48 protein-coding genes (2 of these 48 running past the window's edge) are annotated in these 56,244 nt (G+C 70.0%); 30 read left to right on the top strand and 18 right to left on the bottom strand.

Going from position 1 to position 56,244, the window contains the following annotated elements; all coding sequences use genetic code 11:
- Both HV826_RS01325 and HV826_RS01320 read right to left on the bottom strand, forming a co-directional pair.
- Positions 1 to 3,419, bottom strand: the 5' portion of a protein-coding gene (locus tag HV826_RS01325) for a non-ribosomal peptide synthetase (protein ID WP_176415178.1). 22 nt of this gene lie to the left of the window's left edge; only the first 3,419 of its 3,441 coding nucleotides appear in the window; it begins with the start codon at positions 3,417 to 3,419; the stop codon falls past the left edge of the window.
- Entirely contained in the window at positions 3,416 to 11,638 is an 8,223-nt protein-coding gene (locus HV826_RS01320) for a non-ribosomal peptide synthetase/type I polyketide synthase (protein WP_176415177.1), read from the bottom strand. Before HV826_RS01320 ends, HV826_RS01325 begins: the two co-directional genes overlap by 4 nt.
- 195 nt (positions 11,639 to 11,833) lie before the next feature.
- Here HV826_RS01320 and HV826_RS01315 point away from each other — a divergent pair, with 195 nt between their 5' ends.
- Positions 11,834 to 12,778: an arginine deiminase family protein gene (locus tag HV826_RS01315; protein ID WP_176415176.1), complete on the top strand. Its 945-nt coding sequence runs from the start codon at positions 11,834 to 11,836 to the stop codon at positions 12,776 to 12,778.
- A 13-nt stretch (positions 12,779 to 12,791) separates the two neighbouring features.
- Here HV826_RS01315 and HV826_RS01310 read toward each other — a convergent pair whose 3' ends face one another.
- On the bottom strand, positions 12,792 to 12,995 hold the full coding sequence (locus tag HV826_RS01310; protein ID WP_163777841.1) for a hypothetical protein: 204 nt from the start codon (positions 12,993 to 12,995) through the stop codon (positions 12,792 to 12,794).
- A 145-nt stretch (positions 12,996 to 13,140) separates the two neighbouring features.
- Here HV826_RS01310 and HV826_RS01305 point away from each other — a divergent pair, with 145 nt between their 5' ends.
- The 6 genes from HV826_RS01305 (at position 13,141) to coaBC (ending at position 20,550) form a co-directional block, all read left to right on the top strand.
- Positions 13,141 to 13,746, top strand: coding sequence for a hypothetical protein (locus HV826_RS01305; RefSeq protein WP_176415175.1), 606 nt, complete (start codon positions 13,141 to 13,143; stop codon positions 13,744 to 13,746).
- 47 nt (positions 13,747 to 13,793) lie between these two features.
- Positions 13,794 to 14,306, top strand: coding sequence for an FHA domain-containing protein (locus HV826_RS01300; protein WP_176415174.1), 513 nt, complete (start codon positions 13,794 to 13,796; stop codon positions 14,304 to 14,306).
- Positions 14,307 to 14,367: 61 nt separating this feature from the next.
- The gene (locus tag HV826_RS01295) at positions 14,368 to 15,651 is read left to right on the top strand and encodes a Stp1/IreP family PP2C-type Ser/Thr phosphatase (RefSeq protein WP_176415255.1); all 1,284 of its coding nucleotides are present in this window, start codon (positions 14,368 to 14,370) and stop codon (positions 15,649 to 15,651) included.
- A 107-nt stretch (positions 15,652 to 15,758) separates the two neighbouring features.
- Positions 15,759 to 16,235 (top strand): hypothetical protein, encoded by a 477-nt coding sequence (locus HV826_RS01290; protein ID WP_176415173.1) that lies wholly within the window; start codon positions 15,759 to 15,761, stop codon positions 16,233 to 16,235.
- A gap of 73 nt (positions 16,236 to 16,308) precedes the next feature.
- Positions 16,309 to 19,278 (top strand): carboxypeptidase regulatory-like domain-containing protein, encoded by a 2,970-nt coding sequence (locus HV826_RS01285; RefSeq protein ID WP_176415172.1) that lies wholly within the window; start codon positions 16,309 to 16,311, stop codon positions 19,276 to 19,278.
- Between the two features lie 51 nt (positions 19,279 to 19,329).
- Positions 19,330 to 20,550, top strand: a complete 1,221-nt coding sequence (gene coaBC, locus HV826_RS01280; protein WP_176415171.1) for a bifunctional phosphopantothenoylcysteine decarboxylase/phosphopantothenate--cysteine ligase CoaBC — start codon at positions 19,330 to 19,332, stop codon at positions 20,548 to 20,550.
- Here the strand turns inward: coaBC and HV826_RS01275 are convergent.
- On the bottom strand, positions 20,547 to 20,978 hold the full coding sequence (locus tag HV826_RS01275) for a PaaI family thioesterase (protein ID WP_176415170.1): 432 nt from the start codon (positions 20,976 to 20,978) through the stop codon (positions 20,547 to 20,549). The genes coaBC and HV826_RS01275 overlap by 4 nt on opposite strands.
- A 199-nt stretch (positions 20,979 to 21,177) precedes the next feature.
- Between HV826_RS01275 and HV826_RS36865 the strand changes: the two genes are divergently transcribed.
- The 3 genes from HV826_RS36865 (at position 21,178) to HV826_RS01260 (ending at position 24,383) form a co-directional block, all read left to right on the top strand.
- Positions 21,178 to 22,140, top strand: coding sequence for a uracil-DNA glycosylase (locus HV826_RS36865; RefSeq protein WP_176415169.1), 963 nt, complete (start codon positions 21,178 to 21,180; stop codon positions 22,138 to 22,140).
- Positions 22,141 to 22,168: 28 nt separating this feature from the next.
- On the top strand, positions 22,169 to 23,176 hold the full coding sequence (locus HV826_RS01265) for an esterase family protein (protein ID WP_176415168.1): 1,008 nt from the start codon (positions 22,169 to 22,171) through the stop codon (positions 23,174 to 23,176).
- 175 nt (positions 23,177 to 23,351) lie between these two features.
- Entirely contained in the window at positions 23,352 to 24,383 is a 1,032-nt protein-coding gene (locus tag HV826_RS01260; protein WP_176415167.1) for an L-erythro-3,5-diaminohexanoate dehydrogenase, read from the top strand.
- Between the two features lie 21 nt (positions 24,384 to 24,404).
- Here HV826_RS01260 and HV826_RS01255 read toward each other — a convergent pair whose 3' ends face one another.
- Both HV826_RS01255 and HV826_RS01250 read right to left on the bottom strand, forming a co-directional pair.
- The gene (locus tag HV826_RS01255; RefSeq protein WP_176415166.1) at positions 24,405 to 25,022 is read right to left on the bottom strand and encodes an ankyrin repeat domain-containing protein; all 618 of its coding nucleotides are present in this window, start codon (positions 25,020 to 25,022) and stop codon (positions 24,405 to 24,407) included.
- A 177-nt stretch (positions 25,023 to 25,199) separates the two neighbouring features.
- On the bottom strand, positions 25,200 to 26,735 hold the full coding sequence (locus HV826_RS01250) for a catalase (RefSeq protein ID WP_303623427.1): 1,536 nt from the start codon (positions 26,733 to 26,735) through the stop codon (positions 25,200 to 25,202).
- A 262-nt stretch (positions 26,736 to 26,997) separates the two neighbouring features.
- Here HV826_RS01250 and HV826_RS01245 point away from each other — a divergent pair, with 262 nt between their 5' ends.
- From HV826_RS01245 to HV826_RS01220, 7 genes are all read left to right on the top strand, one after another.
- Positions 26,998 to 28,548, top strand: coding sequence for a lysine 5,6-aminomutase subunit alpha (locus tag HV826_RS01245; protein WP_176415165.1), 1,551 nt, complete (start codon positions 26,998 to 27,000; stop codon positions 28,546 to 28,548).
- A complete protein-coding gene (locus HV826_RS01240) occupies positions 28,545 to 29,024 on the top strand; it encodes a hypothetical protein (protein WP_176415164.1) in 480 nt (159 codons plus the stop codon). Before HV826_RS01245 ends, HV826_RS01240 begins: the two co-directional genes overlap by 4 nt.
- Before the next feature lie 4 nt (positions 29,025 to 29,028).
- Positions 29,029 to 29,814, top strand: coding sequence for an OAM dimerization domain-containing protein (locus HV826_RS01235; RefSeq protein ID WP_176415163.1), 786 nt, complete (start codon positions 29,029 to 29,031; stop codon positions 29,812 to 29,814).
- 32 nt (positions 29,815 to 29,846) lie between these two features.
- The gene (locus tag HV826_RS01230) at positions 29,847 to 30,209 is read left to right on the top strand and encodes a hotdog fold domain-containing protein (RefSeq protein WP_176415253.1); all 363 of its coding nucleotides are present in this window, start codon (positions 29,847 to 29,849) and stop codon (positions 30,207 to 30,209) included.
- Entirely contained in the window at positions 30,206 to 31,033 is an 828-nt protein-coding gene (locus HV826_RS01225; protein ID WP_176415162.1) for a 3-keto-5-aminohexanoate cleavage protein, read from the top strand. Before HV826_RS01230 ends, HV826_RS01225 begins: the two co-directional genes overlap by 4 nt.
- A 111-nt stretch (positions 31,034 to 31,144) precedes the next feature.
- Complete coding sequence (locus HV826_RS38225; protein WP_255208185.1) at positions 31,145 to 31,564, top strand: hypothetical protein; 420 nt, start codon at positions 31,145 to 31,147, stop codon at positions 31,562 to 31,564.
- 9 nt (positions 31,565 to 31,573) lie between these two features.
- Complete coding sequence (locus tag HV826_RS01220) at positions 31,574 to 31,951, top strand: DUSAM domain-containing protein (protein ID WP_176415161.1); 378 nt, start codon at positions 31,574 to 31,576, stop codon at positions 31,949 to 31,951.
- 194 nt (positions 31,952 to 32,145) lie between these two features.
- On the opposite strand, the gene HV826_RS01215 is transcribed toward HV826_RS01220, so the two are convergent.
- The gene (locus HV826_RS01215) at positions 32,146 to 32,349 is read right to left on the bottom strand and encodes a hypothetical protein (protein ID WP_176415160.1); all 204 of its coding nucleotides are present in this window, start codon (positions 32,347 to 32,349) and stop codon (positions 32,146 to 32,148) included.
- 57 nt (positions 32,350 to 32,406) lie between these two features.
- Between HV826_RS01215 and HV826_RS01210 the strand changes: the two genes are divergently transcribed.
- Together HV826_RS01210 and HV826_RS01205 are read left to right on the top strand one after the other, a co-directional pair.
- A complete protein-coding gene (locus tag HV826_RS01210) occupies positions 32,407 to 32,619 on the top strand; it encodes a DUF2379 family protein (protein WP_176415159.1) in 213 nt (70 codons plus the stop codon).
- 233 nt (positions 32,620 to 32,852) lie between these two features.
- Complete coding sequence (locus HV826_RS01205) at positions 32,853 to 33,185, top strand: hypothetical protein (protein WP_176415158.1); 333 nt, start codon at positions 32,853 to 32,855, stop codon at positions 33,183 to 33,185.
- A 225-nt stretch (positions 33,186 to 33,410) separates the two neighbouring features.
- On the opposite strand, the gene HV826_RS01200 is transcribed toward HV826_RS01205, so the two are convergent.
- The 4 genes from HV826_RS01200 to HV826_RS01185 all read right to left on the bottom strand — a co-directional run bounded on the left by HV826_RS01200 (position 33,411) and on the right by HV826_RS01185 (position 37,190).
- Positions 33,411 to 33,791 carry a DUSAM domain-containing protein gene (locus tag HV826_RS01200; protein WP_176415157.1) on the bottom strand — a complete coding sequence of 127 codons (381 nt, stop codon included), beginning with the start codon at positions 33,789 to 33,791 and terminating at the stop codon, positions 33,411 to 33,413.
- 3 nt (positions 33,792 to 33,794) lie between these two features.
- Positions 33,795 to 34,232 (bottom strand): hypothetical protein, encoded by a 438-nt coding sequence (locus HV826_RS01195; RefSeq protein ID WP_176415252.1) that lies wholly within the window; start codon positions 34,230 to 34,232, stop codon positions 33,795 to 33,797.
- A 172-nt stretch (positions 34,233 to 34,404) separates the two neighbouring features.
- A complete protein-coding gene (locus HV826_RS01190; RefSeq protein WP_368670812.1) occupies positions 34,405 to 35,307 on the bottom strand; it encodes a DUF2381 family protein in 903 nt (300 codons plus the stop codon).
- Between the two features lie 47 nt (positions 35,308 to 35,354).
- Positions 35,355 to 37,190 (bottom strand): serine/threonine-protein kinase, encoded by a 1,836-nt coding sequence (locus tag HV826_RS01185; protein WP_176415155.1) that lies wholly within the window; start codon positions 37,188 to 37,190, stop codon positions 35,355 to 35,357.
- A gap of 172 nt (positions 37,191 to 37,362) precedes the next feature.
- On the opposite strand from HV826_RS01185, the gene HV826_RS01180 reads away from it, so the two are divergent.
- Positions 37,363 to 37,701, top strand: a complete 339-nt coding sequence (locus tag HV826_RS01180) for a helix-turn-helix domain-containing protein (protein WP_176415154.1) — start codon at positions 37,363 to 37,365, stop codon at positions 37,699 to 37,701.
- Positions 37,702 to 37,716: 15 nt separating this feature from the next.
- On the opposite strand, the gene HV826_RS01175 is transcribed toward HV826_RS01180, so the two are convergent.
- Positions 37,717 to 38,886: a serine/threonine-protein kinase gene (locus HV826_RS01175; RefSeq protein WP_176415153.1), complete on the bottom strand. Its 1,170-nt coding sequence runs from the start codon at positions 38,884 to 38,886 to the stop codon at positions 37,717 to 37,719.
- Between the two features lie 241 nt (positions 38,887 to 39,127).
- Between HV826_RS01175 and HV826_RS01170 the strand changes: the two genes are divergently transcribed.
- The 4 genes from HV826_RS01170 to HV826_RS01155 all read left to right on the top strand — a co-directional run bounded on the left by HV826_RS01170 (position 39,128) and on the right by HV826_RS01155 (position 42,259).
- Complete coding sequence (locus tag HV826_RS01170) at positions 39,128 to 39,904, top strand: SDR family NAD(P)-dependent oxidoreductase (RefSeq protein ID WP_163784482.1); 777 nt, start codon at positions 39,128 to 39,130, stop codon at positions 39,902 to 39,904.
- Positions 39,894 to 40,685: a class I SAM-dependent methyltransferase gene (locus HV826_RS01165; RefSeq protein WP_176415152.1), complete on the top strand. Its 792-nt coding sequence runs from the start codon at positions 39,894 to 39,896 to the stop codon at positions 40,683 to 40,685. Before HV826_RS01170 ends, HV826_RS01165 begins: the two co-directional genes overlap by 11 nt.
- 106 nt (positions 40,686 to 40,791) lie before the next feature.
- Positions 40,792 to 41,193, top strand: a complete 402-nt coding sequence (locus HV826_RS01160) for a hypothetical protein (RefSeq protein WP_176415151.1) — start codon at positions 40,792 to 40,794, stop codon at positions 41,191 to 41,193.
- Positions 41,194 to 41,323: 130 nt separating this feature from the next.
- A complete protein-coding gene (locus tag HV826_RS01155) occupies positions 41,324 to 42,259 on the top strand; it encodes a hypothetical protein (protein WP_368670811.1) in 936 nt (311 codons plus the stop codon).
- A 6-nt stretch (positions 42,260 to 42,265) separates the two neighbouring features.
- Here the strand turns inward: HV826_RS01155 and HV826_RS01150 are convergent, their stop codons facing one another.
- Complete coding sequence (locus HV826_RS01150) at positions 42,266 to 43,807, bottom strand: ChaN family lipoprotein (protein ID WP_176415149.1); 1,542 nt, start codon at positions 43,805 to 43,807, stop codon at positions 42,266 to 42,268.
- 114 nt (positions 43,808 to 43,921) lie between these two features.
- Between HV826_RS01150 and HV826_RS01145 the strand changes: the two genes are divergently transcribed.
- Positions 43,922 to 46,687: a TonB-dependent siderophore receptor gene (locus HV826_RS01145; protein ID WP_176415148.1), complete on the top strand. Its 2,766-nt coding sequence runs from the start codon at positions 43,922 to 43,924 to the stop codon at positions 46,685 to 46,687.
- Positions 46,687 to 47,526 carry a 5'-nucleotidase C-terminal domain-containing protein gene (locus tag HV826_RS01140; RefSeq protein ID WP_176415147.1) on the top strand — a complete coding sequence of 280 codons (840 nt, stop codon included), beginning with the start codon at positions 46,687 to 46,689 and terminating at the stop codon, positions 47,524 to 47,526. Before HV826_RS01145 ends, HV826_RS01140 begins: the two co-directional genes overlap by 1 nt.
- Positions 47,527 to 47,562: 36 nt before the next feature.
- On the opposite strand, the gene HV826_RS01135 is transcribed toward HV826_RS01140, so the two are convergent.
- Both HV826_RS01135 and HV826_RS01130 read right to left on the bottom strand, forming a co-directional pair.
- Positions 47,563 to 47,823 (bottom strand): TIGR04563 family protein, encoded by a 261-nt coding sequence (locus HV826_RS01135; protein WP_011554363.1) that lies wholly within the window; start codon positions 47,821 to 47,823, stop codon positions 47,563 to 47,565.
- Between the two features lie 6 nt (positions 47,824 to 47,829).
- Positions 47,830 to 48,033 (bottom strand): TIGR04563 family protein, encoded by a 204-nt coding sequence (locus HV826_RS01130; RefSeq protein ID WP_002638649.1) that lies wholly within the window; start codon positions 48,031 to 48,033, stop codon positions 47,830 to 47,832.
- A 455-nt stretch (positions 48,034 to 48,488) separates the two neighbouring features.
- Between HV826_RS01130 and tilS the strand changes: the two genes are divergently transcribed.
- Together tilS and ftsH are read left to right on the top strand one after the other, a co-directional pair.
- Positions 48,489 to 49,844, top strand: coding sequence for a tRNA lysidine(34) synthetase TilS (gene tilS / locus HV826_RS01125; protein WP_176415146.1), 1,356 nt, complete (start codon positions 48,489 to 48,491; stop codon positions 49,842 to 49,844).
- A gap of 180 nt (positions 49,845 to 50,024) precedes the next feature.
- The gene (gene ftsH / locus HV826_RS01120) at positions 50,025 to 51,941 is read left to right on the top strand and encodes an ATP-dependent zinc metalloprotease FtsH (protein WP_176415145.1); all 1,917 of its coding nucleotides are present in this window, start codon (positions 50,025 to 50,027) and stop codon (positions 51,939 to 51,941) included.
- 91 nt (positions 51,942 to 52,032) lie between these two features.
- On the opposite strand, the gene HV826_RS01115 is transcribed toward ftsH, so the two are convergent.
- From HV826_RS01115 to HV826_RS01105, 3 genes are all read right to left on the bottom strand, one after another.
- On the bottom strand, positions 52,033 to 52,959 hold the full coding sequence (locus HV826_RS01115; protein WP_176415144.1) for a pirin family protein: 927 nt from the start codon (positions 52,957 to 52,959) through the stop codon (positions 52,033 to 52,035).
- Between the two features lie 32 nt (positions 52,960 to 52,991).
- The gene (locus HV826_RS01110; protein WP_176415143.1) at positions 52,992 to 53,687 is read right to left on the bottom strand and encodes a pirin family protein; all 696 of its coding nucleotides are present in this window, start codon (positions 53,685 to 53,687) and stop codon (positions 52,992 to 52,994) included.
- A 128-nt stretch (positions 53,688 to 53,815) separates the two neighbouring features.
- Positions 53,816 to 54,697, bottom strand: coding sequence for a LysR family transcriptional regulator (locus HV826_RS01105; RefSeq protein ID WP_176415142.1), 882 nt, complete (start codon positions 54,695 to 54,697; stop codon positions 53,816 to 53,818).
- Positions 54,698 to 54,830: 133 nt separating this feature from the next.
- On the opposite strand from HV826_RS01105, the gene HV826_RS01100 reads away from it, so the two are divergent.
- Both HV826_RS01100 and folP read left to right on the top strand, forming a co-directional pair.
- Positions 54,831 to 55,379, top strand: a complete 549-nt coding sequence (locus tag HV826_RS01100; RefSeq protein ID WP_176415141.1) for a YceI family protein — start codon at positions 54,831 to 54,833, stop codon at positions 55,377 to 55,379.
- A gap of 87 nt (positions 55,380 to 55,466) precedes the next feature.
- Positions 55,467 to 56,244 carry the 5' portion of a dihydropteroate synthase gene (gene folP, locus HV826_RS01095; protein ID WP_176415140.1) on the top strand. The gene runs 437 nt beyond the window's last position, so 778 of the gene's 1,215 nt are visible here — the first part of the coding sequence; its start codon is at positions 55,467 to 55,469; its stop codon lies off the right edge, out of view.

The following is a 56,244-nucleotide window of genomic DNA, read 5'->3' as shown; positions in this document are numbered from 1 at the left end:
GAGTCAGGGAGGTTCAGCTCGGCGCGCGTCGCGGCCTGGACGCGGCGGGCCTGTCGTGGCCGAGCCACCAGCGGCGGAGGCGCGGCGGGCGCACCGGGTTGCTGGAGCGTCTCCAGGTGCTTCGCCAGGGCGTCGAGCGTGGGGTGCTCGAAGAGGACGCGGAGGGACACCTCCACCTTCCAGGACTCCTGGATGCGCGCCACCACCTGGACGGCCTTCATCGACTGGCCCCCCAGGTCGAAGAAGTTGTCGCGCGCGCCGACCTGCTCCACCGCCAGGACGTCGCGCCAGATGGCCGCGAGCTGGACCTCCGTGGGCGTGCGCGGCGCCTCGTAGGCCGCCGAGGCGCGCGGGTTCGCCGACGGCGCGGGGAGCGACTTGCGGTCCAGCTTGCCGTTCGCCGTCCGAGGGAAGGACTCCAGCGTCACGAAGTGGCTCGGCAGCATGTACGCCGGCAGGTGCGCGGCCAGGTGCTGGCGAATCGCCAGGGCTTCGGGCGCGGCCTCGGCGCCGGTGCGCACGTAGGCGACCAGCTCCGCGTGGCCCGACACGTCCCACAGCTTGACGGCGGCTTCCAGGACACCCGGCACCTGCGCCAGCCGGGCTTCAATCTCCCCCAGCTCGATGCGGAAGCCGCGCAGCTTCACCTGTCCATCGCCGCGGCCCAGGTACTCCAACGTGCCGTCTGGCAGCGCGCGCACCAGGTCGCCCGTGTCGTAGAGCCGGCCGCCCGGCGCCTGGCCGAAGGGGTCTGGCACGAAGCGCTCCGCCGTCAGCTCCGGGCGGTGGAGGTAGCCCTGCGCCACGCCGTGTCCGCCGATGTACAGCGCGCCCGTCACGCCCAGGGGCACCGGGTGCAGGGCCGCGTCCAGCACGTACACCTGCGTGTTGCCAATGGGGCGGCCCAGGGTGATGCGGCGTCCCGGCTCCATGCGCGTGGAGGTGGACCAGATGGTCGTCTCCGTCGGTCCGTACATGTTCCACAGGGACGCGCCACGCGAGCACAGCGGCTCGACCAGCTCGGAAGCAATCGCCTCTCCACCACAGAGGAGCTTCAGCGTGGGGCTGCCCTTCCAGCCCAGCGTCAGCAGCATCCGCCACGTGGACGGCGTGGCCTGCATCACCGTGGCCCCGCTCTCCGCCAGCGCCCGCATCAGCCGGGTGCCATCCAGGGCCGTCTCGCGGCTGGCGATGACGACGCTGGCGCCCACGCTCAGGGGCAGGAACAGCTCCAGCACGGAGATGTCGAAGGCCACCGTCGTCACGGCGAACAGCGTGTCCTGGTCGGTCATCCCAGGCGCCCGCTGCATGGACGCCATGAAGTTGACGACCGCGGCGTGCGGCACGGCCACGCCCTTGGGACGGCCCGTGGAGCCGGACGTGTAGAGCACGTAGGCCAGGTTCGTGCCCGCGAGCGTCACCTGGGGTGACGTCGTGGATGCGCCGGAGGCCTCCGCCATCACCATGCGCTTGCCGCGATAGGCGGGGACCTGCGCGGCCAGCTCCGGCTCGGTCAGCAGCAGTGAGACGCCGCTGTCGTCCAGGATGTGCGCCAGCCGGTCCGGCGGATACAGCGGATCCAACGGCACATACGCCGCGCCCGCCTTCAGGATGCCGAGCAGCCCCACGAGCAGCTCCACCGAGCGCTCCAGGAAGATGCCCACGCGGTGCCCTGGCTCCACGCCGAGCTGGCGCAGGTGGTTCGCCAGCCGGTTCGCCTGTTCATCCAGCTCCCGGTACGTCAGGGCGCGCGACTCGAAGCGCACGGCGGTGGCGTCCGGACGGCGCGCGGCCTGCTGTTCGAAGAGGCTGTGGAGGCTGCCGGGCAGGGGCAGCTCAATCGCGGTGTCGTTCCACTCCCGCAGCAGGCGAAGGCGCTCGGGCCCGGTCAGCAGGGGCAGGTCGCGCACGGGCCGGGTGGGGTCCTCCGCGATGGCCGCGAGCAGCGTGAGGAGGTGCCCGGACATCCGCTCGACGGTCGCCGCGTCGAACAGGTCGGTGTTGTAGTTCAGCTCGCTGACCAGGCCTCGCGCCGTCTCCGCCATCGACAGGGAGAGGTCGAACTGCGTGGTGCCGCTCTCGAACTCCAACTGCTCCAGCGTGAGGCCGGACAGGGAGAGGACCTCGGACGGCGTGTTCTGGAGCGTGAACAGCACCTGGAACAGCGGGGAGTAGCTCGGGTCTCGCGCGGGCTGGAGCGCTTCGACCAGCTGCTCGAAGGGCAGCGTCTGGTGCGCGTAGGCGCTCAGCGTGTCCTGACGCACGCGGGTCAGCAGCTCGTAGAACGGCCGCGCGCCGTCCACCTGGAGCCGCAGCGGCAGCGAGTTGACGAAGAGGCCGATGAGGGGCTCCGTCTGGGGCACCCGGTTGGCGATAGGCGTGCCGATGACGACGTCGTCCTGCCGGCTGCTGCGTGACAGGAGCACGCCGAACGCGGACAGCAGCGTCATGAACAGCGTGGCCTCCGCCTCGCGGCTCCGCTGCTTGAGCCGGGCGGTCAGCTCCGGCGGCACGGTGAAGCGATGGGTCGCGCCGTGGAAGCGCTGGTTCGCGGGGCGCGGCCGGTCAGTGGGCAGCTCCAGCAGCGCGGGGGCGCCGGCCAGGTGGTCGCGCCACCAGGAGAGGTTCGGCTGGAGGTCACCCCGGGTGGCGCGCTCCTGCTGCCAGCGCGCGAAGTCACCGTACTGGAGGGCCAGCTCGGACAGCGGTGAGGGCTCGCCCGTGCTGAACGCGCGGTAGAGCGCCGCCAGCTCGCGGATGAGGACGCCCAGGGACCAGCCGTCGCAGGCGACGTGGTGGAGCGTGAGCAGCAGCACGTGCTCGCGTGGGTCCAACCGCAGCAGGGACAGCCGCAGGGGCAGGTCCCGCGACAGGTCGAAGGGCCGGCCGGCCTCCTCCGTCGCGCGCCGCCGGACCTCGGCCTGACGCGCGTCGGCGGGGAGGTGCTGGAGGTCCACCTGGGGCATCGTCACGGGCGCTGGCGGCAAGACGCGCTGAAACGGCTGACCCTGGTGCTGGCCATAACTCGTGCGCAGCACCTCGTGACGGCGGACGATTTCGTCCAGGCTCCGCTGGAGCGCGGCGACGTCCAGGGCACCCTCGAGCCGCAACGCGGCGGGCATGTTGTACGCGCCGCTGGGCCCCTGGAACTGCTCCAGGAACCACATGCGCTGCTGGCCGGACGACAGCGGCATCGCTCCATCGCGAGGGCCGGCGGGGATGAGGTCCGCGGCGCTCTGGAGCGACTGGCCCACCTGCTGGAGGAAGGAGACCAGCTCCTCCTTGCGGGACTTCATCTCCCCGAGCAGGTCGGGCGTCATCACGCCCGGTGGGGCGTTGAAGCGCAGGCGCTCGCCTTCCATCCACAGCCGCACGTCGTGCTGTCGCAGCCGGGTCAACAGTCCGTCAATCGTGTTCACAGCTCCCCCTCTTCACGGCTCGCGCCGTTGACGCTGGTGTCCTCTGCTGTACGCGACGCCCACAGCACGGTGTCCACATGCTCCGCGAGCCCGGCGATGGTCGTCTGCTTGAAGAGCCGCTCCAGCGGCAGCTCCACCTTGAGCGTTTCCCGCAGCCGCGAGGCCACCTGCGTGGCCAGCAGCGAGTCACCGCCCAGCTCGAAGAAGTCGTCGTGGATGCCCACGCGCGGCAGGCGCAGGGCCTTCATCCACACGTCCGCCAGCGTCTGTTCGGTGGGCGTGCGCGGCGCGACGAAGGGGCGCGTGGGCGCGCTGGCCTCCGGGTCGGGTGCGGGCAGCGCCTTGCGGTCCAGCTTGCCGCTGGCCGTGAGCGGCAGGGCCTCCAGGAGCACGAAGAAGGCGGGGACCATGTAGTCCGGCAGCTTCTCCAGCAGGAACTGGCGGAGCGCGGCGGGCGTCACGCTGCCCTGCGCGGACGGCACCACGTAGGCCACCAGCCGCTTGTCATGTCCGGCCAGCGCGCCCGGCTCCTCGCGGACGGTGACAACCACTTCCTGGACGTGCTCGTGCGCGCTCAGCGCGGACTCGATCTCTCCCAGCTCGATGCGGAAGCCGCGCACCTTCACCTGGTGGTCGGTGCGCCCCAGGAACTCCAGCGCGCCGTCGGGGCGGTAGCGGACCAGGTCTCCCGTCCGGTAGAGGCGCGCCGCCGGGTCGTCGCTGAACGGGTCCGGCACGAAGCGCTGCGCGGTGAGCTCCGGGCGGTTGAGGTAACCCGCGGCGACCAGCGGCCCGCCGATGTGCAGCTCGCCCGCCACGCCGATGGGCACGGGCGCGCCGTGCCCGTCCAACACGTAGCAGGGGCGGTTCGACAGCGGCCGGCCAATGGGGACGCGCGTGGCGCTCCAGCCCTTGGGGATGTCGAACGTCGCCGCGGTGATGAGCGTCTCGGTGGGGCCGTAGGCATTGAGCGTGCGCACGTTGCCCAGCGGGCCCTGCTGCCACAGCTCCAGCACCTTGGGCAGCACGGTGTCACCGCCGATGATGACCAGCCGCAAGTCATGGGCGCCGAGGGCCGGCGGCGATTCGGCCCAGCTCTGCGTGAGCTGCTGCCAGTACGCCGTGGGGAAGTTCACCACCGACAGCCGCTGCTCGACGACGCGGCGGGCCAGCTCCTCGGGCGTCCAGACCTGGTTGCCGCGCAGGACCAGCGTGGCGCCCGTCATGAGCGTCGGGAGGATCTGCTCCAGGGACGCGTCGAAGTTGAACGAGGCGAACTGCAACACGCGGTCGCGCTCGGTCAGCTCGAAGTGGAGCTGCATGTCCTGGAAGTGCACCGCCATCTGTCCGTGGCTGATGACGACGCCCTTGGGCTCACCCGTGGAGCCGGACGTGTAGATGACGTAGGCGGGGGACGTGGCCGTCGCGGTGTTGGGCGGGTTCTCCGTGGGACAGGACGCCAGCGTCACGGCGTCCGTGTCCAGGTGGACGACCTTCGCGGTGTGCGTGGGCAGCCGCTCCGCGAGGGCCTGCTTCGTCACCAGCACGGCCGCGCGCGCGTCATCCAGCAGGAAGCGCAGCCGCTCCACGGGGTGCGCGGGGTCCAGCGGCACGTAGGCGCCACCGGCCTTGAGGATGGCCAGCAACGTCACCAACATCTCCGGCGAGCGGTCGATGAAGGCGCCCACCAGCACGCCCGGCCCGACGCCCAGTCCACGCAGGTGGTGCGCGAGCTGGTTCGCGCGCCGGTTGAAGTCGGCGTAGGTGATGCACTGTCCGTCCAGCTCCACCGCGTGCACGCCGGGCCTGGCGGCGGCCTGCTGTTCGATGAACTGGTGGGTGAGCAGGTCCTCCCGGTAGCCCACCTGGTTCTGGTTCCACGCCACCAGGACCTTGCGGCGCTCGGCCGGGGTGAGCATCGGCAGGTCGGCCACGCGCGCCTCCGGCTGCTTGAGCGCGCCCGACAGCAGCGTGCGGAAGCCCTGGGCCCAGCGGGCCAGCGTCGCTGCTTCGAACAGGTCGGTGTTGTAGTCGAAGTCGAGGACGAGCCCGTCCTCGGCGTCGATGACGTTCAGGCTCAGGTCGAAGGCGGCGTAGCGAACGGGCTGCGGGACGAAGTGCGTCCGCAGGCCGTCCATCTGGAGGTTCCCCAGCGGGCGCTCCAGGTTGAACGTGACGCTGACGAGCGGCGTGTGGCTCGTGCTGCGCGGCAATCCCAGGCGCTTGATGAGCAGGGCGAAGGGATAGTCCTGGTGCTCATACGCTTCCCAGAGCACCTGCTTGAGGCCCTGGACGTATTCGGAGAACGTCTGCTCGCCCTGGACGTGGCTGGCGATGGGGAGCAGGTGCGAGCAGTAGCCCACCAGGCCCTCGCTGCCCTCCATCCCCCGGCCCGCGGTGGGGATGCCCACCAGCACGTCATCCTGGCCCGTCAGGCGGTGGAGGAACGTGGTGTAGACGGAGAGCAGCAGCATGAAGAGCGTGGACTGCTGCTGCGCCGCCGCCTCCCGCAGGGACTGGGTGGTGGCGCGGTCCAGCCGCAGCGTCTCCCGGGCACCCCGGTAGCTGCGGTGCGCGGGGCGGCCATGGTCGATGGGCAGCTCCAGCGCGGGCAGCGTCTCCACGCGCCGGCTCAGCCAGAAGCGCTCGTGGGCCGCCTGCTCCTTCGTGTCTGCCTGCTGCTGGAGCCACCGCACGTACTCGCCCCACTGCATCGCGGGCGGAGGCGGGGTGCTCTTGCCGCCCCGGAGCTCGGTGTAGCGCGCGGCGAGCTCGCGGACGATGATACCCAGCGACCAGCCGTCCACGGCGACGTGGTGCGCGGTGAGGACGAAGACGTGCTCCTGCGCGCCCAGCTTCAAGAGATTCGCGCGGAAGGGCGCCCCGCGGTGCAGGTCGAACGGCGTGTTGCTCTCCCGCTCGTACCAGGCGGTGAGGCGCTCGGCCTGCTCTGGTGTGGGCAGGGTGGAGAGGTCGTGCAGTGTCAGGGCCAGCGCCAGCGAAGCGGCGGCGGTCTGCTGCTCGCCGGACTCGTGGACGTGGATGCGCAGGGCTTCATGCCGGTCGACGACGTGCTGGAGGGCGCGCTGGAGCAGCTCGCGCTGGAGCACGCCTTCCAGCCGCAGGCTCATCGACAGGTTGTAGGAGATGGAGCCGCCGGGGTTCATCTGGGCGAGCACCCACAGTTGCCGCTGCGCCTCCGTCATCGGCAGCGTGCGTGCTTCCACGCGGGTGGGCTCGGGCAGTGTGGCGCGGGGCCAGAAGCCGCCCGCGCGCATGTCGGCCACCGTCTCGGCGACGGCGCGGACGATGGTGTCGAGGTCCTCGTCCGAGTGCGCGGTGGAGAGCATGCACGTGCGCCCCTCCCAGATGTAGATGCCGCGCTGGATGAGGTGGCAGAAGAACAGGTCCATCTCCAGCGACTGGTACAGGTAGCTGGTGTTGCCCGCGGCGGAGAAGCGCAGCACCGAGCCGCCGTGGATCGCCTCGATGGGCGCCTGCTCACGCTGGAAGAGGTCGTTGAGGCGCGCGACCAGGTCCGCGGCGCGGCGGCTCAGGTTCTCCTGGAGCTCGGGCCCTTCGGCCTTGAGGTGGCTCAGCGTGGCCACCGTGGTCGCCATGGTCAGCGGGTGCTTGCAGAACGTGCCCGCGGAGAAGGTCGTCTCGACGGCGGGGTAGGACGCGTCGCCGTAGCTCCAGTCGCCCCCGTCGATTCGGTCCACGAAGCCGCCCCGGTCCGCGACGGCGCCAATGGCCATGCCGCCCCCGAGCACCTTGCCGTAGGTGGCCAGGTCCGCCTCGATGCCGTACCAGGCCTGCGCGCCACCCGGATGGAGCCGGAAGCCGGTGATGATTTCATCGAAGATGAGGGGCACGCCTGCTTCACGCGTCATCGCTCGCAGCGCGTGGAGGAAGGCCCGTGGCTGGAGATTGGGGCGGCGGCTCTGCACCGGTTCGACGAGGACGCCCGCCAGCTCGTGAAGGTGCTCGCGGATGAGCTCCAGCGTGCGGTCTTCACCGTAGGGAAGCACGAGGACGTCCTCGGCGACCTTGGGCGACACGCCCGCGGCCATGGGCAGCGACTGAGGCTCGCCGTTGACCATGCGCCCCACGACCAGCGTGCCGTCGGAGTGGCCGTGATAGGAGCCGGTGAACATCACGATTCTGGTGCGGCCCGTCGCGGCGCGCGCCAGCCGGAGCGCCGTCATCACCGCCTCCGTGCCGGAGTTGCAGAAGGTGACGCGCTTCATCCCGGTCAGCTCGCAGATCAGCTCCGCGGCCTGTCCGCCCAGGTCCGACTGGGGGCCCAGCTCCATGCCTTCCGCCAGCCGCTGTCGCAGCGCCTCCATGATGAAGGGCGGGTTGTGACCGAACAGGTGCACCCCGAAGCCCATGGAGAAGTCGATGTACTCGTTGCCGTCCGCGTCCCAGACGCGCGAGCCCTTCGAGCGCACGCTGACGATGGGGTAGCAGACCTCCTTCAGCTCTGCGCGGAAGTTCATCAGCCAGCGGACATCGCTCCACTTCGCGCGGTATCGGACGGCGGCTTCCTTCGAGCGCTTCGTGCGCGCGGTGTACTTCGCGATGAGCGCGTCCAGGTGACGCTGCTGCACCGCGGGAAGCTCACGCTCGGGCGCGCCGGACTTCGGCCCCGCGCCAAAGGGTGACGCGCCTCCAGCCTTCGCGGTGTTCGCGAGCGCTGCCTTGGGGGCAGGGGCTTCCTGCGTCGCGATGGGGAGCGGCGGCGGCGCGGCGGGACGTCCGCCCAGGAGCGCGAGCTGCTGCGCCATGAGCTGCAACTGCTGCTGGATGAGCTGCTCGACGGCGCTTCCCGGAGGCGCGGCGAGCGTGCTGAGGGCCGGCGCGCTCACGGGGAGCGGCGCGGGGACGCTCGTCGCCGCTGGCGCGGGGCCCAGGGCGAAGCTCGCGGGCAGCGTCTGGTCGAGGTGGCTCGCCAGTGCGTCCAGCGTCGTCAGCTCCTCGAAGAGCTGACGGATGGCCAGCTTCACGCCGAAGCGCTTCTCCACGTTGCGGATGGCGTCCAGCAACACGAGGGAGTCGGCGCCCATCTCCAGGAAGGACATGCGCGGGTCGAGCTTCTCGGGTGGCGCCTGGAGCAGCAAGGCGACGACCGCGCGGAGCTCCGTGAGGATGCGCTCCTTGCGTGACACGACGGGCGCTGCGGCGGAGGTCTGGGGCATCATCGTCGGGGTGTGGGCAGGAGAGGGGAGCGTGGAGTCCAACAAGTATCTCTGACGCTCGAAGGGGTAGGTGGGCAGCGGGACACGACGGCGCGGGTGGTCCGCGTCGACGGCGCTCCATGAGATGGTGGCGCCGCGCGTGTGCAGCGCGCCGAGGCTGCCAAGCAGCGTCTCCCAGGCATCCTGCTGACGCCGCAGGCTGGGCAGCCACAGGCTGGCGCTTTCGGGCACGCAGCGCTTCGCCATGCCGAGCAGCGTGTCATGCGGGCCCAGCTCGATGAACAGCGCGGGGCCCGCCTGCGTCAGCGTCTGGAGGCTCTTGAAGAACTGGACGGGCGCGCGCGCGTGCCGTCGCCAGTAGGCGGCGTCGGGGGCCTGGGACATGCGCTCGCCCGTGAGGTTCGAGATGAGCGGGAGGCGCGGCGCGTGGGCGGGCAGGATGCGGGCCACCTGCTCGAAGCCATCCAGCATCGGCTCCAGCAGCGGCGAGTGGAACGCGTGGGAGACGGTGAGCGGCCGCGACTCGATGCCTCGCGCCTGGAGCGCCGTGGTGATGCGGTGGACTGCTTCGCGCTCTCCGGAGATGACGACGTTTCGTGGCCCGTTGATGGCGGCGACGTCCACCAGGGGCTCGCCCTCCAGTGCCAGCATCACCGAGGCCTCATCCGTCAGGACGGCCGCCATGGCGCCGTTCTGGGGCAGGGCCTGGATGAGTCGGCTGCGCGTGGCCAGCAGCGCCAGCACCTCCTCCAGCCCGAGCGCGCCCGCCGTGTGCGCGGCCGTGAATTCGCCCACGCTGTGGCCCATGACGGCGTCTGGCACCACGCCCCACGAACGCCACAGCTCGGTGAGGGCGTGGCCCAGCGCGAACAACGCCGGCTGGGTGTAGCGCGTCTGGTGGATGAGCTGCGCGGTCGCGTCCGTCGTCGGAAACAGCACCGACAGCAGCGGGACCTCCAGATGCGGACGGAGCAGCGCGTCGCAGCGCTCCAGGGCTTCCCGGAAGACGGGCGCGCTGTCGAACAACTGCCGTCCCATGCCGGGGTACTGGGTGCCCTGGCCGGGATACAGGAAGACGATTCGCGGCGCGGCGCCACGCTGCACCTCGCCCTGATGCAGCCCGGGCACGGCGTGCCCTTGGGCGAAGGCTTCGAGCCGCGACGCCAGCTCCTCATGCGAGCGCGCGGTGAGCGCGAGCCGGTGCGGCCACGCATTGCGGCCGGTGTTCGCCGTGAAGCAGACATCCGCCAGCGCGGGGGCGTCCGGCCGGGAGAGGTGCTCCTGGTACCGACGGGCCATGTTCCGCAGGGCCGCATCGCTCCGGGCGGACAGCGTCAGGACCTGGCTGCCGCGCTCGGGGACGCGAGGTGCCTCCGCGGGGCGCGACGGGGGCTCGCTCAGGATGACGTGGGCGTTGGTGCCACCGAAGCCGAAGGCGCTGACTCCCGCGAGGCGCTCGCCGGGCGCTTGGGGCCACGGCTCCGGGCGCGTGGGAATCGGGAAGCGGTTCGCATCCAGGGTGATGTGCGGGTTGAGCTCGCGCAGGTGGACCTGCGGCGGAATCTCCCCGTGGTTCAGGGCCAGCACCGTCTTCATCAACCCCGCGATGCCGGCCGCCGCCTCCAGGTGGCCGATGTTGCTCTTCGCCGAGCCGATGAAGCAGCGCTGCTCGGCCGTCCTCCCCGGTGAGAGCACGGCGCTCAGTGCCGCCAGCTCAATCGGGTCGCCCAGCGGCGTTCCCGTGCCGTGGGCTTCGATGTAGCCAAGCCGCGCTGGCGACAGGCGGGCCTGATGGAGGGCCTGCTGGATGACGTCCTGCTGCGCGGCGCCGCTGGGCGCGGTGAGGCCGTTGCTGAGCCCGTCATGATTCACGGCCGAGCCGCGAATGACGGCCAGGATGGGCGCGCCCGATGCCACCGCGTCCGACAGTCGCTGGAGGACGACGATGCCGCAGCCCTCGGAGCGCACGTAGCCGTCGGCCGCGGCGTCGAACGTCTTGCAGCGCCCATCCGCCGCCATCATCCCCGCCTGCGAGAAGGCGATGGTGAGTTCGGGCGACAGGATGAGGTTGACGCCGCCCGCCATCGCCAGGTCGCACTCGCGGCCGCGGAGGCTCTGGCAGGCCAGGTGCACCGCGACGAGCGACGACGAGCACGCGGTGTCCACGGCCATGCTCGGACCCCGCAGGCCCAGGACGTACGACAGCCGGTTGGCCGCGATGCTGTGCGCGTTGCCAGTGCCCGCATAGGCATCCAGCAAGGCGCGGTCGCCGAACTGCCGCTGCGCGTAGTCGCTGGTGCTGATGCCCACGAAGACGCCCGTGCGGCTGCCCTGGAGTCCTTGCGGTGCCTGTCCCGCGCGCTCCAGCGCCTCCCACGCGACTTCCAGGAGCAGGCGCTGCTGCGGATCCATCCGCACGGCTTCGCGAGGTGAGATGCCGAAGAAGAGCGGGTCGAACGCGCCGACGTCTTCAAGGAAGCCGCCCCATCGCGTGTTCATCGTCGCGGGCGTCGACGGGTCCGACGCGTAGAGGCTCGCCGCGTCCCAGCGGTCCGCGGGGACTTCGGTGATGGCATCTCCGCCACGCTGGAGCAGCGCCCAGAAGGCCTCTGGCGTCGGGGCTCCCGGGAAGCGGCACCCCAGCGCCACCACCGCGATGGCTTCGTCCCGCGCGGCCTCGGTGACGGGCGTCGCGGGCGCGTCCGTCACGGGCGCGGTGCCACGTCCGAGCGCCTGGCTGAGCGCGTCGATGGTGGGGTGCTCCCACAGGATGGTGGGGGAGACGTCGCGGCCCAGCCAATCCGCCAGCTCACCCGACAAGAACACCGCGTCCTTCGACGTCAGCCCGTAACGAACGAAGGGCTCCTGGGGGTCGACCTCTTCGGGCGCGAGCCCGGCGGACTCGGCCACGTAGGCTCGAAGCCACGCCGCGATCTCATCGCGTGTGCGGCCTCCGGACACACCGGAGGCCCCAGGGAAATCCACAGGGGTCTGTGAGACACCAGAAGATGGCTTCATCGAAACTCACGGACCTGGGGTGTAATCCTGCAGATCGTGATTATTATGAAATCGTTATGGATCCGACTAGTCTTGACGGAGTTTTGAGGTAAATTTCTGATGCCAGCGCTCAGGCAAGGGGTTGGCGCTTTCCAGGTGGGGTCTCAGCGGTAGGTGTCCGGGCTGACTCACCGCTGTGACGACAGGTGCTTGCAGATGGCGTTCAGCGAGTTCGAGTGCTGGTCCGAATCAGGCCAGCTGGATTGCGTGGCGGTGTTCCGGCCCGCGGCGCTGGACGTCACCAGCGCGGAGGAGGCGGCGGCGGTCGGCTTCATGCGGCCCGTCACGCGCGGTGAGGCGGAGGACGCCTTTGGCCGGCTGCGGGACGCGCTGGCGCGCCTCGGGTGCCAGCCGATTGACCTGTGGGAGCTGCTCCCGGAGCGCGAGCGCGCGGTGAGCGACACCACGGTGAACCGGGTGTTCGTCCGCGACACGGCGGCGGTGCTCGGGCGTCAGCTGGTGACGGGCACGGCGGCCTTCCCCGTGCGGCTGGCGGAGTTCGACGTGGCGCACCGCGCGCTGTCACAGCTCCAGCCGGAGCTTTCGAGCGACGACGCCGCGACGTCCGCGAGCATCGAGTTCGGGGACGTCTTCGTGCTCGACGCGGAGCGCCTGCTGGTCAACGTGGGGCTGCGCAGCGACGCGCGGGCGCTTCAGCCCTTCCTGGAGCTGGCGTGGCGTTCGGGCTTCCGCGAGGCCGCCGTCGTCCGCATCCCGGAGAGCCTGGGCATCATCCACCTGGACCTGGCCTTCAACGTGCTGGGGCCCCATGCGGTGGTGGCGCGCGCCTTCCTTCGCCACACGCCCATCCAGGTCTTCACGCAGGGGGTGGCGCCGCACTGGGAGCCCTTCGACGGCTACTTCACCCAGCGGGGCCGCCGCGTCATCCCCTTCGAGCCGAAAGGGGAGAGCGGCTTCATGTCGAACTTCATCTACGTGGGGCCCAACCTGATCCTCGCCTCGGAGAGCGCCTCGGTGGGCCTTCGTCCGCTAGCGAAGGAGGCCGGCATCGAGGTGGCGAGCGTCGACATCGAAGCGCTGGAGCGAGGCAACGGCAGCGTCCGCTGCCTCACGATGCCCCTGCGCCGGCGCGCGGTGTAGCGAAGGACCGCGCTCAGGAAGGGCGGTTCACCCCGGGCGGGTGGGTCATGTCGCCTTCTTGCTCGTAGTAGAGGCTGGCGCAGCCCTGCTCGTAGACCACGAGCACCCGGTCACTCTCCTCCAGCAAGTCGGAGACCTTCTCCGTGGTCTTGCGGACGAGTACGTCGAACCTACCCGGGCGCTGTTTGTTTCCGGCCCGGACTGTCACGACTGGCATGCGGGGTCCCGCTCCTTGTGCCCCGCGGCGAGCGGTTCCGGGAGGACTTCCCCGGCCTGGGCCCATCCGAAGGTAACAAGGCGTGTCATAACCAATCGAACAGTCCGTTGACAAGCGGGCCGCGTCATGGCGGGAAGTGGCTCCCATGCTCCGCAAGCTCCCCGTTGTGCTGGTAGGTGTTCTGGGTCTGGCCTCTTCCGCGGGCGCGCAGGAGGCGCGGCGGCCTCTGGAGCACCGCTCTCCGACGCCCGCCTGGGCGCCTCGCGGCGTGTTCCTGGGGGTCAGCGCCCAGGACGGGTTGGCGGCCTCCCAGACGAAGGTGCAGTGGCAGTTCACCTTCTACCAGGACCGCAAGGACGCCTTCGCCCTGCTGCTGGAGGGCAGCCTGTCGTGGGGGCTCGCGTTCCCGGATGCCGAACAGGGCAAGCCGCAGAACGCGGTGCGCTCCTTCTACCAGCACAGCCCGCAGGTGGGCGTGGGCTACCGGAACCACCTGCCCGGCCAGGTGCACTGGGGCTTCCAGGTCACCGGCGGTCCCGTCTTCTATGGCGCGGACTTCGACGGTGGGCTGGAGAACGACCGGCGCGTCGCGGGCCTCATCGAGGGCCGTATCCACCTGGGCTACCAGTTCGGGGCCGTCGCCGGCGGGCTCGCTGTGGGTTATGCCGAGCCCTTTGGCTACAAGCGCCGCAGCCTTGGCCGTTTCTTCGTAGGTGGCCCGATGGTCGGGTTGTTCGTGGATTGGCGCTAGGCTTTGCGTAGAGTGTGGCTTGGGAGCCCCCTGTTCACACGCCGCGTATGCCAGAGCCGCTCAGCGCCCATGTCTCGCGATACCTCCGCAACCGAGAAGTCTTCGAGCGGAACCTGCCCGCCGCGCTGCTCGTCTTCACGCCGGTGGCGGAGGAGGACTGCGGCGGAGACGCGGAGGAGTACCGTCTGAAGACGGTGACGAACGCGGGGGCCCCCACGCTGGGGGCCAGCGGGCCGTTGGTGTTTCCCGTCGTGAAGTCACGGACGAACGCCTTCGGGCGGGGCATGACGGTGGGGCGGACGGGCAACAACGACGTGGTCCTGGACGACGGGAGCGTGTCCCGGTTCCACGCCTGGTTCAGCCGGGAGGAAGGCCCTGCGGGCTTCCTGCTGACGGATGCCGGGTCCAGGAATGGCTCCTGGGCGGGGGGCGTCCGGCTGGTGCCCCGGCGGGCCGTTCCGGTGGCGGATGGGGCCCGGCTGCGCTTCGGCCAGGTGGAGGTCGCTTTCTACACGGCCAGCGGTTTTGTGCGGATGCTGACCGTGAGGATGGCTCCCTGAGCCTTGCCACGTCTTCGTGGGCCTGCGTAACGTGCGGAGTCGCCCTCTGTCACACACGGGAGTGTTCGCGGTGGCCTTGACCACAGAAGCTTTTGGACTGACCGACGTCGGCCGCAAGCGGCAGCACAACGAAGACGCGATGTTGGTGGATGCTCCACTCGGTCTCTATGTGGTGGCCGACGGCATGGGCGGTCACGCGGCCGGCGAGGTCGCGAGCAACCGCGCCACGGAGGTCGTCAAGCAGCACATCTCCGCCAACCGCCACTTGTTGAAGGACCTGGGCAACAACCCGACGCCGGACAGTCGCTCCGCGGCGGCGGCGCTCGTCGAGGTGGCCGTCCAGCGCGCGTGCGCGGACATCTACCGGACGGCGATGTCGGACGCGACCAAGCGCGGCATGGGCACGACGTTCGTGTGCCTCGCGGTGGGCGGCAACAAGGGCGTCATCGGTCACGTGGGTGACAGCCGCGTCTACCTGGTGCGGCATGGCCAGTGTCACCGGCTGACGGAGGACCACACGCTGGTCGCCGCGCAGCTCAAGGCCGGCACGATCACCAAGGACCAGGCCGCCACCTCGCAGTACCGCAACGTGATTACCCGCGCGGTGGGCATCCAGGAGTCCGTCCAGGTCGACACGCTCATCGTGGACCTGGTGCCTGGGGACATGTTCATCCTCTGCTCGGACGGCCTGCACGGCTATGTCGAGGACGAGGAGGTCCTCCCGCTCATCGCCGGCATCGCGCCCGCGGACCTGCCCAAGCGCTTCATCGACGTCGCCAACGAGCGCGGTGGCAAGGACAACATCACCGCGGTGGTGGTGAAGGTCGCGGGTGAAGGCGCCACCGTCAACGAGGAGTCGAGCGAGGCGCAGTCGCGCATGGAGGCGCTGCGCAAGATTCCGCTCTTCCGTCACCTCACCTACAAGGAGCAGACGGCGGTGCTGTCCATCGCGACCACGCGCACGTATCCCGCGGGCCGTGAAATCGTGGTGGAGGGGCAGCCGGGCGAGGAGCTCTTCGTCGTCATCCGGGGCCGGGTGGCCATCGAGAAGAACGGCGTGGAGATCGCCGAGCTGCGCGCGGGTGGCCACTTCGGAGAGATGGGGCTCATCGACAACGCGCCGCGCTCAGCGACGGTGCGGGCGACCGAGCCCACGCGCACCATGGTCATCTCCCGGCCGGACCTGATGGGCCTGATGAAGCGCGAGTCCATCCTGGCGGTGAAGATGCTCTGGAGCTTCGTCCAGGTGCTCAGCGACCGGCTCCGCGCCACCAACTCGGAGCTCAGCGAGGCGCGGCAGGAGCTGGCCGTGGCCCAGGCGATTGCGCCGTTCGCAGAGGAGTAGACCCCACCGCCATGGCTCCTCGTCGACCGAAGCAGCTTCGTTCGCTGTCCGATATACGTCAGACGCCCCAGGTACGTTCGCGCCGTTCCGTTGTCGGAGGGCGACGCATGGCGAGAGCGGTGGGCGGCGACGTGGTGGTGAAGTTCCTGGGTGAGGTGTCCGAGCTGCGCCAGGAGCTGAGGGCGACACAGGGGGACGTCGAAGGCCTCTTGATGAGCATGGGGGCCCTGCGCGCCGACATGCAGTCGAACATGGCGACCATGCAGTCGAACATGGCGACCATGCAGTCGAACATGACGACCATGCAGTCGAACATGGCGACCATGCAGTCGAACATGACGACCATGCAGTCGAACATGACGACCATGCAGTCGAACATGGGCTCCATGATGGGCAACATGGAGACGATGATGTCGACCGTGGAGTCCATGACCGTGGGGCTGGGTTCCGTGTCGGGGCGCCTGAGTCGGATGGAGGCCCACGCGGGCCGCATGGCCCGGCTGCTGGTCTCCATGGCGGATTCGACCCACGAGCGCTTCGAGCGAGTCGAGAAGCGCCTGGATGACCTCGAAGACAAGCTGTAGACGCGTCCGGAATTTCCAGGGGGAATCGGCCGTTCCGCGCCCGGCCCCGGGCTAAGGTCCGCGCCGTCTGCGCATGCGCAACTGGATTGTCATAGGCGTGATGGCGGCCCTGCTCGCAGCAGGGGTGTGGCTGTGGCCCGGCACGGAGACGGCGCCCGCCGCTCGCGACACGCACACCGCCACCGGAAAGGCCCTGCCGGAGTTCTCCGCCGTGGACGTGTCCTCCTCCGCGGGCGAGGGGCTGGCGCTCACCGGACGGGTGCTGGACGCCTCGGGCCGTCCCGTCGCGGGCGCGGAGGTGTTCCTGGCCGCCAGCGCGGAGCGGACGCTCCTGGGCGTTCATTGTGAGGCGTGTGGCCAGGCGCTCCTGTCCTGCCCGGCGCGTGAGACGGCGCTGCACACGCGGGCGTTCTTCGAGCAGCAGCAGGGCTTCCTGACGCCGAGAGCCACGGTCCACACGGACGCGGAAGGGCGCTTCCGCTTCGAGCAGCTGGCCGGCGTGTCCTTCTCCGTGTGGGCCCGCGCGCCAGGGCTGGGCGTCGCGCTTCGCGAGCGGGCCGCGCCAGGAGACCCGGTGGAACTGTACCTGCCTCCGCTGCGCACCCTGGTGGGGCAGGTGGTGGACGAAGCCGGCCGGCCCTTGGCGGGGGCGCATGTGCACGGAACGTCGCGGCGGGCGCCGCTGCCCTTCGAGTCCACGAGCGGCGCGGATGGTCGCTTCACCCTGACAGGTCTGGGCGAAGGGCCGTTCTATGTGCTGGCCACGGCGGAGGGGTACCTGCCCGCGGTGGAGTCCCAGGTGGAGGCGGGGCCCCAGCCCGTGCGCCTGAAGCTGACGCCCGAGCGCACCCTGGAGGTCCGCGTCACCCGGAACGGCTCCCCCGCGGCCGCGCTGGTGCGGCTGCGCGCGGACCACCTGTCGCGGGAGTTGCGCACGGATGGCGCCCCGGTGCGCTTCACCGGCTTGTATCCGGACGAACTGGTTGTGACCGCGGAGGCCAAGGGCCTGGCGTCCGTGCCCCGCGTCTTGACGCTGGACGAGCGCGTCACCCAGGTGACGCTGGCGCTGGAGGAAGCGGGGAGCCTGCTTGTCACGGTGGTGGACGAGGCGGGCCAGCCCGTGCCGCAGCCGGAGCTGCTGCTGCGCATGCCGACGGGGGAAGTCGTCTGGCAGGAGCGCGGTGGCACCGGCGCATTGGTGACGCTGGGCCCCCTGGCCGTGGGCAACTACGTGCTGACCGGGCAGGCGGAGGGCTTCCGTGATGCGCAGCTGCCCGCGAAGGTGACGCCCAGGGAGACGGCGCTCGAGCTGGAGATGGCGCGCGCCACCGTCATCAGCGGGCAGGTGCTGGATGTCTACGGGCGGCCCGCGCCGGGCGTGTCCGTGTTGGTGCAGCCCACGGGCGCGTCGACGCTGGCGGACGAGGAGGGGCGCTTCATCGCGCAGGTGCCCACGCCGGGGCTGTACGAGCTGCATGCGCACCACTCGGAGTGGGGCGGCGGTCAGCTCAAGGTGACGGCGCCGGCCACCGACGTGCAACTGGCGCTGGAGCCCCGCGCGTCGTTGGAAGTGACGGTCTCCGCCGAGGGCCGCCGCGTGGAAGGCGCGGACGTGGTGCTGTGGGTGGACCAGCAGGGCATCTTCCGGAGTGACCGTCCGTCCGGCTCGGATGGCATGGTCCCGATGCGCGGGATGCCCGCGGGCACGTACTCGATGATGGCGTCCCACCCCGACTATCAGCCGTCGGAGCGCCGGGAGGTGACGCTGACGGATGGGCAGACGCTGAAGCTGGAAGCGGAGCTGAGGCCCGGCGCGCCGCTCAGCGGCGAGGTGGTGGACGGGCAGAGCGCGCCGGTGGCGGGCGCCACGCTGGTGGTGGTGCCCCGAGGCGCGGAGCCCGTGCAGTCCGACGCGAGCGGCCGTTTCGAGTTCCGCGCGCTGCGGCCGGACCGGGGCTACCGCTTGGAGGTGAGGCACCCGGGCTACGACCAGGTCGAGCGCGCCGAGGGCAAGGCCGGTGGCCCACCGGTGCGAGTGGTGCTCAAGAAGCGCGACGTCTATCGCGGGCGTGTCATGGGCGATGACGGCGAGCCGGTGAGGCGCTTCCGCGTGGACGAGCACGACGTGAATGCACCGGATGGCCGCTTCGAGCTGCCGTTGCCCACGGCGGGCGACCGCGTCATCGCGTCGGTGGACGCGGCGGGCTACGAGCCGCAGATGGTGGACCGCCCGGCCTCGCCCGACCTGGGAGACCTGGTGCTGGAGAAGCTGCCGGGGGTCTCGGGCCGCGTGGTCGACGAGGGCGGTGGGCCCGTGCCGGATGCCGTGGTGTCGTGCGACGTCTGTGACGACTCCGTGCTCTCCGGGCCGGACGGCACCTTCACGGTGGCCAGCCCGCCCTATGTGACGCGTTACTCGCTCACGGCGCGCAAGGGGCGGCTGAGCGCCACCCAGTCGTTGGAGCGGGGCGCACGGGGGCCGGTGGAGCTCAAGCTGCGGCAGGCCACGCGCTTGAGCGGCCGGGTGTACCGACAGGACGGGAGCCCCGCGGCGGGCGTCGAGGTCGTGGCCGCCAACGCGGACCGCGGCGAGCCGCTCGCCATCGTCACCGGGCCGGATGGCGGCTACAGCGTGGAGGTCTCCCCGGGCAACTATCGCTTCGCGCTGGGCGCGAACCGGGAGTTCTCCGGCGAGCCGGCGCTGGTGGTGCAGGTCGGCGGCTCGGAGATGTCGCTGGACCTGGGGCCCGCCCCGGGCACCGCGTCGCTGTCCGTCCAGGTGAAGCCGGAGCGAGGCCGGGCGCTGTGGCTCGTCGCGGGAGAGCTGGGGGCGGTAGGCAATCCTCCCGCGACGGCGTTGATGCGCTCGCGCTGGGCGCAGCTCGTGTACCAGCCCCGGTCGGAGCAGGTCCGCCTGAGCGGCCTGCGGCCCGGGCGGTACACCCTGGTGTGGGCCAACTTCCACGTGGAGACCCCGGGCGGACCGGAGGTCCGCGTCGTGGATGTCCCTTCGAGTGGTGACGTCGTGATGATGGGGCACTGAGGCCCTGCGGCGATGGTTGCGAGCCCGCCTCCCCGCGCATTAGGAAGCCGCATGGACGTGACGACACTGAGAGGCCGCCGGGTGGTCGTCGGCGTGGGGGGCGGCATCGCGGCGTACAAGGCCTGCGAGCTGGTGCGGGAGCTGTCCCGTGCGGGCGCCGAGGTGCGGGTGGCCATGACGGAGTCCGCGCGCCAGTTCGTCACCCCGCTGACCTTCCAGGCGCTCAGCGGGCACCCCGTGCTCACCGATTACTTCGACCCCGCCCAGGAGGGGAACTTCGGCCACCTGGACCTGGCGCGCTGGGGCGAGGCCTTCGTCGTGGCGCCAGCCACCGCGGACCTGCTGGCCCGCATCCGCGCGGGCATGGGGAACGACGCCGTGACGACGTCCCTGCTCGCCTTCCGGGGACCGGTGGTGCTGGCGCCGGCGATGAACGTGGCCATGTGGGACAACCCCCTGACGCAGGAGAACCTGGCGGCCCTGCTGGCCTCTCCGCGCTTCTCGCGCGTGGGCCCGGGCGCGGGGATGCTGGCCTGCGGTGACGTGGGGGAGGGGCGGCTGGCGGACGTCCCGGCCATCGCCCAGGCGGTCGCTGCGCGTCTCGGCGCCGGCCCGCTGGCGGGCAAGCGGGTGCTGCTGACGGCGGGCCCCACGCGCGAGTTCCTGGACCCGGTGCGGTTCATCTCCAATCCCTCCACGGGGAAGATGGGCATGGCGCTCGCGCACGCGGCCCTGAGTCTGGGCGCCGAGGTGACGGTGGTGCTCGGTCCCGTGGGCCCCGTGGAGCGCGGCGGCCTGGACGTGGTGGACGTGGTGAGCGCGGACGACATGGCGCGTGAGGTGCTCTCGCGAGTGGGCACCGTGGATGCGTTCATCGCCACGGCCGCCGTCAGCGACTGGCGCCCGGAGACGCGCGCGCCTCAGAAGGTGAAGAAGGGCGCTTCGACTTCGCCCGAGGCGCTGGCGCTCGTGCGCACGCCGGACGTGCTCGCGGAGGCCTCCCGCAAGGTGGCGGGACAGCCGAAGCGGCCGGTGCTGGTGGGTTTCGCGGCGGAGACGGAGCACGTGGTGGCGCACGCGCGTGACAAGCTGGAGCGCAAGGGGCTGGACGCGATTGTCGCCAACGACGTGACGGCCCCTGGCGCGGGCTTTGGAACGGACACCAACCGGGTGACGGTGCTCACGCGCTCGGGTGCGCAGCATGAACTCCAGGGCAGCAAGCACGAGGTGGCGCGGGCCCTCATCCAACTGCTGCTCGTGTCACCGTCCTAACGAGGCTCCATCACCGCGAGGGTGACGGTGGTCTTCGACACGAGCCGGGGCGTGCCGCCGGAGACGGCGTGGACCTCCGACTCCGTGACGATGAGCCGGCGGCCGGCGCGCAGCACCCGGGCCTTGCACCGCAACTCCTCACCGGACGCCGTCTGGAGCAGGTGGACGGTGAAGCTGGTGGACAACACCCGCTGGCCCTTGCGGACCACGGAGAAGGCCGCCGCGCCCGCCGTATGGTCCGCCAGCGTCGCCTGGACCCCGGCGTGGATGACGCCGTCCTGCTGAAGGTGGCGGGGCTGCACCACCAGCCGGGCCTCCACTTCGCCGGGGCGGATGTCCACGGGCTGGATGCCCAGGTCCATGACGAAGGCGGCCGAAGTGAACAGGGCCTCCGTGTCCAGGAGGTAATCCGGGTTCTGGTGCTCCATGGCGGCTCCTCGCTGCGTGACACCGGGTTCGGGGCGCAAGATAGCGTGGGCCAGGGGCGTCTCCATGGCGGAGGACTGGGGGCAGGGCGGGGTAGGACTCCGGGCGTGGGTCTGGAACGGCGCTGGCGGGAGGCGAACAGCCGGCTCGGGCGTCCGCTTCCTTGCGCATGGGCGCCACGTCCGATACCGATCCAGGACCGTGATTGATGATACGCCCGAGGCCTCGCAGGACCTGAGCGCCCTGCTGGACGATGTGCGCCGCCACCTCCTCTGGCAGGAGGAGGCCGCTGGCCGGGTGCTGATGATTGACGCCAAGGCGGCGCTCGAGCTCCAACGCTCGGCTCCCTCCTTGCGCGCGCGCTTCGCCCGGACCCAGGGGACCGCGGACGCCGCGCCGCAACCTCGCCCCGAGGCCCCGTCGGCCCGGGTGCCGCCTCCGTCCACGCCTCCTGCTCGTCCCGAGGCCCCGCTGCCCCGCCCGCCGCTGGCGAGCCCGGCGCCGGCGCCTCGGACGCCGGGCGCGGGGATGCGCGTGGAGGCGCCGCCGCCCGCGTCGCGACCCACCGGAGCCCTGCCCGGGGCGGCGAACGGCGAGCGGCCGACGCTGGATGAGGTTCGCCGGGAGCTGGGGGACTGCCAGCGCTGCAAGCTGTGCTCGACGCGGAAGAACCTCGTGTTCGGCTCAGGCAACCCCCGCGCGGAGCTGGTGTTCGTGGGCGAGGGTCCGGGAGAGCACGAGGACCTGCAGGGCGTGCCCTTCGTCGGCGCGGCCGGCGACCTGCTGACGAAGATGATTGGCGCGATGGGCTACCGCCGCGATGACGTCTACATCTGCAACGTCGTGAAGTGCCGGCCACCGGGGAACCGCAACCCGGAGCCGGAGGAGATTGCCGCCTGCGAGCCTTTCCTGCGCGCGCAGCTGGCCGCCATCCAGCCCAAGGTGGTGGTGGCGCTGGGCAAGTTCGCGGCGCAGACGCTGCTGCGGGACAGCACGCCCATCACCCGCCTGCGCGGCAACTGGCGCACCTACGAGGGCATCCAGCTGATGCCCACCTTCCACCCGGCGTACCTCCTGCGCAGCCCGGCGGAGAAGCGCAAGGCGTGGGAGGACCTCCAGGCGGTGATGAAGGCGCTGGGGAAGCAACCCGGCTCGCGCGCGTAGCCGCGGGCCCGATGAAGGGAATGCACGGATGAATGGATTGCTGGAGTCGAATGAGCTGCTGTCGCCCGCGCTGGAGTCGAACCCGCTGGGGGACCCGGCTCGCCGCAACCTCACCGTGTACCTTCCGCCGGGCTACGGCGCGGATGACCGGCGCTACCCCGTCGTCTACTTCCTGCATGCCTTCGGCAACAGCGGCGGCTCGTGGACGAACGCCTCGGGCTTCGCGCCCACCGTCCCCCAGCGCCTGGACGCGCTCGTCGAGTCAGGCGCGGTTCCGCCCGTCATCGGCGTCTTCCCGGATGCCTGGACGTCGCTGGGCGGCAGTCAGTGGGTGAACAGCGACGCCATTGGCCGGTACCGCGATTACCTGACCAAGGACGTGGTCGGCTTCGTGGACCGCACCTACCGCACCCTGCCGAAGGCGGCCTCGCGCGCCGTGGTGGGCCACAGCTCCGGCGGGTACGGCGCGCTGGTGATGGGCCGCTACCACCCGGACCTGTTCTCCCATGTGGGCGCGCACGCCGCGGACTCCTACTTCGAATACTGCTACCTGCCGGACCTGCCGAAGGCCGCGGCGGCGCTGCTGAAGGCGGGCGGCGTGGAGGCGTGGCACGCCGAGTTCCGGGCGCGCGTGCGTGAGACGAAGATGCGCGGCGACGACTTCCCGGTGGTGAACGTCCTGGCGATGGCCGCCGCGTATTCTCCGAAAAAGGGCGAGCCGCTCAACGTGGAGCTGCCCTTCGACGCGAACACGGGCCGGCTGCGGCTGGACGTGTGGAACCGGTGGCTGGTGCACGACCCGGTGCGCTTCGTGCCCAAGTTCATGGACGCGTTCCGGAAGCTGAAGACGGTCTACCTGGACTGTGGGGCGCGCGACGAGTTCAACATCCGCTGGGGCACGCGGATGCTCGCGGAGGAGTTCGAGAAGGCGGGCGTGGACCGCGTCCACGAGGAGTTCGAGGACGGCCACTCCGGGGTGTCGTACCGCTTCGCGCGCTCGCTGTCCGTCCTGGTGCCGAACCTGGCGCAGGACTGACGTGACGGGGCCAGGGCCTTTCGCCCGGGGGGCGGGATGCCCGCTGGGGGACGCCCCGGCCCACCGCGCGTGACGTGGCGCTGGCCTTTTCCCTGTCCGAGCGGGTAGACGCGTCCCTGGGTGCGCCCCGCCGCGGCGGGGCCGGGCGCCCGACAACCTTCATGGAGACGGGAACATGCGCATCGACCTCTACGGGCTGTCTCGCGTCGTCGGCGAGAAGGGCGTGCTGCCCCAGCGCGCGAAGCAGCTGGACCCCGCGCTGCCGTGCCGCGAGTCTGAGCTGCTCATCGACGTGGAGAGCCTCAACATCGACGCCGCGTCCTTCAAGCAAATCAAGGGCGAGGTGGGCGGCGACGCGAAGCGCATTGGCGAGCGCATCCAGCAAATCGTCCGCGAGCGGGGGAAGATGCAGAACCCCGTGACGGGCTCGGGCGGCATGTTGATTGGCCGCGTGAAGGAAATAGGCGCGAAGCACCCCGCGCGCGAGCTGCTCAAGGTGGGCGACCGCATCGCCACGCTGGTGAGCCTGACGCTGACGCCCCTGGTCATCGACGAGGTGAAGGCGGTGCACGCGGACATCGACCGCGTGGACATCCGCGGACACGCGCTGCTCTTCGCCAGCGGCATCTACGCGAAGCTGCCCTCGGACATGCCGGACACGCTGGCGCTCGCGGCGCTGGACGTGTGTGGCGCGCCCGCGCTGGTGGCCCGGCACGTGCGGCCGGGCATGACGGTGGCGGTGCTGGGCGCGGGCAAGAGCGGGGCGCTGTGCCTGGCGCAGGCGCGGCGCAACCTGGAGAGCCGGGGCAAGCTGCTGGCGCTCGACGTGTCCCAGGGCGCGCTGGACCTGCTGTCCGGCATTGGCCTGTGTGACGTGGCGCTGAAGGTGGACGCCACGCAGGGCGTGGACGTCATGGAGGCGGTGAGCCAGGCGACGGACGGTCAGCTCTGCGACCTGGTGGTCAACTGCGCCAGCGTGGGCAACACGGAGATGGCCACCATCCTGTCGGTGAAGGACGGCGGCACCGCCATCTTCTTCTCCATGGCCACCAGCTTCACCACGGCGGCCCTGGGCGCCGAGGGCGTGGGCAAGGACGTCACCATGGTGGTGGGCAACGGCTACGTGCCCGGCCACGCCGCGCTGACGCTGGACCTGCTGCGCACCGAGCCGGAGTTGCTCCAGCTCTTCGGCACGCGGTACGTCTAGCAGCCGGGCAGCGCCTTCCTGTCATCGCGCCGAGGCGGAGGTCTCCGGCGCGGTGGTCGCCCGCGGCACGGGCGCGCGGGGCTCCTGCGTGCGCGCCCAGTCCTGGGCGCTCCGGCCGCTGCCATCGCGCACGTCGGCAGAGGCGCCCTGCTGGCGGAGCTGGTCCACCACCTCCCCGCGGCCGAACAGGGACGCGAACATCAGCGCCGTCTGTCCGAAGCGGTTGCGCTGGTCCACCGCGCAGGGCTGCTGATTGAGCAGCCCGACGATGTCCGCATATCCCTTGAAGGCCGCGCCCATGAGCGCGGTGTTGCCGTTGTTGTCGCCAGCGCACGCATCCGCGCCCCCGGCGAGCAGGGCGCGCACCGTGTCCGCATGCCCGTGGTAAGCGGCGAGGATGAGCGGCGAGAAGCCGCGAGCATCCCGCGCCTCCACCGGCGTCCCCGCCTGGACGAGCCCGGCGACGATGTCCGTCTCTCCGGCGCGGGCGGCGGCCAGCAGGTAGCGCTCCGCCTCGCTCGTGGCCAGCAGGCGCCCTTGCGGCGCGGGCGTGGCGCGCAGGGACATCCACGCGGCCGTCAACACCCCGGCACCCAGCATCACCAGGCCCAGCGTTCCCAGCAGCAGCTTGCGAATCATGACGGACTCCAGATGAGCGGGGCCTGCTCCCGCTGAGGGAAGGCCGGGATGTGACGGGCGGCGAGCGGGGGGGAAGTCGCCAGGCGGCCACCACACCCCGGCCTTCTCCCAGGGGGAGTGGCCGGAAGCGCCGGGCCCTGGCGGAGACAGCCATGCCAGGGCCCGGAGAAGAACGAATCAGGGGGCGGCGAGCGTGGCCACGGCGGCCTTGGCGTCGTCCACCTTCACGTTGACCGCCTTGGCCAGGCGGGTGCCGTACTCAGCGTTGGCCATGAAGAAGTGGCCCACCATGCGCGCCTTCACCTTGGGGTCACGCACCTGGTTCAGGTCCGCGGCCAGGTTCTTGATGAGGCGGGCCTTCCCGCCCGCGTCGAGCGCCAGATAGAAGGCGCCGGCCTGCGCGAAGTTGTCCGTCTTGGTGATGCCCCGCTGCTGCGTGGTGCCGCTGAGCGGCGCGTTGGAGAGGAGGTACTGCGGCGCGTCCTGCGTCTCTCGGGTGACGCTGGGCTCGTAATTCACATCCGACTTCGTGTTGGCGAAGTTCATGCTGCCCGCCTGGCTGTTGTTGTTCACCGTGGCGCGGGCGCGGTTGATGGGCAGCGACTGGTAGTTGGCGCCAACGCGGTAGCGCTGGGTGTCCGCGTAGGAGAACAGGCGGCCCTGCAGGAGGCGGTCCTCGGAGGGCTCGATGCCGGGGGGCTGCACGCCGGGCGAGAAGGCCGCCTGCTCGGTCTCCTCGAAGAAGTTGTCGGGCATCTTGTTGAGCGTGAACTTGCCCAGCTTGATGGAGGGCACCTGCGACTCGGGCCAGATCTTCGTCGCGTCGAGCGGATCGAAGCTGAACGTGTCCAGCTCCTTGGGGTCCAACACCTGCGCGCTCAGCTCCCACGAGGGGAACCTGCGAGCGCCAATGGAGGCATAGAGGTCCGTGGTGGCGTGCTGGTGGTCCTCTCCGACGACGCGAGCGGCCTCCTCGGCGGTGAGGCTCGTCACGCCCTGCTGCGAGGCCCAGTTGAACTTGACGTACTTGTAATCGCCCTTCGCGTTGACGAACTTGAAGGCGTGCACGCCGTGCCCGTTCATCTGGCGGAAGTTCGCCGGGATGCCGAGGTCCGAGTACACCTGCGTGAGCATGTGCGTGGACTCGGGCTGGTGTGAGAAGAAGTCGAAGAAGCGGTGCGGGTCCTGCTTGTTCGTCACTGGCGACGGCTTCAGCGAGTGCACCATGTCCGGGAACTTGATGGCGTCGCGGATGAAGAAGACGGGCAGGTTGTTGCCGACCAGGTCCCAGTTGCCCTCGTCCGTGTAGAACTTGAGCGCGAAGCCGCGAGGGTCGCGCAGCGTCTCCGGCGAACCCGACGGATGGATGACCGTGGAGAAGCGCACGAACATCGGCGTCTTCTTGCCCTTCGCGGAGAAGAGGGACGCGCGCGTCAGCTTGGAGAAGTCGCCGTAGCTCTCGAAGGTGCCGTGGGCGCCGGCGCCGCGGGCGTGGACCACGCGCTCGGGGATCCGCTCACGGTCAAAGCGCGCCAGCTTTTCGATGAGGTGGAAGTCCTCCAGGAGGATGCCGCCACGCGGGCCGGCCGTCTTGGCGCTCTGGTTGGTCCCCACGGGGGAGCCGGTGTCCGTCGTCAGGGGAGGGGGCGTCGCGGCAACGGCGGCCGATCCGCCAAAGAGAATGGCGGTCAGAAGCAGGGAGCGGGTTTGCAAGGGGTTCTCCTTGTCTCAGGGGGTGAGGCAGTCCCGTCCTGAGCAGGCGCCATGCCATTGCACGATGTTCAATGATTCCAATGGGTTGTGTTTTTTCGCTCAGGCGTACCCACCGAGCAGTCGGTGCAATCACCGTCCTGTCGGTGGGCGAAATCACCGGCGGTTCGGTGCAGTGAGTCCAGAACCGATAATGCGGTGCGGCAATGTCGGACAGGTGTGCATCGGCGCTACCGGCGCTCGTTCGGGCGGGTAAGGTGCGTCCATGCCAGGCCCGTTCATTGAAGACGCGCGGATCGCAAATGCGCGCAAGCTGGCGGACGAAATCGTCAACCCGATCTTCGACCTCATCCGCCGTAACACCACTGTATCGACCGAGCGCACCGTGTTGCGCTTCTTCGGCCTCTCTGGAGCTGGCGCGCGGGGCGTGCCGCTCGCCAACCTGATGGTGGACAAGCTGAAGGCCGCCGGGGTCCTCAACAAGGGGGCCGCCTACTGGTATGGCCGCGCGCTGCAGTTGGGCGCGAAGAGCCCGCTGGAGGCCGTGGAGCGGCTGACGGCGCTCCCCACGGAGAAGCTGGCCCCGTTGTCGCCCGAGCAGGAGCACAACCTCCGCGAGGAGGTGCGCGCGGAGGCCCGCGCCGCGCTCGACGACTTGAAGGCGCGCATCGCCCAGCGGGAAGAACTCCAGAAGGAGTTCCCCATGCCCCCCACGCCGCACAAGTACGTCATCGTGGCCACGGGCAACATCTACGACGACGTGGACCAGGCGCGCGCGGCGGCCCAGGCGGGCGCGGACGTCATCGCCGTCATCCGGTCCACGGCGCAGTCGCTGCTGGACTACGTGCCCCACGGCGCGACGACGGAGGGCTACGGCGGCACCTACGCCACCCAGGAGAACTTCCGCATCATGCGCGAGGCCCTGGACGACGAGAGCCGCAAGCTCAAGCGCTACATCCAGCTCACCAACTACTCGTCCGGCCTCTGCATGTCGGAGATCGCCTTCTGCGCGGCCTACGAGAAGCTGGACATGCTGCTCAACGACGCGATGTACGGAATCCTCTTCCGTGACATCAACATGCGGCGCACGTTCATCGACCAGTACTTCAGCCGCCGCATCTGCGCCCTGGCCGGCATCATCATCAACACCGGCGAGGACAACTACATCACCACCGCGGACGCGTACGACGCGGCCCACACCGTCATCGCCAGCCAGTTCATCAACGAGTGCTTCGCCAAGCGCGCGGGCCTCAAGGACTGGCAGTTGGGCATTGGCCACGCCTACGAAATCGACCCGTACCGCGAGGACACGCTGCTGCTGGAGCTGTCCCAGGCCATGCTGGTGCGCCGCTGCTTCCCGGACGCGCCGCTGAAGTACATGCCGCCCACCAAACACAAGGAGACGGACATCTTCTTCAGCCACGCGTACGACGTGATGTCGAACCTGGTGGCCATGTGGACGCGGCAGGGCATCCAGCTGCTGGGCATGATGACGGAGGCCATGCACACGCCGCTCCTGGCGGACCGCTACGTGGCGCTCAAGTCCGCAGCCTACATCCACCGCGCGGCGCGGGGCATCGACGAGGAGTTCACCGTCCGGGAGGACGGGAAGATCGCCAACCGGGCCCGCGAGGTGTTCGCCCGGGCGGAGCAGCTGCTCCAGGAGTGCCGCGACGAGGGCATGGTGACCGCCATCGGACGGGGCCACTTCGGTGACGTGAAGCGCGAGGAGACCGGCGGCAAGGGCCTCGACGGCGTGCTGGAGAAGGCGCCGGACTATTTCAATCCGTTCCTGGAACTCCTGGAGGCGCAGTGATGCTCGGTTCAGTCCTAGCCATGGTTCTCACCGCGGGCGGCTCCGCGGACGCGCTGGCGCAGGTCCAGGTGAAGAACGTGTCCCTGCAGGTTCCCGCCTCGTGGAACCGCTCCGAGGACGCGGGGACGTACAAGTTCCAGGCGCCCAGCGGGGACGCCTACTTCCTGGTGGACGTGGGCGCCGTGCAGACGGCGGGCATGAAGGCCCAGACGTGCGTGGACAAGATTGTCGCGTCCATTGGCGGCAAGGGCTGGGAGCGTCTGAAGGTGGGCGCCCAGCCGGCGGCGAAGCGTCAGGAGACGGACGTGGCGCCGGATGGCAGCGGCGCGGTGGACTCCGTGACGTATGTGGGCTGTGACGGAAAGACGACGTGGTCCGTCGTCTTCTACCTGGAGCAGACGAAGAAGGAGCGGTTCGCGCCGCTGGCCCAGAAGGTGGGCTCCAGCGTCAAGATTCAGCGGGCCGGGGGGAAGTGAGCCGATGGTGAAGCCGAGCAAGCAGATCATCCGTCCCTACGGCGACCGGCGGGACGACGGCGTGGTGCAGCTGTCGTTCACCCTGCCGGTGCCGCTGTCCGAGAAGGCCAAGGAGGCCGCCGCCGTCTTCACGAAGAAGATGGGCTTCACCGACGTGAAGGTGGCCGCCGCCGAGCGCGCCGCGGACGCCTACACCTTCTTCATCGTCTACGCCCGGTCGGCCGTCGCGCTGGACTACGCCGAAATCGACGTGCCCGAAGTCGTCGTGAAGAAGATGTCCTTCGACGACCTCAACGCCTTCATCAAGGAGAAGGTGAAGCGGCGCATCGTGGTGTTCGGCGCGTGCACGGGCACGGACACGCACACGGTGGGCATTGACGCCATCCTCAACATGAAGGGCTACGCGGGCGACTACGGCCTGGAGCGCTACCCCGGGTTCGAGGCCTTCAACCTGGGCAGCCAGGTCCCGAACGAGGACCTCATCAAGAAGGCCCTGGCGCGCAACGCGGACGCCATCCTGGTCAGCCAGGTCGTCACCCAGCGCGACGTGCACAAGGACAACTCGCGGCACTTCATTGACGCCGCGAAGGCCGCCGGCATCCACGGGAAGGTCCAGCTGCTGCTGGGTGGGCCCCGCGTGGACCACAAGCTGGCGCTGGAGCTGGGCTTCGACGCCGGCTTCGGGCCCGGCACCAAGCCGTCCGACGTGGCCAACTACATCGTCCACGCGCTCCTGAAGAAGGAAGGCAAGGAGCCGCAGGACGCGCACTCCAAGGGGGAGCCCCAGTGAGCGTGGGAACGAAGGCGGTCATCCGGCTGCGCATGAGCAGCCACGACGCGCACTACGGCGGCAACCTGGTGGACGGCGCGCGCATGCTGGGCCTCTTCGGCGACGTGGCCACGGAGCTGTGCATCCGCAGCGACGGGGACGAGGGCCTGTTTCGCGCCTATGACGCCGTGGAGTTCCTGGCCCCGGTGTACGCGGGGGACTTCATCGAGGCGGAGGGCGAAATCGTCAGCGCGGGCAACACGTCGCGGAAGATGCGCTTCGAGGCGCGCAAGGTCATCAGGCCGCGGCCGGACGTGAATGACTCGGCGGCGGACGTGTTGGCGGAGCCGGTGGTGGTGTGCCGGGCCTCGGGGACGTGTGTGGTGCCCAAGGAGAAGCAGCGAGGCGCGAAATGAGCACGCCCATGGTCATCACCGCGGCCCTGGTGGGCGCGGAGACGACGCGCGAGCAGACGCCGCACCTGCCCATCACCGCGGAGGAGATCGCCGAGGACGCCGCGCGCTGCCGCGAGGCCGGCGCGGCGATGGTGCACATTCACGTGCGCACGCCGGACGGCAAGCCGTCCCAGGACGCGGAGCTGTTCCGGGCGGCCATCCGCGCCATCCGCAAGCGCACGGACGTGCTCATCCAGACGTCCACGGGCGGCGCGGTGGGCATGACGGTGGACCAGCGCTGTGGGCCTCTGACGCTCACCGGCGAGGACCGGCCGGACATGGCCACCTTGACGACGGGCACGGTGAACTTCGGCGAGGAGGTCTTCTGGAATCCCCGGCCGTTGGTGCGCGACATCGCCAGGCGCATCCGGGCGATTGGCCTGCGGCCGGAGCTGGAGTGCTTCGACGTGGGCATGATTGACGAGGCCCGCTACCTGGCGAAGGAGGGGCTGGTGGACCTGCCGGCGCACTTCGACTTCGTGCTCGGGGTGCCGGGCACGTTGCAGCCGCGGCCGGAGGTGCTGGACTTCATGATTGCCTCGCTGCCTGAAGGCTCCACCTGGACGGTGGCGGGCGTGGGCCGGCACCAGCTGGCCTACGTGGACGAGGCGGCGAAGCGGGGCGGCAACGCGCGCGTGGGCCTGGAGGACAACATCTACCTGTCCAAGGGCGTGCTCGCGAAGGGCAACTGGGAGCTCGTCGCCGAGGCGGCGAAGCGCGCGCGTGCGCATGGCCGCGAGCCGGCGACGCCGGAGCAGGCTCGCAAGCTGTTGCGGTTGTCGTAGCACCCCGAACATCTTCGTGACGGCCGCCGCCCGAGTCTTGCCGGGCGACGGTCGTCCTCGAGGTACGAGGGTGGCTTTCGTTCCGAAAAGATCAGGTAAATTGTTCTTTAAATGAAAATCCAGAGTTCTGGACTTGGCTTGTTGTGTCTCCTGGCCCTCGTGTCGCTGGGCTGCACCAGCAGCGCCACCGGAACTGCCAGCCGCCGCGATGCCTATGCCCTGGCGGCATGCACCGACACGGTGTCGTGTTGCGTCCAGCGCAACGTTGGAATGCCCGAAGCGTGCGGCCTCACAGCGGGCGAGGCCGCCGCTCACCTCGCGACCATGGACGCCGCGGTCAAGTTCGTGAACGAGAGTGCGAGCGAAAAAACTGACGCCGCCGCCGACGACGAATGGCGGGAGCACTGCACTGAGCAGTATGTCCGGTGTCGAGACCAGAAGAAGCCCCGATGGATTGGGGACTGCTACGCCTGCTTTCGCTACTGCGAGGGGCAACGAGAGTGGCCCTTCGGGGACTGTCACCCCCGTTAGGAGAGCTACATGCCCAGCCAACGCGATTGGGACGCGGTCAAAGACCTGAGCCGCCGCATCACGGACCCGGTGCAACCCTTCCTCACTGCCGAAACGCGCGCCCTTGTCCAATCCACGGCGCACGACGTGGGGATTCCGCCCGGCGAGACAGCGCGTGCGCTTCAGAATGACGAAAGCGCCGCTGTCCTCGTCAAGGAGATTGCATCCCGAATCACCGCCGGGTCGCGGCGCCTTTCTCGCACATTGGTGGAAGTAGACCGACGCCGGGATGCTGGGGACTTGGATGGCGCTCGCCAACTGCTGAATGACGTGCTGGCTGTTGAGGTCGTGCTGCACTACCAGGACATCGTGCATGTGTACCTCGAGGCGCTGGACGGCGAGCAGTGAATGACCACTGGTGCGTGACATCGCCAGGCGCATCCGGGCAATCGGGCTGCAACCAGAGTTGGCGTGCTTTGACAGCGCGTGCGTGCGCATGGTCGCGAGCCGACGACGCCGGAGCAGGCGCGCGAACGGTCAAGTCCCGAATCCTGTGTAGTTGGTCCGGAGGGGATTCGGGGGAGGGAAGCTCCTTGGTGGCATCATGCAGCGGCGGTGTCAGGGGTCGAATTCAACAGGGACATGTCGAGGTAGCGACGGTCATCCCAGACGCCGGTGACTTCGAGTGCGACGGCGAAGCCCTCGCGCAGGCACGCCATGGCCTGGAGCCCAAGGACTGGCACGCCGAGCATGGCCTCCCGCTGACTCGAGCGCCCCTTTCCCATCAACCATCGCGAACCCCTCATGCGCACCTCCAGTGATGTCCATCAACAAGCGTGACGGACGACGGAGCATCCGCCCTGATGGACATCAACCAGCCGGCTCACCCGGACATCAACAAACGTGCGTGGCAACACAGCCTTTCACGCACCATGAGCGCAGCAGTGCGCCGCAGAGAGGTGGGCTACGTCGATGGCGCTCGCCAGTTGATCCATGACGCATTGGCCGTCGAAGTGGTGCTGCTCTATCGGGACAGTCTGTCTGCATGTGAGGAGTCCCTGGATGACGAGCCATAGCTCGACAGCCGAGGCGTGACTGACGTCGTGCCCCCGTTGTCGTTCAGGGGAGTGCGTTCATCGAGAATGGTGGACGCATCAAGCTTGATCTTGCAGGTCTGCAGCACGGTATCGAGGATATAATCACGTTGGAATTGCATAAAATTCTAGGAACAAAAAATGGGGAGTGACCACTGACTTTTCCGCAATGGAGAGCGGCTCACCGGTGACGCGCTTGAGGAGGCAATTGAGCCATGGCGGCAGCTGACGAATGGGACAATGTCGACAGTGCTTTCGGGCGCCTAGAGCGATATCGCGTGCTTCATCCGGCGCTGGCGGCAATGAGGCGACTGGTCGACATGATCAAGCATGACCCGGCGTTCGCCGACGTGCATCCGGTGGTGTCGCATGCGTCGCTGGTTCTCTCTCGGGCACACGCGAAGGGAGGCGTGGGCGTGGCCTGGCATGAGGGCGACGTATATGTAGTGTCGTTCATTGATTCACCGCTGAAGTTTTCGGGGCGAAGATTTGTTCGCGAGGACGACGTGATTCGGGTGCTGTGTGAGTACCTCAGGGGGAAGTCCTGAATTCTGCGTAGTTGGTTCGGAGGGGGTTCGGGGAGGAAGGCTCCTCGGCGGCATCATGCAGCGGCGGCCCATTGGCTTCTTCAGCGGGCGCGGCGTGCCGGGGGACGAGTTCCGCTACGAGTGGCGGTGTGTCGCGCCGCGGCCAACACCGTCGAGCGCCGTCCCGCCCACCGTCCGCTGCCCCGATGTCCCTTCAGGCAGGCACCAACCGGTGAACGGTTACTTTCAGGGCTCATCTTCGAGGTCTTCGAGCTGGCCTTCCGCGACCTCGCGGTAGTGCGGAACCACTTCGACGGAGAGCACATCCCGCATTTCCTGGCGGGCGCTGTCGAAGTCGCCAGCCTTCTGGTGGCGATACATTCTGTGCAGCGCGTCCATCAGCCTGTTGGACCCGTCCGTGATGCGCCGCGAACTCTCACGGAGGAGTTCCAACGCCCCTTCGTCCGTTGAGAGTGCCTGCTCGGCGTTGGCATCGCCAATGCCCACTTCTCGCGCCGTGCGCCGGAGGAGTGCACGCACATCATCGTCTAGGACGAGCGGAGCCCCTTCTCGGATGACCCTGCGTGCCAATGCGCGGATGGGGTCCCAATCAATCTTCTCGGACATGGGTCACCTCTTCTTCCTGCTGGGAGAGCACTTGTCCTCTGGCCATTCCTGCTGTCCCTCGCAGAGGCGAAGGCAGTCGTGGCACGAGCCAGTCCAGGCAAATTCCTGGCAATCGCCATAGGAGCGGATGCAACGCCGCTTCCACTCCGGCAGGCTCGCGTTGTGCGCGTCGTCCCATTCGGCGGGCGCGTCTTCCTCCTTGGCTATCTCCTCCATGGCCGTCTTGACGCCTGCCATGTGCGCGGCGGCTTCGCTCGCGGTGAGGCCGCACGCTTCGGGCATGGTGGGGTTGCGCTGGATGCAGCACGTGACGGTGTCGGTACAGGTTGCTAGCGCATAGGCGTCGCGGCGGCTGGCGGTGCCGGTGGCGCTGCTGGAGCAACCCAACGACAGGACGACCCAGAGCCACAACAGGTTGGCCTTGTTGTTCCGCTTTATCATGATAAGCGGAATGGTAGTGGATCGGTCCCATGCGTCTATCACCCTGGATGAGTAGTCCATGGGGTTGCCAGACCCCTCGGTTGGGCCTGCCCCGGTTCCGTGGATACCCGCGCTGCGATTGAGCGGGTTGCCGATGTCGGCGGCGGAGTGAGGCGCCTGTCCTCTCGCCAGCTCACGGGAGTTCGATGTTGCCGAGGATGATGGGGCGCTTGCCGCCCTCCGCCCACAGCGTCAGGGTGAAGGGGCCTCGCGGCGCGCCTTCCACGGGCTCGGTCTCCACCAGGACGCTCATCTCCTCGCCGGGGTTGATGGCGGTGGGTGCCCACACCCGCGCGACCTTCAACTCCGCGCCATCCGGCCCCACCAGGGCCGCGCCGGTGGCCTGCCAGGGCTTCGCGCCCAGCGGGTTCTTCAGGTCCACCACCACCAGAGTGCTCTTGGCCCGGAAGATCAGCCCGGACCGGATCGCCAGGCTGTTTCTGGCGTGCTTCCGGAGGTCCAAAAACTCTCTTGCGGCGATGCCGGTGCGGTCCATGTCACCACTCACCCACAGCCCTGTCAGCCCGTCAGGGCGCGCCTGCGCCGCCTTCAGCCGCGCATTCTCCTCTCGCAGCTCTTGAAGCGCCCGGTGGGTCTCCCGTAGCTCCCGCTGGAGAGACACGGCCGTGCGCGCTCGCCGGAAGAGCTCGACCTGCCGTTCGGCCCGCGCGGGCGTCGTCACGACGAGTTGGAGCGTGGCCTGGGTGGGGACCGCGCCGTCCGCGAAGGAGACGGTCAGCGTGGTGCGGGACTCGTCGGCCACCGGCTCCTCGGGCACCAGGATGAGGAGCTCGCCATCCACCATCTTCCGGTAGCGGCCCGGTCCGGACGACTCCGCGCGCGCCAGGGGCGTGTCGAAGCGCAGCACCGTGGCGACCTCCTCTCCGACCCGGATTTCGGGGGGCCGGCCGCACCGCTCCGCGCCCAGTTCAATGGGTCGCTCCGCCGGGTCTCGGCAGGAGGCGGGCTGGGCGCGCGTGGGCGCCGCCGCCAGCAGGACTGCAAGGGCAAGAAGGATGGGCAGTGGCGTTGACACGAACAATCACTTCCCTGGCGGGCGGAACGCGCCGGTGGCGGAGGGCATTATTCGAAGCGATTCACGACGTAGAGCAGGGCGCTGTTGCTGACCGTGGCGGCGCCCGGACCTGGGTCGCGCCCCTTCCGTCGGAGGCCGCGCACGCCGCGCTGCTCGACCATCTCCAGGCACACGGGGATGAAGTCACCCCCACGCGTGTAGGCCTCGGTGAAGCGGCCATAGACGCGGTCGGCGAAGATGAGTTCGCCCACGGCCTTGCCTGAGGTCAGGGTTCCAAACCGAAGCCCAAGTTCAACCTGGACACGGCCCTCGCGGACGGGGACGGGGTCTCCGAAGTCCTTTTCGTCGAAGAAGGCGAGGCTGGTGGCGTCCCCGATGTCAATGCCAGCCCGCTTCATGGCCGCCAGCGCGCCGGGTGGGCAGGGCTCTCCCGGAGGCGGGGGCCGCACCTGTGGGCCGCTGGGGCAGCCCAGGCCCGAGCAGGCGGCGACGGCCACCAGGGTCCGGGCTGCTGCCTTGAGGGCCCGCGTGCTGGCGGCGGGCTGCTGGGGAGTCGTCACGCTGTCGGGCATCTGCTTCACGGGGAGCTCTTCCTTCTTCGGGTGCGCCACCTCGGCGGTGACGGCCGCGAGGGTGGGCCCGGGACTGGGCAGGGACGCGGCCCGCCCACTTTCCGGCCGGCCACCGGGCAAAGCCACTTCCCGGATGGGGTTGCCCACGCCGCCATGCGTGGGGGGCGCCACCCAGAGCCACGTCCCCACCACGCACGCCAGCCCCGCGAGCAGCACGGCCCAGCGCGCCGCGCGCCGATGCACGGGCGCCGCCACGGCCTGGGGCGCACGCCGCGCCAGCGGTGCCTTGTCCGGTCGGGGCCCGCGCCTGGGGGAGGCCCAGCGGGCGTCACCTGCCTCGGCCCACAGCTCCAGCGCGGCGTCATTGTCGAGTTGGGACCAGGATTCAGGTTCGGGGGTCTCCGCATCCCGCCGCCACTCGCACAAGGGGACGTCCCACGTCGCGTCGACGGCGGCGAGCACCTGCTCCACCTCCTCGCTCAGTGCCGCCGCGCTCCCTCGGGCCTCGGGGTCCTTGGCCAGGAGCCGCAGGCACAGCTCGCTCAGCGCCGGGGGCACGCGCGGGTTCATGGCGAGGGGAGGGCGAGGCGCCTCGGAGATGACGGCCTCGATCTCCGTGGGGGTCACCACCTCCAGGAACGGAGGACGGCCGGTGAGCATCCAGTAGAGGACGACGCCGAGCGCGTAGAGGTCATCCGTGGGTCCGCACCGGTATCGCGCGCTCGTGTCCGCGCAGTGGGCCCTGCGGAACGCCAGCGCCTCCGGGCTTCGATAGCGCAGGGTGCCAGGCGGAAGGACGCCCTGGGTGAGGCGGGGCGCTCCGGCGAAGTCACCCACGCCGAAGTCCACCAGGACGGGCTCGCCGTCCGCGTCCCGCACCATGACGTTGGACTCCTTGATATCGCGATGCACGACCTCCGCCTTGTGCGTGGCCGCCAGGCCCCGGGCCATGCCGCGCAGCAGCCGTGCCACCTGGCGCGCGCTGGGGTTCTCTTCCTCCACCCACCGGTGCAGGGTCCTTCCGCGCACGCACTCCATGGCCAGGTAGAACCTCCGCGGCTCCCCGCCTGGGACATGTCCGCAGGCGCGAAAGGCCACCACGTTGGGGTGGCGCAGCCGCATGAGGATGGCGCTCTCGCGCGTCGACCACCCCGCCATCTCGTGGAGGTCCTGGAGCTTGAGCGCGACCTCCTCGCCGTCGCGCCGCGCGAGGTAGACGTTGCCGCATGCGCCGCTGCCCAGCCACTCGCCCAGGGTGAAGCCCGCGATGCCCGCCCCCGGCGAATCGTCTCGCCTCTGCGCTTCCGCCATGCCGTCTCCCTGGAGCTCCTGCCCGGCGGGTCCAACCTGAAGTGTCACCGGGCGCCAGCAGGACCCCACCGGGAGGATGCCGTTCTCGCTACCGCCAGGGAAGATGAAAGTGCTTTCCCGGGCATGAGCCTATGGGGTTTATGGCGCAATGGGCTAGGCTCCCGGACGAGCCATGGACGAAGAACTGGGAGCGACGTTTGGAAAGGCCGTGCGCGAGGCGCGCGGGCGGCTGGGATTGACGCAGGTGGAAGTGGCGGCGCTGTTGGACATGCACCCCATGGTCTACAGCCGGATGGAGCGGGGGAAGATGTTGCCGCGGGTGTCCACGCTCCGGAGGGTGGCCAGGGTGCTGCGCACCTCCACGGATGCGCTCCTGGGTCTCGCCAGGGAGGGCCGCGAGGGCGCGAAGCAGCCGTCCGCGCTGCAGCGGCGGTTGATGACGCTCGCGGAGATGCTGGACGAAGAGCAGCTCAAGGCGCTCGTCGTGATGGCGAGCGCCCTGTCCCGTTAGCGCCAGGGTCCTTCGTCAGGTGCCCCTGGGGCCCCTTCCCCGGAGCTCGTGGGCCTCGAGGCCCGCTGGGAACAGGCTTTCGTCGAGCAGCTCGACCTCGTCGCGGACCGCGCTGGCGTCGCTGATGAGTCGCGTCAGCTCCTCGGCCAGGTCGGCCCGGCCGAAGGGGCGACCGGTGCGGCGGACCTCCTGGATGAGGCACTCCCTGAGCGCCACGCACAGCGCTTCCGCCGAGCCGAAGCGCTTCGGCGCCTCCTTGTGCAGCATCCCGTGAAGCACGGCGCGCACCTCGGGCGGAAGGCTCGCGGCGGCGCGCTCCACGTCATCGGGGCCATGGTCCTCCAGCAGCATCAGCATCTGCGTGAGCGGAAGGGAAGGGGGCTCCTCCAGGCGCAGCTCACGTGACTTCGCGCGAGGTGGCCCCAGCGCCTCGGCCGCCGCCGCGAACAGGTGCCGCCCCGTGGCCAGCTCCAGCAGCACCAGCCCCAGCGAGAAGAGGTCCGAGGCGGCGGTCAGCGCCGTGCCCGCGAGGTACTCCGGAGACGCATACGCCACGTCGCCCTTGAGCAGCGCCCCCGCCGTCTCCTCCCGGCCGACCAGATGCGAATAGGCGACGCCAAAGTGCGTCAGCTTCACCTCGCCTGTGCGCGCCACCCGCACGTTTCGTGGACTGACGTCGCGATGAATCAGCCCCAGGGACCGGCCCTGCTCGTCCAGGAGCGAGTGCGCATGGTGCAAGGCATCCGCCAGCTCCGCGGCGACATGGAGCGCGAAGGCCAGGGACACGGCCCTTCCTCGCATGGCGATGAGGTTCAGCACCGTCTCCAGCGACGGCCCGTCCACATGCTCCATGATGATGTACGGCTTGCCCCGGTGAATCTTGAAGTAGTGCACCTGGGCGATGTTGGGGTGGTGGATGCGGTAGGCCAGTTGCACCTCCTCCACCAGCCGGTGCCGACGCGCGGAGGTCGCGGGGCTGCGCACGCGCTTGATGGCGACGGGGCCCGCGAGCCCGTGCGGCTGGTAGCGGTCGGCCAGGAGCAGCTCCTCGCCATTGGCTCGGCGCTCCAGCGTGCGGACGAACTCGTAGCGCGTGTCCTCCACCGAGAAGAGGACGTGCCGCCGCTCGAACGTGAAGATGGCGGCTTTGTCCCGGGTGGTGGTCGTGACGGTCTGAGAAGCCAAGCGCGACTCCTTGATATGAACCTTGAAGGGTTAGTGATAGATAATCACGAATCCGACATAGGGAGGAAGCCGGCCCTCGTGAGGGGCGCCCGGCCGGCTTTTTCCGCTGGCCTTCATGTCAACGGACGGGCTCTTGTCAGGCGCCGGGGCCCTCTCTCGTCGTGAGCCGCCGGACGTCACCGGTGTGCCCGGGACTCCGCCGAAGCGGCCCCGTGAACGCACGACCGAGGAGAACACCCGGATGGACACGGAGCTGCAGGGCAGAGGCGTCCTGGTCACGGGCGGCGCAGGAGGAATCGGCACCGCCCTGGTCCATACCTTCGCGGAGGAAGGCGCGAAGGTGGCGGTGCACTACCACTCCAGTACCGAGAAGGCCCAGGCGCTGGCCCGCGACGTCGGCGGCGCCGCGCTGCGCGCGGACCTGACGGTGGAAGCCGACGTGGACGCGCTGGTTCCCGCGGCGGTGGCGGCGTTGGGGCGGCTGGACGTGCTGGTGTGCAACGCGGGCGTATGGCCCGCCCCGGATGAGCCCGTCTGGGAGATGTCCCTGACGCGCTGGCGTCGCACGTTGGCGGAGAACCTGGACAGCGTCTTCCTGTGCTGCCGCGCCTTCCTCCGGCACGTGGCCACCACGAAGACGGGCAACATCGTCATCATCAGCTCCACCGCGGGGCTGTTCGGTGAAGCAGGACACGCGGACTACGCCGCCGCCAAGGGCGCGCTGGCGAGCGGCTTCCTCAAGAGCCTCAAGAACGAGCTGGGCCGCATCGCGCCCCTGGGCCGCGTCAACGTCGTGTGCCCGGGGTGGACGGCGGTGGACCGCAGCCGCGACAAGCTGGCCCAGCCGGGCTTCCTCGAGCGCGTCACGCGGACGATGCCGCTGCGCAAGGTGGCCGAGCCCGTGGACGTGGCGCGGGCGGTGGTGTCGCTCGCGTCGGACCGAATCTCCGGACACGTGACGGGTGAAGTCGTCACGGTCGCCGGCGGAATGGAAGGAAGGGTGTTGCATGACGACTGAGCTGGACGTGAGGACGTACAACCGAGAGGCGTGGAATCACCAGGTGGCCACGGGCAACAAGTGGACGCTCCCCGTGAGCCCGGAGGTCATCGCCGCCGCGCGCAGGGGCGACTGGAGCGTCGTCCTCACGCCCACGAAGCCCGTGCCGCGCGAGTGGTTCGGTGACCTCCAGGGCAAGGACCTCCTGTGTCTCGCGGCCTCCGGTGGGCAGCAGGCGCCGGTGTTCGCGGCGGCGGGTGCCCGGGTGTCGGTGCTGGACAACTCACCCGCGCAGCTCGGCCAGGACCGCCTGGTGGCGGAGCGCGAGGGCCTGGAGCTCCGGCTGGTGGAGGGCGACATGCGCGACCTCTCCGCCTTCGAGGACGCGAGCTTCGACCTCATCTTCCACCCGTGCTCCAACTGCTTCGTGGACGCGGTGCGTCCCGTGTGGCGTGAGGCGGCGCGCGTGCTGCGGCCCGGCGGCGTGCTGCTGACCGGCTTCACCAACCCCGTGAACTACCTCTTCGACCTGGCATTGGAGAAGCAGGGCATCTTCACGTTGAAGTACCGGATGCCCTATTCGGACTTCACCAGCCTGTCCGACGAGGAGCGCCGCCGCTTCACGGATGTGACCGAGCCGCTCTGCGTGGGGCACTCCCTGGAGGACCAGCTGGGCGGGCAGGCGGACGCGGGGCTCGCCATCATCGGTCTCTTCGAGGACTCGTTCGGTCCGGAAGATGCCCTGTCGCGGTACTACAACGGCTTCATCGCCACCCGCGCGATGAAGCTCCCGGCGCGGTAGGGCGTGCAACGGATTTAACCTTTCGCGCCGCGCGGGGTTTTTCAGGGCATGAGGCGACGGGAAGGCCGGCACCCGAAGCCTCAGTCACCCTGAGGAGCAAACCCCGATGAAGCTCATGACCGCCCTGCGTTCCGTTGCTGTCGCCTCGCTGTTCCTCTCCGCGCCCGTGCTGGCCCAGACGGCCGCGCCCGAGTCCGCCCCTCCGCCCGCCGCGGACGGCAAGGGGCACGGGGGGCACCACCGGCACAAGGGCAAGAAGCATGGGAACAAGATGGCCCGCATGGCGCACCGGATGGACAAGGCCGTGGCCGAAGGGAGGCTCTCCCAGGCCCAGGCCGACCAGTTCAAGGCCGAGGGCCGCCAGCTGCGCGAGGAGATGAAGGCCCAGCGTGAAGCCTCGGGCGGCAAGCTCTCCGACGCGCAGAAGGACGAGATGCGGTCGAAGATGCGCGCCTTCCGCGAGAAGGTGAAGTCGGCCATGCAGGCGAACGCGCCGCAGAAGCCGTAGTCCCGTGCCGCACGCTCGGGAGGGGGGCGGCTGACGTGCCGCCAACCCTCCGGCGGTGGCGGACACCGTGCTGGCGCGCGCGGCGTGACGCCTCGTGGGTGGCTGGCGCACAATGCGAGGACCTGCCTTCGTGGACGAGGTCCTCATGCGCGTGTTCCCCTTGCTGGCCGTCGCCGTTCTCTTCTTTGGTTGCGGCGCGCGCTCGGGCCGCGTGAAGCCCGAGGGCCCGGAGTCCACGGTGGCCGTTCCGGATGACGCGGAGCTGCGCCGGGTGCAGACGCGGGCGAAGTACCTCTTCGATGCGGAGCGCGCCGCCATCTTCGCCACGGACCGGCTCCTCATCCAGGACGCGCTGGACCGCTCGCGCATGGAGTGGTTCTTCACGGTGCCTCGCGAAGACGGCTGGTACTCCCTCTTCGGCACCCTGGACGACGCGGGCACCTTCACCCCCGCCTATGCCTTCAAGGCGCCGCGTGATGACGTGGAGCAGATGGCCCCGCTGCCACTCAACGCGCTGCCCGGGGACTTCAGCCCCGTCGCCCGAGCGGTGAAGACGTCGATGCTGGCCACGGTGGAGGCCTTCGCGCGAGGGAGCATCAACCCGGTGGTCTTCTTGGAGGAGGATGGAGACCTCACCGTCTATGTCCTCCAGGGCACGCGGGACCCCATGCGCTTCTACCTGGGCGGTGACCTCCGTTTCCGCTACGGCCCCGACGGGCGCACCCAGCGGGAGGCGGTGCGGCTGCACAAGAGCGTCTTCGCCATCAGCCTGGAGCCGGGGCCGGACGGCGAGCTGTACCAGGGCTCGGCGCACTCCCACGTCCTCTTCGGGGGGCCATTGGAGACGGAGCTGGCGACGCTGATGCTCTACCCGGAGCTGGGCGCGCTCACGGTCATCCACGCCGCGTCGCGCATCGCCTACTTCCTGACCCCGGACGGGGCCATCCGGGTGCTGAGCGAGGCGCCGGAGCGGCAGCGGATGCTGAAGCCGGATGGGACGTTCGGCCCGCTCGACATGGAGGAGGAGGCCGCGCCACCGGCTCCCGCGGGACAGGTCGACCTGTAGCCGGGTTCAGCCGCCCAGGCGTTCGGCCCAGGCGAAGTAGGCCGCCCGTGGGTCCGCGAAGGGGTCGCGGAACAGGGCCTGCACCTCCGCCTTGGCCACCTGGCCACTGTCGAAGGCCTGGTACAGCCGGTCTCCGAGCAGATAGCCGAGGGCGTGGCTGACGCCGTGGAACAGCCGGTCCTTGCGCAGCGGGAGGAGCTTCACGGCTTCTTCCGGCGCCTCCGCCTCCGTGGCCTTGTGGGTCAGCACGAAGGCGGCGATCTGCCGCTCCACGCCGCGGCTCTCGCCGAAGCGCTTCGCCCACTCGGCCACGCCCAGGCAGGCGCGCCGGGGGTTCACCAGCTTCGAGCCGAAGAAGCCCAGCGCCTCTTCCAGGCAGCGCGCGTAGAAGGCCTCTGAAGCGCCGCGCGGCGCGTCCATGGCGTCACCCACGGCGCAGTGCCGGACGAAGTGCGCCGCTTCCTCCGCCGCGTGGTTCAGCGACAGCGACGCCAGGTAGGCCACCCTCGCGCGGGGGATGTAGCTGCTCTCGCGGGAGAGGATGTGGCGGCGAAGCTGGGTCAGCTCGGCCTGGGTGAAGCGTCCGCGCCGCTGGATTCGCGCCAGGACGTCGCCGTCCGCGGCGGTGGCCACGTCCACCGTGTCCAGGGAGCGGCCCACGGGCACGCCGGCGAGCCGGCCGATGAGCGCGGCCATCTCTCGGAAGCGCTCCGCGGCGCCGCGATCCAGCAGCGGGGCATCTCCGGCCTCCGCCTCCAGGTAGTCCAGGAAGCTCTGCTGGCACACCACGGGCGAGGCGTTCATCAGGCACAGGCTGCCGTCCGCCAGCTCCACCGCCTCCGCGGCGCCCACGCGGCCCTCGCGTGCCAGCCGCCACCAGACGCCCTCCGCGTTCTGGTACACGACCAGCCCCTTGCGCGTCTCCGCGCCGAGCGTGCGCTCCACCTGCGCGGGCAGGTGGCAGGGCGCCACGTGGTACTGGCCCACCAGCACCATGACCAGCGGCCGGTCCGGCGCGCGGGCGGCGCGGGCGATGCGTTCGGCGGCGTAGGCGTCCCGAAGCTCCAGCGAGCGCTCACCGTGCGCCCGGCGGTCGATGCCCACCACCTCCAGCTTCTGCTTGCGCGCGAAGGAGAGCAGGGCGCGCGTGTTGGACCACACCCCCGCGCCGTGTCCCAGCTTCGCCAGCAGGGAGCGCTCCGTGACGCGGCCAGCGCGCCAGGCATCCACGGTGGCCTGGTGACGGCCCTCCACGGACTCCAGCGCCATGATGACGCGGCGGCCCGAGGCCCGCGCCCGCTCCACCAGTGCGAGGTACGTCTCCTGCGCGAGCGGGAGCGTGTGGTAGTCGCCCACGTAGACGACGTCCGCCGCCTGTACCTGTTGGTACACGGCGGGCAGCGTCGTGACGCTCCGGTAGCCGGAGGTGCGCCGCCGGAAGCGGGCTTCGTAGGTTCGGAATGTGGCCGTCTGTCCGTCAACCACTCGGGCAATCTGCGCGCGCTGGCGTCGGAACAGGGCGAGGTGCAAGGCGAGCGAATCGCGCATGGAGTGCCGCAATCCCTCGCACGCCACCGCGGGCCCGGCAAAAAAACGGCGCGCCCGGGTGTCGGGTGCGTTCCTTGACTGGGACGGACGGCCAATGGAGCATGGCGCTCAGCCTTGAAGACCGCACACGCTCGCGCGACCCTCCTCAGCCTGGTCCTCATCATGGCGGTGCCCGGCCGCGCCGAGGAGCCAGGTCTCCTGCACTCCCCGCCGGAGCGCGCCGAGCCGCGCGTCGCGTTGCAGCTCGACGGCACGTTGGTGGAAGGCCGCCGCGTCCTCGAGCTGTACGTGCGCTACCGAGGCCCAGGCGAGCCCTACGCCCGACGGCCCATGGAGCGGGAGTACGGCGACCTGTACCGGGCCGTGATTCCCGCGGAGCACGTCGTCCCGCCCGGCATCGAGTACTACGTCGAGGGCCTCACCGCGGATGGCCAGCGCGTGCCGCTCTTCCAGTCCGCCTCGCGTCCCGTGCGCGTGCTCGTGGGCGGCGAGACGCCGGCCAGTGCGTCCATCGTCCGGCCCACGCCGCCTCCCACGCGCCGCCCCCCGCCAGGCCGGACGCCGCCGCGCGCCGCTCCGCCCGAGCGCACGCCTCCGCCCGAGCGTCCGCGCGCGCAGGCGCCGCAGGATGACTCCATGGCCGCGCTCACGGCGGACCTGCCCGCGGATGCGCCCACGGAGGCCTCGTCGTCGGCACGGTCGTCCCGGACCTCCGAGGCGCCAGGCGGCGCGCCCGCGTCGCGTGCGCCGGCGCCCACCCGCTCCGAGCTGGAGGAGGACCTGGCCCTCTACAGCGCGGAGGACACGCTGGCCCTGGCCACGCGTCACGAGGCGGCGGTGCGGACGGTGCCCGCCATTGGCGCCTCGTTCAGTCAGCAGCAGCTGCGCTCCCTGGGCGCGCGCACCGTGGCCGACGTCCTGGACGTGGTGCCCGGCCTTTCGGTCAGCCGGGACGTGCAGGGCTTCCACCGCACCGCCATCCGCGGCCTGCGCAACGACGCGGAGGTGCTCTTCCTCCTCAACGGCCATCGCCTCAACAGCTTCTTCGACGGCAAGGCGCTGATGAACCTGCCGGTGGAGAACCTGGAGCGGGTGGAGGTCATCCGCGGCCCTGGCTCCGCCCTCTATGGCGCCGGTGCCTTCCTGGGCGTGGTCAACATCGTCACGGACACGTCGGACGGCGTCCGCACGGCCGTGTCCGTCGGCGGCTACCCGGGCCAGGATGACCGGCTCGCCGTCACGGGCAACGGTCACCTCTCCGCGGGGCACACCGCCGGAAACCTGCGCGTCTTCGCGGACGTGGACCTGTGGAGCCAGGCCGGTGACTCCACCGTCATTGAGAACGACGGCCTGGACGACGAGTCGCGCTCGCAGGGCCTGCGTGACGTGACGGACCCCGCGGGGCGCACCCGCGACGAGCGCTTCCTCTTCAACGCGGGCGCGGGCGCCACCTACGCCATGGGCGACGCGGGCCGCCTGGGGGCCTCCGCGCGCTTCCTCACGGAGCGCCGCAGCGCCCTGGTGGGCCTCTTCGACACGGTGGGCGAGGACTCCAAGCTGGGCTGGAACGTCTTCCTCGCGGACCTGACCTGGGAGCGCGCCTTCGGACCCGACGTGACGCTCCGCGCGCGCGCCGCGTATGACCAGCAGTCCACCGACCGCTTCTTTCAAATCACCCCCCGCGACTTCAGCACCGGCACGGGCACCAGCCGCCTGTTCGAAGCGGGGATGCAGGAGCAGACGCGCGTCTCCGTGCGCTCGCTCACCGGCTCCGTGGACGCGGACGTGGCCCTGGGCGCCTACAACCGCCTCTCCCTGGGCGCGGTGGTGGAGCAGCAGTCGCTGGGCGAATACGACTACGTGACGAACTACACCCTGGACGCGCAGGTGCGGCCGGAGGGCCTGGCGCGGCCGGAGGGCCTGGTGGACCTGACGAGCGGCGCCGCGTCCCGTCGCCTCAACGTGGGGCTGTTCGCGCAGGACCAGTGGACCGTCGTCAACGCGCTCACGCTCACGTTCGGCGTGCGCATGGACGCCACCCAGCTGCCCACGGTGGACGCGTCCGGCGCCATCAACGGAACGCGCTTCGTGCCCACCCTCAATCCGCGCGTGGGACTGGTGTTCGCGGCCACCGACTCGCTGGTGCTCAAGGCCCTCTACGGGCGTGCCTTCCGCGCCCCCACGCTGCAGGAGCTGGTCGAGCGCATCCCGGACACGAACTACAACCAGGGCCGCTTCGAGGGCAACCCGCGCCTCCAGCCCACCACGGTGGACACCTTCGAGCTGGGCGCGGACCTCGTCCAGGCGGCGGGGGACGCGCGGGTGCGGCTGCGCGCCAACGCGTACGTGGCGTTGTTCGGCTCGCCCATCGTCCCCGTGGACACGTCCGGCAACATCGTCCCGCTGCGCAACCGCGAGCTGGGCGTGCGGGTGTACGGCGTGGAGGGCGAGGCCCGGCTGGAGGCCTCCAAGCGCGCGTATGCGTGGCTCAACGCCAGCATCTCCCGCGCGGAGGACCTGGAGCTGCCCACCCAGTCCCGCCTGCTCACCGACACGCCGCAGGCGCGCTTCAACGCCGGGGTGACGATGCCCATTGGCGCCTATGTGAACTTCGACGTGGTGGTGCGCACGGGCGCGGAGCGGCGCAACAACAGCCGCTCCGTGCTGGAGCTCATCCGCCGCTACAAGATTCCGTCCTACAGCCTCATCACCGCGCAGCTGCGCACCGAGCCCATCCTGGAGCACTTCGAGGTGGCGCTGGTGGCGCACAACCTGTTCGACAATGACCTTCGCGACGACGTGCCCCGTCCGGACCGTGTCCCCGGGCTGCTGCCGCGCGAGGGCATGTCCGGATTCCTCACCGTGAGGGCCCACTACTGATGCCGCGCTCCCGCTCCCTCTTCGCCGCGCTTGGCTTCGCCCTGGGCGCCTTCCACGGCGGCTGCATCGCCTACAACGACTCGTGCCAGCCCCTGGTGGAGGACCCCGACGCCGTCGTGGGCTACCTGGCCCATGAGGTGCTGCTCGACAAGGTCTACACCCGGCACGACAACAATGCGCTGGGCCAGCTCGTCGCGGATGCGCTCCTCCACGCGGAGGATGACTCCACGCGCCCCGCGGTGCTGGGCGTCGTCAACGGCGGCTCGCTGCGCCAGGAGGGCCTGTGCGTCACGCGGACCTCGCTGCGCCAGGGCGCGCTCACCGACGGCGTGCTGCACGAGCTCCTCCTCTTCGAGAACCTCGTCGTGACGGTGGACCTCACGGAGAAGGAGCTCGTGGACATGATGGAGCTGTCCGTGGGCTCGCTGTACACGGAAGGGCAGAGCATCGCCTCGCCCTCCGGCGCCTTCCTCCACGTGTCGGAGGGCAGCTCGCTGCGCGTGGACTGCGCCCAGCCGGAGGGCTCGCGCGTGCGCGAGCTGACGGTGGGTGGGGTGCCCGTGGCGCTGCCCGCGCGCGAGGACGCGTCCATCCGCTACCGCGTGGCCATGAACGCGTACCTCCTGGATGGGGGAGACGGCTACGGCGCGGCGCTGGGCAACGCGGGACAGAACCCGGACCGCAACCCGGTGCAGGCGCGCAAGCTGCGCGGGACGGAAGCCAACCTCGCGTCGGCGTACATGAAGACCAGGCACCCAACGCCCGTGCAGGCGCTGCGCGAGGCGTCGCGAGTCGTCTTCCAGAATTGCGCCCTGCCCGCGAGGCCCGCGGGCAGGTGAGGGTGGGGAGCCGGGCGTGGAGCCGGCCCTCCGGAACTACTTGGGCTCTTCGGAGGGCGCCACCGCCACGGCCGTCACCGGCTGAGCGGGGGCGGGCGCGGGGGCCGCGGGACGAGGCGGCGGGCTGAGGACGTCGTTGACCGACGGCATCTTCCGGATGTCCCCGCGTGCCACCTTCCACGCCTGCTGGACAATCCAGGACAGCGAGCGGTCCTGCCGCGTCGCCTCACGCTGGATCTCCTCCAGCATGTCCTCGGGGAAATAGAGACTCTGTTTACGATGGTCCGTCGTAGCCATCCGTCGTTACTCCTCCCGAGGGTCCTGGCGCTCGTCGCCAGTCACGTCATTCACGGCGGGGAACGACTTGATGCGCTCGCGGGCGATCTTCCACGCCTGCTGCACGACCCAGGACAGGGAGCGGTCCTGGCGGGTCGCCTCTTCCTGGATCTCCTTCAGCATCTCCTCGGGGAAGTACAGCGACTGCTTGCGCTTGTCGGTGCCTGCCATACTTGGGTCTCCGGGGCGGATTCGGGGTGACGACCTGAACACACCTGGGCCGTTATCCGACAGACTCCCAAGAGGGTCAACGGTTTCCAAGGACTCATTCCGAGGTCGCACCCTCTGCCCCCTTGCTCGTCCAGTCGCACGTAAGCTGTGCAACCGTGCGCGAAAAAGGAAACGCCCCGGACTCCACGAGGAAGTCCGGGGCGCTTCGGAAAGAGGGACCGCCTGGAGAAAATCTCCGGGCGGACCCGTGGACCCAGAGGGGGAGGGGGGGGACCCCTAGGTCCAACAGCTCAAAATTCGACCGTTCCAAGAACAGCGCGCGCGGCCGCGTGTATTTCCGCTACCGCCTCTCCGCTGATTCGATGTTGTGACGATCATAAGAATCTGCCCCCCTGCCTTCAACCGCACGTGTTCCTGTAACCCGCGCACCCGACACTCCATTCCACCGCGGTCCGATGCCCCGTCACGATTCCGCCACACCGCTGCTGACGACGACGCTTCGAGCGGCGTACACCCGGCTGGGACTGGAGGGAGGTTCGGTGCTGCTCGCTGTCTCCGGCGGCGCGGACTCCACGGCGCTGCTGGTGGGCACCGCGCTCGTCGCCGAGCCGCTCCGGCTGCGCGTGGAGGTGGCCTCGCTGGACCATGGCCTGCGTCCCGAAGCGGCGGAGGAAGCCCGCCGGGTGTCCGTCCTGGCTGCCGCCCGGGGGCTGCCCTGCCATGTCCAGGCGCTGCGGCTGCGGCCGGGGGCTGGCATCGAGGCGCGCGCGAGGGAGGCCCGCTATGCGGCGCTGGAGGCGCTCCGCCGTGAGCGGGGCCTGGGCGTCGTGGCCACCGCGCATACCGCCTCCGACCAGGCGGAGACGCTGCTCATGCGCCTGGCGCGCGGCACCGCGCTTCGCGGCGCGGTGGGCATCCATGAAGCGCGCCCCGGACTGGTGCGGCCCCTGCTGTCGCGCACGCGCGAAGACGTGGTGGCCTTCCTGGCGGAGCAGGGTGTCTCCTATACGACAGACCCGATGAACGCCGACCCTGCCCACTTCCGGACGCGCGTTCGCCTGGGCGTGCTACCCGCCCTGTCGCGCGCCGCCGGCTTCGCGGTGGAGGGGCACCTGGCCGCCTTCGCGCGCGTGGCCGCGGAGGACGAGTCGCTGCTGGCGTCCATGGCGGACGCGGCCTTCGCGCGGCTGAGCCTGGAGGATGGCGCCCTGGATGTCGTGGGCGTGCGGGCGCTGGAGCCCGCGCTGCGCCGGCGGGTGCTCGCCCGGCTGGTGGCCGGCGCGGAGGCCGCGGTGGATGAGGCCACGCTGGCCCGCGTGCAGCGCGCGGTGGACCAGGGCGGCTCGGCCACGTTGGGGCGGGGCCACGTGCTGCGCGCGAGCAGCGGACGGGTGCGCTGCGTGCGGCAGGTGCCGGCCCCTCCACCGGCCGAGCTGCGGCTGGCGCACGCGGGCGCGCGGGGCACGCTCGTGGGGACGGGCTGGAATTTTTCCGTCGAGTCCGCACCTCCACCCACGGGGGTGCTCGGGCTGGCGCTCGGGGACGGGACGCGCTGGCCGCTGACCGTGCGGACACGCCGCCCCGGGGACCGGGTACGCACTGGCGTGGGACGACGAAAGCTTCAGGATGTGTTGGTGGATCTTCGGGTGCCCGCGGAAGCGCGGGACACGCGGCCCGTGGTGGCGGACGCCGAGGGGCAGGTGTTGTGGCTCCCCGGCCTCTGGCCACCCGCGGTTCCGCGTGCGGCCGCCAGGGAGTACCTCTGGGCGGCTCCCCCCGGTTCGAGCATTCAGCGGACCGCGGCGTTATAGAGTGGCAGAGTCGCAGTTCGGGGGATGGGCGCGGCCCCCTAAATAGTTGAGGGCTTTTTGCTGTTGCTGATACGGTCCGCCGCTGGGTAGCTCGCCTGGTGTCGGCCAAGTGATGGATAAAGCTGGGGTTCTTCCCAGCGCGGCCCTCATCCCGCCGAGTTCCGAAAGGGCAGCTGACACGTGCGTTCGACTTACAAGACCATCGGGCTCTGGGTCATCCTGATCGTCCTCTTCGTCGCCTTCTACAATTTCTTCTCCCAGGGCAACGACCAGGTCCAGGAACCGTCCTTCACCCAGTTGCTGACGAAGGTGGAGGAGAAGAAGGTCCAGGAGGTTGCCGTCAAGGGCAACACCTATTCCGGCAAGTTCACCGACACGTCGGAGAAGTTCCGTACGACGGGGCCGGCGCCGGATGCGGCGATGCTGAACCAGCTCCGTAGCAATGGCGTGGACGTGAAGTACGAGCGGGAGGAGCAGAACAGCCTCTGGCTGACCATCCTCGGTCAGTGGATGCCGGTCGTCTTCCTGTTCCTGTTCTTCATCTTCTTCATGCGCCAGCTGCAGGGTGGCAGCGGCAAGGCCATGACGTTCGGCAAGTCGAAGGCCAAGCTCCTCAACGAGAGCCACAACAAGGTCACCTTCGCGGACGTGGCCGGCGCGGACGAGTGCAAGGAAGAGCTCGAGGAGATTGTCGCCTTCCTCAAGGATCCGAAGAAGTTCACCAAGCTGGGCGGCCGCATTCCCAAGGGCGTGCTGATGATGGGCTCGCCGGGAACGGGCAAGACGCTGCTCGCCCGCGCGGTGGCCGGCGAGGCCGGCGTGCCGTTCTTCTCCATCTCCGGCTCGGACTTCGTGGAGATGTTCGTGGGCGTCGGCGCCAGCCGCGTCCGTGACCTCTTCGAGCAGGGCAAGAAGAACGCCCCCTGCATCATCTTCATCGACGAAATCGACGCCGTGGGCCGTCACCGTGGCGCGGGCCTGGGCGGTGGACACGACGAGCGCGAGCAGACGCTCAACCAGCTCCTGGTGGAGATGGACGGCTTCGAGTCCAACGACGGCGTCATCCTGATTGCCGCCACCAACCGTCCGGACGTGTTGGATCCGGCGCTCCAGCGTCCCGGCCGCTTCGACCGGCGCATCGTGGTGCCGCGCCCCGACGTGAAGGGCCGCCTGGGCGTGCTGAAGGTGCACACCCGCCGCGTGCCGCTGGCGCCGGAAGTGGACCTGGAGGTCATCGCCCGCGGGACGCCTGGCATGACGGGCGCGGACCTGGAGAACCTCGTCAACGAGTCGGCGCTGATGGCCGCGCGGCAGAACAAGGAGCGCGTGGACCTGAGCGACTTCGAGGCCGCCAAGGACAAGGTCTTCATGGGCCCCGAGCGGCGCTCCATGATCATGACCGAGAAGGAGACGCGGAACACCGCCACCCACGAGGCGGGCCACGCGCTGCTGGCCAAGCTCCTCCCGGGCTGCGACCCGCTCCACAAGGTCACCATCATCCCGCGCGGTCAGGCCCTGGGCGTCACCTGGAGCCTGCCCACCGAGGACAAGGTCAACGGCTACAAGAAGCAGATGCTGGATCAGATCTCCATGGCCATGGGCGGCCGCATCGCCGAAGAGCTCATGTTCAACGAGATGAGCAGCGGCGCCGCCAACGACATCGAGCGGGCCACCGAGACGGCCCGCGCCATGGTGTGCCGCTGGGGCATGAGCGAGAAGCTGGGCCCCCTGGCGTTCGGCAAGAGCGACGGTGAGGTGTTCCTGGGCCGCGACTTCAACTCGTCCAAGGACTACTCCGAGGACACCGCCCGGCAGATTGACTCCGAGGTCCGCAGCATCGTCGTGGGCTGCTACGAGCGCGGCAAGCAGCTGCTGACGGAGAACATCGAGGCCCTGCGCCGCGTGACGGACGCGCTGGTGGAGTACGAGACGCTGGACGCCGAGGACGTCAACATCCTCCTCCAGGGTGGGCAGCTGACCCGTGAGCGTCCGCCCCCGCGAGTGAATGCGCCCCCGAAGGCGACGGAGAAGAAGGACAAGCGGAAGATCCTCGACGCGCTCGAGGGACTGCCCGCGATGGAGCCGAAGAAGGCCTGAGCCTCACGCGCCTCCAGCGGTTGAGCTGAAGTGAAGAAGGCCCTTCCCACGCTGCTGGGAAGGGCCTTCTGCCTTGCGGGCTGTCACGCGCCTACGGGTAGCGCACGGGCAGGGGGGCCTCGGGCAGGGGGATGAACTCCGTCTCGTCCGGGACGGCGGCGAAGCGGCCGGCCTTCCAGTCCTCCTTCGCCTGCTCCAGCCGCTCCTTCGAACTGGAGACGAAGTTCCAGAACAGGTAGCGCGGCCCGTCCATGGGCTCCCCACCGAGCACCAGCAGCCGCGCCGCCGCGGTGGCGCGGAGGGTGACGGCGCCGCCGGGCCGGAAGACGAGCAGCTCTCCTGGCTCGAAGGCCATGCCGTCCACTTCCACGGTGCCCTGGACGAGGTACATCGCCCGCTCCTCGTGCTCGGCCGGAACCACGAAGCGCGCGCCGGCCTCCAGCGCCACGTCCGCGTAGAACATGTCCGACAGCGTCTGCACCGGCGAGCGCTGACCGTGCACGGTGCCGGTGATGACGCGCATCCGCGCGCCCTCACCCTCGTGGCAGGGCATCTGCTCCTCGGGGTGGTGGACGAAGGCCGGGGCCGTCTCCTCGTGGCGCTTGGGCAGCGCCACCCACGCCTGCATGCCAAAGAGCTTGCTGCCCGCGGCGCGTGGGCCGGGCCCGGTGCGCTCCGAGTGGACGATGCCGTTGCCCGCCGTCATCCAGTTCACCGCGCCGGGGCGGATGGGCTGCGTCGTGCCCAGGCTGTCCCGGTGCATGACTTCGCCGTCGAAGAGGTAGGTGACGGTGGCCAGCCCGATGTGCGGATGGGGCCGCACATCCAGGCCGTGGCCGGGTTGGAAGCCGGCGGGGCCCATCTGGTCCAGAAAGACGAAGGGCCCCACCATCCGGCGGCGGGCCGAGGGCAGCGCGCGCCGCACCTCGAACCCGTCGCCCAGGTCGCGTGAGGGCGCGACGATGAGTGTCTCCATCGAAGAGGGAAGCTGCTCCGCGTTCAAGTCGTCCCGGCTCATGTCGTGCTCTCTTTCGTTTCCGCGAGGTGGCCTCAGGCCAGGTCGAACAGCAGCGCTTCCACCGGCTCCGTGGCGGAGAGGACGAGCTGCGACTCGTCCGCCACCGCGACGCCGTCACCGGCCTTCAGCTCCACGCCGTTGAGCGTGGCCTTGCCCCGCGCCAGCTGCAGCCAGGCGTGGCGGCCCGGAGCGAGCGTGTACGTCGCCTGCTCGCCCGTGCCCAGCAGCGTCGCGTGAAGCACCACGTCCTGGTGCACCGTGAGGCTCCCGTCCCGGGCGTCCGGGCTGGCCACCACCCGCCAGCAGCCCTGGCGCTCGGACTCCGGGAAGGCCTTCTGCTCGTAGCCAGGCGTCAGGCCCTTGCGGTCCGGGATGATCCAGATCTGCAGGAAGTGGAGCTGCTCATCCGCGCCGTTCATCTCGCTGTGCAACACACCCGTGCCGGCTGTCATCCGCTGGACTTCACCGGCGCGCAGCAGGCCCTCTCCGCCCGTGCTGTCGCGGTGGCCAATGGCGCCGCTGAGCGGGTAGGTGATGATTTCCATGTCCCGGTGAGGGTGCGTGCCGAAGCCCTCATGGGGCGCGACGCGATCCTCGTTGATGACGCGCAGGGCACGGAAGCCCATGAAGTCCGGGTCATAGTAGCCGGCGAAGGAGAACGTGTGGTGGGAGTCCAGCCAGCCGTGGTTGGCGTGGCCGCGGGCTTCCGAGGGGCGAATGGTAATCATGACATTCCTTTCCGCGGCGGCGCCTGGATGGCGGCCGCTGTTTCGAGAGACATGATGTGCGTGAGGGCCTGTCGGGACTAGGCATGGACAATGGGAAGCATCGTTCCACCCATGGAACGATGCCCCATTCAGCCGGGGATGGGCCAGTGCTCGCGCAGGCACTCCACGAAGGCCACCACCTTGGGAGCGTGGTGCCGCGTGCTCGGGTAGACGGCGTGGACGGGGGTGCCCGTGGAGCTCCAGTCCGGCAGGATGCGCTGCAGGCGCCCGGCGGCCAGCTCCGAGGTGAAGTGGAGGTTGGGGAGCAGGGCGATGCCGGAGCCCGCCCGCGCGACCGCGTAGAGCATGTCCGGCTCATTCACGACGACTCGGGCGGGCACCTTGATGTCCACCGAGCGGTTGCCGGAGTGGAGCGTCCAGACGTTGTTCTCCAGGCCCGCGCCGAAGAGGAGGCAGTCATGCTTCTCCAAATCCTTCGGAGTCTTGGGCGCCCCGCGCGCCTTGAGGTAGCTGGGCGCCGCGACGACGACGCGCTCCACGCTGCCCAGCCGCCGCGCCATGAGTGACGAGTCGGCCAGCCGTCCGGCGCGAATCGCCACGTCGAAGCCTTCCTCCATCAGGTCCACGTTGCGGTCGGTGCACACCAGCTCGAGCTGGACCTCCGGGTACTGCTTGATGAACGTGGACACCAGCGGCCCGATGAAGCTGAACGTCAGCGGCGTCGTCACGCGCAGCAGGCCATGGGGGGCGGACTGCATCCGCGTCACGGCCAGCTCGGCCTGCTCCGCCTCCGCGACGATGCGCGCGCAGTGCTCGTAGTACGTCCGGCCCACGTCGGTGAGGCGCAGCTTGCGCGTGGTTCGCTGGAGCAGCTGCGCGCCGACCCGCGTCTCCAGCTCCGACACCTTCCGGCTCACCGTGGACTTGGGCATCCGCAGCCCACGCGCCGCCGCGGTGAAGCTGCCTGCCTGGACCACGCGTGCGAAGACGAGCAGCTCGTTGAGGTCCATCTCCCGTCCTTCCCGGGGCGCTGTTCCATGGGTGGAACAGTTCTTCCATTCTGGCCCATCTAATCAAGCCCGGGGCCCACCGCTACCTTCCTCCTCGTCGAACACACCGCTTCACCGAAAAGGAAGGCACCTCATGGCCACCACGACCTGGAACATCGACGCCACCCACTCCGGCATCCACTTCTCCGTCCGCCACATGGTCATCGCCAAGGTTCGCGGCAGCTTCCGCAAGTACAGCGGCGCCGTCTCCCTGGACGAGCAGGACGTCACGAAGTCCTCCGTCGCCGTCACCATCGAGACGGCCAGCATCGACTCCGGCGTCGAGCAGCGTGACAACCACCTGCGCTCGCCGGACTTCTTCGACGTGGAGAAGTTCCCCCGCATCACGTTCAAGAGCACGAAGGTGGAGCGGGCGTCCGGCGACGGGCTGAAGGTGACGGGCAACCTGACCATCCGCGACATCACCCGCGAGGTGGTGCTGGACGCCGAGCAGCTCGGCGTGGGCAAGGACCCGTGGGGCAACGTCAAGGCCGCGTTCGAGGCGAAGACGTCGGTGGACCGCCGCGACTTCGGTCTGACGTGGAACCAGGCGCTGGAGACGGGCGGCGTGCTCGTCGGCGAGAAGATTGAAATCGCCATCGAGGTCCAGGCCGTGAAGGCGCAGGCCGAGCAGGCCGCCTGAGCCACCCACGCGCGCTCGGGAGCGGTAGGGTAGGGACGCGCGTCCCGTCCTGGTGGCGGTGCGCGGCCCCCTCCCTGGAGCCTCCCGATGATTCGCGCCCGCCCTCTGACCTTCGAGCCCCCGGAGGACCTCGTCCTGGCCTTCCGGCGGATGGGGCTGACGGAGGCCTCGCAGCCAGCCCTGTTGAAGGCGCTGCCCTTCACACGGCTCCTCCTCACCGGGCTGCGCCACCAGGAAGAGGCCTTCCTCCAGACGCTGCCCGAGGCGCTCCCCGCCTGGCTTCCCGGAGACGCCCAGGCCCGCCCGGGGACGGGGCTGCTGACGGGACGCGCTGAGCAGTTCCAGCGGCTGGTGACGGCCGCTCGCGCCGACGATGGGGGGCTGTCCGCGCTGGCATCGGCGGTGGCGTCCGCGCTGGCCGTGGGCGTGTCGCCCGCGGTGCTGACGCTGGGCGCCCGGCGCTTCGAGTGGGGCTCCCGCGCCTACGTCATGGGCGTGGTGAACGCGACGCCGGACAGCTTCTCGGATGGCGGGCGCCACGCCGGGACGGAGGCCACCATCGCCCACGGGCTGGCCCTGGCCGAGGCGGGGGCGGACCTGCTCGACGTGGGAGGCGAGTCCACCCGGCCTGGCGCCTTGCCGGTGAGCGCCGACGAGGAGCTGGCGCGGGTGCTTCCCGTCATCGAGGGCCTGCGGGCCCGGACCGACGTGCCCCTGTCCGTGGACACGACCAAGGCCGCCGTGGCGCGCGAGGCGCTGAAGGCCGGCGCGCACCTCATCAACGACATCACCGGCTTCAGCTCCGATGCCGACCTGCCCCGCGTGGTGGCCGAGGCCGGCGCGGCCTGCTGCCTGATGCACATCC

Source organism: Myxococcus sp. AM010, assembly GCF_013372585.1.
Lineage (GTDB): Bacteria > Myxococcota > Myxococcia > Myxococcales > Myxococcaceae > Myxococcus > Myxococcus vastator.
This window is presented reverse-complemented; position numbering and strand designations above follow the sequence as displayed.

What these genes read in the sequence shown, in the direction of transcription:
- HV826_RS01320 (WP_176415177.1), bottom strand. Translation starts at nt 11,638, where the DNA reads ATGAAGCCATCTTCTGGTGTCTCACAGACCCCTGTGGATTTCCCTGGG.
- HV826_RS01315 (WP_176415176.1), top strand. Translation starts at nt 11,834, where the DNA reads ATGGCGTTCAGCGAGTTCGAGTGCTGGTCCGAATCAGGCCAGCTGGAT.
- HV826_RS01310 (WP_163777841.1), bottom strand. Translation starts at nt 12,995, where the DNA reads ATGCCAGTCGTGACAGTCCGGGCCGGAAACAAACAGCGCCCGGGTAGG.
- HV826_RS01305 (WP_176415175.1), top strand. Translation starts at nt 13,141, where the DNA reads ATGCTCCGCAAGCTCCCCGTTGTGCTGGTAGGTGTTCTGGGTCTGGCC.
- HV826_RS01300 (WP_176415174.1), top strand. Translation starts at nt 13,794, where the DNA reads ATGCCAGAGCCGCTCAGCGCCCATGTCTCGCGATACCTCCGCAACCGA.
- HV826_RS01290 (WP_176415173.1), top strand. Translation starts at nt 15,759, where the DNA reads ATGGCGAGAGCGGTGGGCGGCGACGTGGTGGTGAAGTTCCTGGGTGAG.
- HV826_RS01285 (WP_176415172.1), top strand. Translation starts at nt 16,309, where the DNA reads ATGCGCAACTGGATTGTCATAGGCGTGATGGCGGCCCTGCTCGCAGCA.
- coaBC (WP_176415171.1), top strand. Translation starts at nt 19,330, where the DNA reads ATGGACGTGACGACACTGAGAGGCCGCCGGGTGGTCGTCGGCGTGGGG.
- HV826_RS01275 (WP_176415170.1), bottom strand. Translation starts at nt 20,978, where the DNA reads ATGGAGCACCAGAACCCGGATTACCTCCTGGACACGGAGGCCCTGTTC.
- HV826_RS01265 (WP_176415168.1), top strand. Translation starts at nt 22,169, where the DNA reads ATGAATGGATTGCTGGAGTCGAATGAGCTGCTGTCGCCCGCGCTGGAG.
- HV826_RS01260 (WP_176415167.1), top strand. Translation starts at nt 23,352, where the DNA reads ATGCGCATCGACCTCTACGGGCTGTCTCGCGTCGTCGGCGAGAAGGGC.
- HV826_RS01255 (WP_176415166.1), bottom strand. Translation starts at nt 25,022, where the DNA reads ATGATTCGCAAGCTGCTGCTGGGAACGCTGGGCCTGGTGATGCTGGGT.
- HV826_RS01245 (WP_176415165.1), top strand. Translation starts at nt 26,998, where the DNA reads ATGCCAGGCCCGTTCATTGAAGACGCGCGGATCGCAAATGCGCGCAAG.
- HV826_RS01235 (WP_176415163.1), top strand. Translation starts at nt 29,029, where the DNA reads ATGGTGAAGCCGAGCAAGCAGATCATCCGTCCCTACGGCGACCGGCGG.
- HV826_RS01230 (WP_176415253.1), top strand. Translation starts at nt 29,847, where the DNA reads ATGAGCAGCCACGACGCGCACTACGGCGGCAACCTGGTGGACGGCGCG.
- HV826_RS01225 (WP_176415162.1), top strand. Translation starts at nt 30,206, where the DNA reads ATGAGCACGCCCATGGTCATCACCGCGGCCCTGGTGGGCGCGGAGACG.
- HV826_RS38225 (WP_255208185.1), top strand. Translation starts at nt 31,145, where the DNA reads ATGAAAATCCAGAGTTCTGGACTTGGCTTGTTGTGTCTCCTGGCCCTC.
- HV826_RS01220 (WP_176415161.1), top strand. Translation starts at nt 31,574, where the DNA reads ATGCCCAGCCAACGCGATTGGGACGCGGTCAAAGACCTGAGCCGCCGC.
- HV826_RS01215 (WP_176415160.1), bottom strand. Translation starts at nt 32,349, where the DNA reads ATGAGGGGTTCGCGATGGTTGATGGGAAAGGGGCGCTCGAGTCAGCGG.
- HV826_RS01210 (WP_176415159.1), top strand. Translation starts at nt 32,407, where the DNA reads ATGGACATCAACCAGCCGGCTCACCCGGACATCAACAAACGTGCGTGG.
- HV826_RS01205 (WP_176415158.1), top strand. Translation starts at nt 32,853, where the DNA reads ATGGCGGCAGCTGACGAATGGGACAATGTCGACAGTGCTTTCGGGCGC.
- HV826_RS01200 (WP_176415157.1), bottom strand. Translation starts at nt 33,791, where the DNA reads ATGTCCGAGAAGATTGATTGGGACCCCATCCGCGCATTGGCACGCAGG.
- HV826_RS01195 (WP_176415252.1), bottom strand. Translation starts at nt 34,232, where the DNA reads ATGATAAAGCGGAACAACAAGGCCAACCTGTTGTGGCTCTGGGTCGTC.
- HV826_RS01185 (WP_176415155.1), bottom strand. Translation starts at nt 37,190, where the DNA reads ATGGCGGAAGCGCAGAGGCGAGACGATTCGCCGGGGGCGGGCATCGCG.
- HV826_RS01180 (WP_176415154.1), top strand. Translation starts at nt 37,363, where the DNA reads ATGGACGAAGAACTGGGAGCGACGTTTGGAAAGGCCGTGCGCGAGGCG.
- HV826_RS01170 (WP_163784482.1), top strand. Translation starts at nt 39,128, where the DNA reads ATGGACACGGAGCTGCAGGGCAGAGGCGTCCTGGTCACGGGCGGCGCA.
- HV826_RS01165 (WP_176415152.1), top strand. Translation starts at nt 39,894, where the DNA reads ATGACGACTGAGCTGGACGTGAGGACGTACAACCGAGAGGCGTGGAAT.
- HV826_RS01160 (WP_176415151.1), top strand. Translation starts at nt 40,792, where the DNA reads ATGAAGCTCATGACCGCCCTGCGTTCCGTTGCTGTCGCCTCGCTGTTC.
- HV826_RS01150 (WP_176415149.1), bottom strand. Translation starts at nt 43,807, where the DNA reads ATGCGCGATTCGCTCGCCTTGCACCTCGCCCTGTTCCGACGCCAGCGC.
- HV826_RS01140 (WP_176415147.1), top strand. Translation starts at nt 46,687, where the DNA reads ATGCCGCGCTCCCGCTCCCTCTTCGCCGCGCTTGGCTTCGCCCTGGGC.
- HV826_RS01135 (WP_011554363.1), bottom strand. Translation starts at nt 47,823, where the DNA reads ATGGCTACGACGGACCATCGTAAACAGAGTCTCTATTTCCCCGAGGAC.
- HV826_RS01130 (WP_002638649.1), bottom strand. Translation starts at nt 48,033, where the DNA reads ATGGCAGGCACCGACAAGCGCAAGCAGTCGCTGTACTTCCCCGAGGAG.
- tilS (WP_176415146.1), top strand. Translation starts at nt 48,489, where the DNA reads ATGCCCCGTCACGATTCCGCCACACCGCTGCTGACGACGACGCTTCGA.
- HV826_RS01115 (WP_176415144.1), bottom strand. Translation starts at nt 52,959, where the DNA reads ATGAGCCGGGACGACTTGAACGCGGAGCAGCTTCCCTCTTCGATGGAG.
- HV826_RS01110 (WP_176415143.1), bottom strand. Translation starts at nt 53,687, where the DNA reads ATGATTACCATTCGCCCCTCGGAAGCCCGCGGCCACGCCAACCACGGC.
- HV826_RS01105 (WP_176415142.1), bottom strand. Translation starts at nt 54,697, where the DNA reads ATGGACCTCAACGAGCTGCTCGTCTTCGCACGCGTGGTCCAGGCAGGC.
- HV826_RS01100 (WP_176415141.1), top strand. Translation starts at nt 54,831, where the DNA reads ATGGCCACCACGACCTGGAACATCGACGCCACCCACTCCGGCATCCAC.